Annotated in this window: 50 protein-coding genes (1 of these 50 only partly in view); 23 read left to right on the plus strand and 27 right to left on the minus strand. The window is 64.1% G+C overall.

The window, feature by feature from the left end; genetic code table 11:
• Nucleotides 1–286 precede the first annotated feature (286 nt).
• The 3 genes from JKL45_RS15445 to JKL45_RS15455 all read left to right on the plus strand — a co-directional run bounded on the left by JKL45_RS15445 (nt 287) and on the right by JKL45_RS15455 (nt 4466).
• A complete protein-coding gene (locus tag JKL45_RS15445) occupies nt 287–1264 on the plus strand; it encodes a TAXI family TRAP transporter solute-binding subunit (protein ID WP_201862370.1) in 978 nt (325 codons plus the stop codon).
• Nucleotides 1265–1404: 140 nt separating this feature from the next.
• Nucleotides 1405–3510, plus strand: coding sequence for a TRAP transporter permease (locus JKL45_RS15450; protein WP_446685709.1), 2106 nt, complete (start codon nt 1405–1407; stop codon nt 3508–3510).
• Nucleotides 3511–3620: 110 nt separating this feature from the next.
• Entirely contained in the window at nt 3621–4466 is an 846-nt protein-coding gene (locus tag JKL45_RS15455) for a tellurite resistance TerB family protein (RefSeq protein WP_201862375.1), read from the plus strand.
• Nucleotides 4467–4606: 140 nt separating this feature from the next.
• Here the strand turns inward: JKL45_RS15455 and JKL45_RS15460 are convergent, their stop codons facing one another.
• Nucleotides 4607–5203: a hypothetical protein gene (locus tag JKL45_RS15460; RefSeq protein WP_201862377.1), complete on the minus strand. Its 597-nt coding sequence runs from the start codon at nt 5201–5203 to the stop codon at nt 4607–4609.
• 230 nt (nt 5204–5433) lie between these two features.
• On the opposite strand from JKL45_RS15460, the gene JKL45_RS15465 reads away from it, so the two are divergent.
• Nucleotides 5434–7242, plus strand: a complete 1809-nt coding sequence (locus JKL45_RS15465; RefSeq protein WP_201862379.1) for an IlvD/Edd family dehydratase — start codon at nt 5434–5436, stop codon at nt 7240–7242.
• 26 nt (nt 7243–7268) lie between these two features.
• Nucleotides 7269–8012 (plus strand): SDR family oxidoreductase, encoded by a 744-nt coding sequence (locus JKL45_RS15470; protein ID WP_201862381.1) that lies wholly within the window; start codon nt 7269–7271, stop codon nt 8010–8012.
• 196 nt (nt 8013–8208) lie between these two features.
• Here the strand turns inward: JKL45_RS15470 and JKL45_RS15475 are convergent, their stop codons facing one another.
• The 8 genes from JKL45_RS15475 to JKL45_RS15510 all read right to left on the minus strand — a co-directional run bounded on the left by JKL45_RS15475 (nt 8209) and on the right by JKL45_RS15510 (nt 16052).
• Entirely contained in the window at nt 8209–9180 is a 972-nt protein-coding gene (locus JKL45_RS15475; RefSeq protein WP_201862383.1) for a 2-hydroxyacid dehydrogenase, read from the minus strand.
• Between the two features lie 23 nt (nt 9181–9203).
• Nucleotides 9204–9506 carry a TfoX/Sxy family protein gene (locus JKL45_RS15480; protein ID WP_201862385.1) on the minus strand — a complete coding sequence of 101 codons (303 nt, stop codon included), beginning with the start codon at nt 9504–9506 and terminating at the stop codon, nt 9204–9206.
• The gene (locus JKL45_RS15485; RefSeq protein ID WP_201862388.1) at nt 9499–10425 is read right to left on the minus strand and encodes a DMT family transporter; all 927 of its coding nucleotides are present in this window, start codon (nt 10423–10425) and stop codon (nt 9499–9501) included. Before JKL45_RS15485 ends, JKL45_RS15480 begins: the two co-directional genes overlap by 8 nt.
• Nucleotides 10426–10511: 86 nt before the next feature.
• Nucleotides 10512–11039, minus strand: a complete 528-nt coding sequence (locus tag JKL45_RS15490; RefSeq protein ID WP_201862390.1) for a MarR family winged helix-turn-helix transcriptional regulator — start codon at nt 11037–11039, stop codon at nt 10512–10514.
• A 101-nt stretch (nt 11040–11140) separates the two neighbouring features.
• Nucleotides 11141–11965, minus strand: coding sequence for an ABC transporter permease (locus JKL45_RS15495; RefSeq protein WP_201862393.1), 825 nt, complete (start codon nt 11963–11965; stop codon nt 11141–11143).
• Complete coding sequence (locus JKL45_RS15500; protein WP_201862395.1) at nt 11962–12741, minus strand: ABC transporter ATP-binding protein; 780 nt, start codon at nt 12739–12741, stop codon at nt 11962–11964. Before JKL45_RS15500 ends, JKL45_RS15495 begins: the two co-directional genes overlap by 4 nt.
• Before the next feature lie 39 nt (nt 12742–12780).
• Entirely contained in the window at nt 12781–13782 is a 1002-nt protein-coding gene (locus JKL45_RS15505; protein ID WP_201862397.1) for an ABC transporter substrate-binding protein, read from the minus strand.
• Between the two features lie 701 nt (nt 13783–14483).
• A complete protein-coding gene (locus JKL45_RS15510; RefSeq protein ID WP_201862399.1) occupies nt 14484–16052 on the minus strand; it encodes an OpgD/OpgG family glucan biosynthesis protein in 1569 nt (522 codons plus the stop codon).
• 641 nt (nt 16053–16693) lie between these two features.
• On the opposite strand from JKL45_RS15510, the gene JKL45_RS15515 reads away from it, so the two are divergent.
• On the plus strand, nt 16694–17848 hold the full coding sequence (locus JKL45_RS15515; protein WP_201862400.1) for a type III PLP-dependent enzyme: 1155 nt from the start codon (nt 16694–16696) through the stop codon (nt 17846–17848).
• Between the two features lie 131 nt (nt 17849–17979).
• A complete protein-coding gene (locus JKL45_RS15520) occupies nt 17980–18552 on the plus strand; it encodes a GNAT family N-acetyltransferase (RefSeq protein WP_201862402.1) in 573 nt (190 codons plus the stop codon).
• 3 nt (nt 18553–18555) lie between these two features.
• Here JKL45_RS15520 and JKL45_RS15525 read toward each other — a convergent pair whose 3' ends face one another.
• Entirely contained in the window at nt 18556–19785 is a 1230-nt protein-coding gene (locus tag JKL45_RS15525) for an MFS transporter (RefSeq protein WP_201862404.1), read from the minus strand.
• A gap of 212 nt (nt 19786–19997) precedes the next feature.
• On the opposite strand from JKL45_RS15525, the gene JKL45_RS15530 reads away from it, so the two are divergent.
• Nucleotides 19998–21425: a homospermidine synthase gene (locus tag JKL45_RS15530; protein ID WP_201862533.1), complete on the plus strand. Its 1428-nt coding sequence runs from the start codon at nt 19998–20000 to the stop codon at nt 21423–21425.
• Between the two features lie 59 nt (nt 21426–21484).
• Nucleotides 21485–21823, plus strand: coding sequence for a hypothetical protein (locus JKL45_RS15535; protein WP_201862406.1), 339 nt, complete (start codon nt 21485–21487; stop codon nt 21821–21823).
• Here the strand turns inward: JKL45_RS15535 and JKL45_RS15540 are convergent.
• Genes JKL45_RS15540 through JKL45_RS15550 form a run of 3 tightly spaced genes read right to left on the minus strand, consistent with a single transcriptional unit; the run spans nt 21784 to nt 23644 of the window.
• Nucleotides 21784–22338, minus strand: coding sequence for a DUF2937 family protein (locus JKL45_RS15540; protein WP_201862408.1), 555 nt, complete (start codon nt 22336–22338; stop codon nt 21784–21786). The two genes, JKL45_RS15535 and JKL45_RS15540, sit on opposite strands and share 40 nt — an antisense overlap.
• Before the next feature lie 11 nt (nt 22339–22349).
• Nucleotides 22350–22628 carry a hypothetical protein gene (locus JKL45_RS15545; protein WP_201862410.1) on the minus strand — a complete coding sequence of 93 codons (279 nt, stop codon included), beginning with the start codon at nt 22626–22628 and terminating at the stop codon, nt 22350–22352.
• Between the two features lie 8 nt (nt 22629–22636).
• The gene (locus JKL45_RS15550) at nt 22637–23644 is read right to left on the minus strand and encodes a WD40 repeat domain-containing protein (protein ID WP_201862412.1); all 1008 of its coding nucleotides are present in this window, start codon (nt 23642–23644) and stop codon (nt 22637–22639) included.
• Between the two features lie 170 nt (nt 23645–23814).
• Here JKL45_RS15550 and JKL45_RS15555 point away from each other — a divergent pair, with 170 nt between their 5' ends.
• Nucleotides 23815–24057 (plus strand): hypothetical protein, encoded by a 243-nt coding sequence (locus tag JKL45_RS15555; protein ID WP_201862414.1) that lies wholly within the window; start codon nt 23815–23817, stop codon nt 24055–24057.
• A gap of 21 nt (nt 24058–24078) precedes the next feature.
• Here the strand turns inward: JKL45_RS15555 and JKL45_RS15560 are convergent, their stop codons facing one another.
• From JKL45_RS15560 to JKL45_RS15585, 6 genes are all read right to left on the minus strand, one after another.
• Nucleotides 24079–25041, minus strand: coding sequence for a CobW family GTP-binding protein (locus JKL45_RS15560; protein ID WP_201862416.1), 963 nt, complete (start codon nt 25039–25041; stop codon nt 24079–24081).
• 158 nt (nt 25042–25199) lie between these two features.
• Complete coding sequence (locus tag JKL45_RS15565) at nt 25200–26123, minus strand: metal ABC transporter substrate-binding protein (RefSeq protein ID WP_201862419.1); 924 nt, start codon at nt 26121–26123, stop codon at nt 25200–25202.
• Nucleotides 26124–26143: 20 nt separating this feature from the next.
• Nucleotides 26144–27010: a metal ABC transporter permease gene (locus JKL45_RS15570; protein WP_201862421.1), complete on the minus strand. Its 867-nt coding sequence runs from the start codon at nt 27008–27010 to the stop codon at nt 26144–26146.
• A gap of 14 nt (nt 27011–27024) precedes the next feature.
• Nucleotides 27025–27774, minus strand: coding sequence for a zinc ABC transporter ATP-binding protein AztA (gene aztA, locus JKL45_RS15575; RefSeq protein ID WP_201862422.1), 750 nt, complete (start codon nt 27772–27774; stop codon nt 27025–27027).
• Nucleotides 27775–27777: 3 nt separating this feature from the next.
• Nucleotides 27778–27945 (minus strand): hypothetical protein, encoded by a 168-nt coding sequence (locus JKL45_RS15580; RefSeq protein ID WP_201862425.1) that lies wholly within the window; start codon nt 27943–27945, stop codon nt 27778–27780.
• A gap of 92 nt (nt 27946–28037) precedes the next feature.
• Nucleotides 28038–29615: an OpgD/OpgG family glucan biosynthesis protein gene (locus tag JKL45_RS15585; RefSeq protein WP_201862427.1), complete on the minus strand. Its 1578-nt coding sequence runs from the start codon at nt 29613–29615 to the stop codon at nt 28038–28040.
• Between the two features lie 167 nt (nt 29616–29782).
• On the opposite strand from JKL45_RS15585, the gene JKL45_RS15590 reads away from it, so the two are divergent.
• The 3 genes from JKL45_RS15590 to JKL45_RS15600 all read left to right on the plus strand — a co-directional run bounded on the left by JKL45_RS15590 (nt 29783) and on the right by JKL45_RS15600 (nt 33600).
• Nucleotides 29783–30739, plus strand: coding sequence for a TAXI family TRAP transporter solute-binding subunit (locus JKL45_RS15590; protein WP_376771041.1), 957 nt, complete (start codon nt 29783–29785; stop codon nt 30737–30739).
• A gap of 201 nt (nt 30740–30940) precedes the next feature.
• Nucleotides 30941–33232: a TRAP transporter permease gene (locus tag JKL45_RS15595; RefSeq protein WP_201862429.1), complete on the plus strand. Its 2292-nt coding sequence runs from the start codon at nt 30941–30943 to the stop codon at nt 33230–33232.
• Nucleotides 33232–33600 carry a DUF1850 domain-containing protein gene (locus JKL45_RS15600; RefSeq protein WP_201862431.1) on the plus strand — a complete coding sequence of 123 codons (369 nt, stop codon included), beginning with the start codon at nt 33232–33234 and terminating at the stop codon, nt 33598–33600. The genes JKL45_RS15595 and JKL45_RS15600 overlap by 1 nt, the downstream gene beginning before the upstream one ends.
• On the opposite strand, the gene JKL45_RS15605 is transcribed toward JKL45_RS15600, so the two are convergent.
• Entirely contained in the window at nt 33597–33785 is a 189-nt protein-coding gene (locus JKL45_RS15605) for a hypothetical protein (RefSeq protein ID WP_201862536.1), read from the minus strand. The two genes, JKL45_RS15600 and JKL45_RS15605, sit on opposite strands and share 4 nt — an antisense overlap.
• Nucleotides 33786–33942: 157 nt before the next feature.
• Between JKL45_RS15605 and JKL45_RS15610 the strand changes: the two genes are divergently transcribed.
• A complete protein-coding gene (locus JKL45_RS15610) occupies nt 33943–35541 on the plus strand; it encodes a gamma-glutamyltransferase family protein (protein WP_201862434.1) in 1599 nt (532 codons plus the stop codon).
• On the opposite strand, the gene JKL45_RS15615 is transcribed toward JKL45_RS15610, so the two are convergent.
• Both JKL45_RS15615 and JKL45_RS15620 read right to left on the minus strand, forming a co-directional pair.
• Nucleotides 35538–36554 carry a nickel/cobalt transporter gene (locus JKL45_RS15615; protein ID WP_201862437.1) on the minus strand — a complete coding sequence of 339 codons (1017 nt, stop codon included), beginning with the start codon at nt 36552–36554 and terminating at the stop codon, nt 35538–35540. The genes JKL45_RS15610 and JKL45_RS15615 overlap by 4 nt on opposite strands.
• The gene (locus JKL45_RS15620; protein WP_201862439.1) at nt 36545–37186 is read right to left on the minus strand and encodes a DUF1007 family protein; all 642 of its coding nucleotides are present in this window, start codon (nt 37184–37186) and stop codon (nt 36545–36547) included. Before JKL45_RS15620 ends, JKL45_RS15615 begins: the two co-directional genes overlap by 10 nt.
• Nucleotides 37187–37381: 195 nt before the next feature.
• Between JKL45_RS15620 and JKL45_RS15625 the strand changes: the two genes are divergently transcribed.
• Complete coding sequence (locus tag JKL45_RS15625) at nt 37382–40882, plus strand: indolepyruvate ferredoxin oxidoreductase family protein (protein ID WP_201862441.1); 3501 nt, start codon at nt 37382–37384, stop codon at nt 40880–40882.
• Nucleotides 40883–40943: 61 nt separating this feature from the next.
• On the opposite strand, the gene JKL45_RS15630 is transcribed toward JKL45_RS15625, so the two are convergent.
• Both JKL45_RS15630 and ung read right to left on the minus strand, forming a co-directional pair.
• Complete coding sequence (locus JKL45_RS15630) at nt 40944–42149, minus strand: amino acid aminotransferase (RefSeq protein ID WP_246498569.1); 1206 nt, start codon at nt 42147–42149, stop codon at nt 40944–40946.
• A 97-nt stretch (nt 42150–42246) separates the two neighbouring features.
• The gene (ung, locus tag JKL45_RS15635) at nt 42247–42954 is read right to left on the minus strand and encodes a uracil-DNA glycosylase (protein WP_201862443.1); all 708 of its coding nucleotides are present in this window, start codon (nt 42952–42954) and stop codon (nt 42247–42249) included.
• 201 nt (nt 42955–43155) lie between these two features.
• Here ung and JKL45_RS15640 point away from each other — a divergent pair, with 201 nt between their 5' ends.
• The 5 genes from JKL45_RS15640 to JKL45_RS15660 all read left to right on the plus strand — a co-directional run bounded on the left by JKL45_RS15640 (nt 43156) and on the right by JKL45_RS15660 (nt 49923).
• A complete protein-coding gene (locus JKL45_RS15640; RefSeq protein ID WP_246498570.1) occupies nt 43156–44667 on the plus strand; it encodes a bifunctional metallophosphatase/5'-nucleotidase in 1512 nt (503 codons plus the stop codon).
• 347 nt (nt 44668–45014) lie between these two features.
• Nucleotides 45015–47222, plus strand: a complete 2208-nt coding sequence (locus tag JKL45_RS15645) for an HWE histidine kinase domain-containing protein (RefSeq protein WP_201862445.1) — start codon at nt 45015–45017, stop codon at nt 47220–47222.
• Nucleotides 47223–47367: 145 nt separating this feature from the next.
• Nucleotides 47368–48429, plus strand: coding sequence for a ferrochelatase (gene hemH, locus JKL45_RS15650; protein WP_201862448.1), 1062 nt, complete (start codon nt 47368–47370; stop codon nt 48427–48429).
• Nucleotides 48430–48490: 61 nt separating this feature from the next.
• Entirely contained in the window at nt 48491–49477 is a 987-nt protein-coding gene (locus JKL45_RS15655) for an SPFH domain-containing protein (protein WP_201862449.1), read from the plus strand.
• The gene (locus JKL45_RS15660) at nt 49474–49923 is read left to right on the plus strand and encodes an NfeD family protein (protein ID WP_201862450.1); all 450 of its coding nucleotides are present in this window, start codon (nt 49474–49476) and stop codon (nt 49921–49923) included. The genes JKL45_RS15655 and JKL45_RS15660 overlap by 4 nt, the downstream gene beginning before the upstream one ends.
• Before the next feature lie 60 nt (nt 49924–49983).
• Here JKL45_RS15660 and JKL45_RS15665 read toward each other — a convergent pair whose 3' ends face one another.
• The gene (locus JKL45_RS15665; protein ID WP_201862451.1) at nt 49984–50979 is read right to left on the minus strand and encodes a KpsF/GutQ family sugar-phosphate isomerase; all 996 of its coding nucleotides are present in this window, start codon (nt 50977–50979) and stop codon (nt 49984–49986) included.
• Between the two features lie 61 nt (nt 50980–51040).
• Nucleotides 51041–51907, minus strand: a complete 867-nt coding sequence (galU, locus tag JKL45_RS15670) for a UTP--glucose-1-phosphate uridylyltransferase GalU (RefSeq protein ID WP_201862452.1) — start codon at nt 51905–51907, stop codon at nt 51041–51043.
• Between the two features lie 211 nt (nt 51908–52118).
• Between galU and galE the strand changes: the two genes are divergently transcribed.
• The 3 genes from galE (at nt 52119) to JKL45_RS15685 (ending at nt 55730) form a co-directional block, all read left to right on the plus strand.
• Nucleotides 52119–53105, plus strand: coding sequence for a UDP-glucose 4-epimerase GalE (galE, locus tag JKL45_RS15675; RefSeq protein WP_201862453.1), 987 nt, complete (start codon nt 52119–52121; stop codon nt 53103–53105).
• Nucleotides 53106–53198: 93 nt separating this feature from the next.
• A complete protein-coding gene (locus JKL45_RS15680; RefSeq protein WP_201862454.1) occupies nt 53199–54416 on the plus strand; it encodes a lytic murein transglycosylase in 1218 nt (405 codons plus the stop codon).
• A 66-nt stretch (nt 54417–54482) separates the two neighbouring features.
• Nucleotides 54483–55730, plus strand: coding sequence for an SGNH/GDSL hydrolase family protein (locus JKL45_RS15685; RefSeq protein WP_201862456.1), 1248 nt, complete (start codon nt 54483–54485; stop codon nt 55728–55730).
• A 77-nt stretch (nt 55731–55807) separates the two neighbouring features.
• Here the strand turns inward: JKL45_RS15685 and JKL45_RS15690 are convergent, their stop codons facing one another.
• Nucleotides 55808–56772, minus strand: the 3' portion of a protein-coding gene (locus JKL45_RS15690) for a glutamate synthase subunit beta (protein WP_201862459.1). The gene runs 457 nt beyond the window's last position; the window shows 965 of its 1422 coding nt (coding positions 458–1422); the start codon falls outside the window, past its right edge; it ends in the stop codon at nt 55808–55810.

Below are 56772 nucleotides of genomic sequence, written 5' to 3' on the forward strand. Positions count from 1 at the left end.
AAATCAGCGCTCAAGGAGAACCGCTCCAGCTGAACCGCATACGCCGCCTCAAGTCCCTTCAAACAAGCCGAAGGCGCCGGCTCAAGCCGCTCAACCGCCGCCATAAGACGAAAACAAAAACGCTCGGATGATGTTCAGCGTCCATCAGGGAAGGGCCGTTCGGCCAGGATCTTATCTTCCTCAACAGACCACCTGCCAGCGCCCATAGACGAAGACAGGATTCCCGTTAGAGTGGAGCGGAACCGTATCAGAAGCGGTCAATCCTTCATGAGGGGAGTACATGTTCATGACAATGACACGCCGCGACTTGACCAAGATCGGCCTCGGACTGGGCGCAGCAGCGGCCCTCGGCCGGGGCGCCTTCGCCCAGGCGCCTGCCTTCTTCCGGATCGGAACCGGCGGTACGGCCGGCACCTATTATCCGATCGGCGGTCTCATCGCGAACGCGGTGTCCAATCCGCCCCGGCTCGTACTGACGGCTCAGGCCTCCAATGGCTCTGTGGCAAATGTCAACGCGATTGCGTCGGGCGCACTCGAGTCCGGCTTCAGCCAGGCGGACGTGGCGTACTGGGCCCATACCGGGACAGGGCTCTTCGAGGGTAAGGGCAAGGTCGAGGACCTGCGTCTGCTTGCCAACCTGTACCCCGAGAGCATCCATCTCGTGGCGGCGAAATCCGCGAACATCAAGTCCGTGGCCGATCTCAAGGGCAAGCGCGTGTCCCTCGATGAGCCGGGCTCCGGCACCCTGGTCGACGCCAGAATCATCCTCTCCGGTTGGGGCCTCAAGGAGGCCGACGTAAAGGCGGACTTCCTGAAGCCCAATCAGGCGGCCGAGCGCATGCGTGACGGCGGCTTGGATGCCTTCTTCTTCGTCGGCGGCTATCCGACCAGCGCTATCACGGAGCTCGCGGCGACGGGTGGCGGCATCACCATCGTGCCTCTGGCCGGCGCCGAGGCAGACGCGATCACCACGCAGTACAGCTTCTTTGCAGCCGACGAGATTCCGGCCGGTACCTACAAGGATGTGGGCGCGGTCAAGACCCTTGCAGTCGGCGCCCAGTGGGTGACATCGGCCAAGGTGCCGGAGGCAGTGGTCTATGACGTCGTGAAGGGCCTCTGGAGCGACAAGACCCGCGCGGCTCTCGATGCCGGCCATGCCAAGGGCAAGCTGATCCGCAAGGATACTGCGCTGGCCGGCGCCGGCATTCCGGTTCATCCGGGTGCAGAGCGCTTCTACAAGGAAGCTGGCCTCCTCAAGAGCTGATCGCTCCCCTTTCGATATAGCCTCCCGCGTCGTCTGTCGCGGGAGGCGCTTTATTTATTCCCTGAGAGAACGCCATGACCGCCGCCAATGCCGACATGATTATCGAGAGCCGCAGCCTCGAGGAGAAATTCGATCCCGAGATGCGCTTCCGGCCCCTTCCAACGGGGACTGCATGGCTGGTGGCGGGCCTTCTGCTGGCTCTCTCGTTCTTCCACTACTATACGGCCGGATTCGGATTGCTGCGCGAGGCCACCCATCGCGGCATTCACATGGCCTTCGTGCTCGGCCTGATCTTCCTCGTCTTCTCGGCGTCGAAGAAGGATTATGAGCGGGTTGCCCCGTCGAGCTGGTGGCGCCCGGGCAGCATCTCACTGGTCGATTGGGCGCTCGCCATCGCGGCAGCCGTCGTCAGCCTCTACGTTCCGTGGATCTTCAGCGAGCTGGCGTTCCGCGTCGGCAATCCCTCCACGACCGATGTGGTCATGGGCACGATCCTGATCGTCGTCCTGCTGGAGGCAACTCGCCGATCCGTTGGCTGGCCGCTGCCTGTCATCTCGATCGGCGTGATGCTCTACGCCTATTTCGGCCCCTCGATGCCGGGCATTCTCCAGCATCCTGGTGCGTCGTGGTCCAACATCGTCAACCACCTCTACCTCACCAGCCAGGGCATCTATGGCATCGCTCTGGGAGTCGTTGCCACTTACGTCTTCCACTACGTGCTCTTCGGTGTTCTGGCGACGCGCGTAGGCCTCGGCAAACTGTTCATCGATCTCGCCACGGTTGTCGCGGGACGCTATGCGGGCGGACCCGCGAAGGTCTCGATCTTTGGCTCCGCCCTGTTCGGCATGATCTCCGGCTCGTCCATTGCCAATACGGTGACGGTCGGTTCGCTCACGATCCCGGCCATGATCCGGGTCGGCTACCAGCGTCACTTTGCGGCGGCTGTTGAGTCTGCGGCTTCGACCGGCGGTCAGATCACGCCGCCGATCATGGGCGCCGCCGCCTTCCTGATGGTCGAGTTCCTGAACCTCTCGTACCAGACGATCATCCTGGCGGCGATCGTGCCCGCATGCATGCATTTCTTCGGCGTGTTCATGCAGGTCCACCTCGAGGCCAAGCGCGCCGGCCTGAAAGGCCTGCCGGCGGAGGAGCTTCCGAAGGCAGCAAAGGTTATCCGCGAGGGATGGCAGACCATCATGCCGCTCGCGGTTCTGCTGATCGTGCTGTTCTCCGGCTTCACGCCCTATCTGGCGGCTTTCTGGGGCATCACGGCCTGTCTGGTCGTCGGCGCCTCTCGGGTGCCTGCCATCACGCTTGGCTTCCTTGCTGCCGTCATTGCTGGCATTGCCATGGGCGTGCTCACGCAGCTCGTCTTCGTGGGGCCGGTGCTCGCTTTCGTGCTGGCGCTCTTGGTCTATACCTATCTCAAGAGCGAAGCCGGCAAGGCAGTGGTGTTCGATCTCATCGATGCTTTCGTGGTTGGCGCGAAATACGCCATCGGCGTAGGCGCGGCCGCAGCCACGGTCGGCATCATCGTCGGCATCGTGACGCTCACGGGGGTGGGCTTCAAGATTTCCTTCATCGTCACGTCCTTCGCGGCTCAACTGGCGCAGGGCTTCATGGATCTCGTGCCGGCCGGCCTTGCCGACCTGAACGCCATGACGCTGTTCTTCACTCTGCTGATGACGGCCGTGGTCTGCATCCTTTTGGGCTGCGGCGTGCCGACGACGGCGAATTACATCATCATGGTGACGGTTGCGGCACCGGCGCTCGGCCTTCTGGGCGTGCAGCCCCTCGTGGCGCATTTCTTCGTGTTCTATTACGGCGTGCTCGCCGACATCACCCCGCCCGTGGCGCTGGCGGCCTATGCGGGCGCCAGCATGGCAGGCGCCGATCCGTTCAGGACCGGCAACACGGCCTTCCGCCTAGGGCTCGGCAAGGTGCTGGTGCCGTTCGTCTTCGTCTATGGGCCGGCCATGCTCATCGTCACGCCCGAGTTCACGTGGCCCGGCTTCCTGTTCGTCACGGGTGGCGCCATTGTCGGCATCATGTTCCTGTCGGCGGCCTTCGCCGGTTATGGGCTGACCACAATGCGGGCCTGGGAGCGCTGGCTCATCGGCCTGGCAGCCCTGCCCATCATCGCGCCCGATCCGGAGACGACCCTGATCGGCCTTGCCATGGCGGCTCCGGTCGTCCTGTCCCAGCTGCTCAAGGCTCGAACCGCCGTGGTGCCGAAGCCGGCTTGAGGATGTGGCTGCAGCACGGCTCGGCCAAGGGCGCCGAACCATGAGAACCTGAACCATTCGGCGGCCCTCCCGTTGTTCTTGGCTTGGTACAAGAACGACAGGAGAGCCGAATGGTCGATTACCGGAAGCTGTTGGATGCATTCATCGGAGCCGTCGGTCGTCCCGATCAGCAGAATCCGGGTCAAACGTCTCAAGGAGGCGTGCGGCAGCAGGTCGAGAAAAGCGTCACCCAGGTCACGGGTCAATCGCCCGATCAACTCCTGCAGAAGGCCAAGGATTTCGCCACCCAGCATCCAGGCCTGACCCAGACGGCTCTTGTCGGCTTGGCCGGGCTTCTGTTCAGGGGGCGCAAAAAGAGTAAGCTCACGGGCAATCTGGTCAAGCTCGGTGGCCTCGCGGTCATCGGCGGGCTGGCCTACAAGGCCTATCAGGGCCAGCAGGCGGGTAAAGAAGGCGCCAGCGTCGGCGGACCGGGCACGGCTACCCCACTTGTGAGGGAAACACCGGCTGTTGCTTCCCAGCCTGTATCGCAGCCGGATGAAACCGTTGCACACTCGGCTCTCAGCGTGCCGGAAACCTCGCGCTTTCATCCGGTCTCCCAGACCGAGGACGATGCGCTCCTCTTCCTGCGCACCATGGTGGCTGCTGCGGCGGCCGACGGGCAGATCGACGACGCGGAGCGGTCCCGGATCGTCAAGGGCCTGACCGAAGCGGGCATCGATCCGGATGCGACCCGCTGGCTCGATACCGAGATGGCCTCACCGGCCGATGTGGAGGAGCTTGCCGCCAACGTGAACGACCCGGAGAAGGCCGCTCAGGTCTATTCGGCGGCCCGTATCGCCATTGATCCCGACACGATTCAGGAGCGCGAGTTCCTGCATCAGCTGGCCGAAGCCCTCGATCTCGATCCGGCTGTGCGGGCTCAGATCGACGACACGGCGGGCGCGCTCGGCTAAAGCATCGGACCCAAAAGTGGACTTGCACTTTTGGGACTAATCCGATGCTTTCTCCTTAGAAGAGAGCATGGTTCGGGCGGAAAACCGGATCCACTTTTCGCTGCGCGGCCCGCTGGGTCAGCACGATGCTCTAAGCCACCTCAAAGAGGCGAGGTTTTGCCTAAGGGCTTAATGCTCTGGTACTTCATGGTGGTCTGCGCCCCGCCTTTTTCGTCATAGCGCTTGGCCAGAATGAAGCCGAGTTCGGGCGAGTACAGATCCGTGTGCTCGTATGTGGACTTGCCGTCCGCGTTCAGGAAGCGGTTCTTCACGATCAGGACATTGTAGGAGCAGGTGCCGATCTGCATCTGCTCCTGGCCCGTCACCGTTAGCTCGAGCGAAATCAGCTCTCCCACCTTGTCGGGCCGGGCCGGCGCATAGGTGAGGGCGCGGCGGGCTTTCGGCTGCAACGGGAAGATCGTGCGAATGTCCGAGATGGGAATGTTGATGCTGCGGGCCGTATCGTCGAAGCGACTGATCGGGAAAAAGCCCCGGTAGTAGATCACATTCTGCGTCTTCCCGCCGGGATAGAAATTCACCACGTGAACGAAGTGGTCCGAGGAGGGCCGGATTTCGGCCCTGGTGCCCTGGCGCTCCAGGACAAAGCCGAGCTTTGCCGTCTGAGCGTTGGGACAGTCATCGGCATAGGCCGGTACTGTAAGGGCTGAGATGATGAGGAGAAGGACAGGTCGAAGCATCGTCATTTCATAAAACGGAAGGCGACTTCATGAGCGAAGTCATTCTCTATTGAAATAACATAACGGAAAATCATTCGCCAGCAGGGGCTCCGGAGCGCCCTTGAGAAGCTTCGCAGGACATTTCTCCTCAAGTGACGACGACTTTCATTAAAGGGATGGTTGATCTCGGCTTCCGCTCCAGATCAAATACCCGTCCGTTCGGTCACCGATGTCTCATAAGGAAATGAAGAATGGCTGAGAGGCCTCACCGTCGTACTCCCGATCAGCTTCGCTCACGGCTCTGGTTCGACAACCCCGACAATCCGGGCATGACGGCGCTCTACCTCGAGCGCTACTTGAACTTCGGCCTCACAGGCAAGGAGCTGCAGGGCAAGAAGCCGATCATCGGCATTGCCCAGACGGGCTCCGATCTGTCCCCCTGCAATCGGCACCATCTGGATCTTGCCAAGCGCGTGCGCGATGGCATCACGGCCGCCGGCGGCGTGGCCTTCGAGTTCCCGTGCCACCCGATCCAGGAGACCGGCAAGCGCCCGACCGCCTGTCTCGACCGCAACCTCGCCTATCTCTCCCTCGTCGAAGTGCTGTACGGCTATCCGCTCGACGGTGTCGTGCTGCTCACCGGCTGCGACAAGACCATGCCGGCCTGCCTCATGGCAGCCGCCACCGTGAACATCCCGGCGATCTCGCTCAATGTCGGCCCCATGCTGAACGGCTGGCATCACGGCGAGCGCACGGGCTCCGGCACCATCGTGTGGAAGGCGCGTGAGCGCCATGCGGCCGGCGATATCGACTACCAGCAGTTCATCGACATCGTCGGCTCGTCCGCCCCCTCCGTCGGTCATTGCAACACTATGGGCACTGCCTCGACGATGAACGCGCTCGCCGAGGCGCTCGGCATGTCGCTGCCGGGTTCGGCGGCTGTGCCTGCGCCTTACCGTGAACGCGGGCAGATGGCCTATGAGACGGGCCGCCGCATCGTCGACATGGTATGGGAGGACCTGAAGCCCTCCGACATCATGACCCGCGAGGCGTTCGAGAACGCCATCGTGGCGAATGCAGCCATCGGCGGCTCCACCAATGCGCCTGTCCACATCAACGCGATCGCCAAGCATATCGGCGTGCCGCTCGATTGCGACGACTGGGAGCGCCTCGGATTCGAGATCCCGCTGCTCGTCAACGTGCAGCCTGCGGGCGAATATCTCGGCGAGGAGTATTACCGCGCCGGTGGCCTGCCGGCTGTACTGGCGGAGCTGATCGGCGCCGGCAAGATCCACGAGGATGCGATCACCTGCACCGGCACGACCATCGGCGAGAACTGCCGCGGCAAGCACACCTGGGATCACGACGTCATCCGCTCCTATGACAATCCGCTGAAGGAGAAGGCTGGCTTCCTCAATCTCAAGGGCACGCTGTTCGATTCCGCGATCATGAAGACGAGCGTGATCAGCCCGGAATTCCAGGAGCGCTATCTCAATAATCCGGAAGATCCCAACGCGTTCGAAGGCCGCGTCGTGGTGTTCGACGGGCCGGAGGACTACCATCACCGCATCGACGATCCCGCGCTCAACATCGACGAGCACACGATCCTGATCATGCGCGGCGCTGGTCCTGTGGGATATCCGGGAGCGGCGGAAGTGGTGAACATGCAGCCGCCGGGTTCGCTGATCAAACGCGGCGTTCTCTCGCTGCCATGCATCGGCGATGGCCGTCAGTCCGGCACGTCCGGCACGCCGTCGATCCTCAACGCATCGCCGGAGGCCGCGGTCGGTGGCGGGCTGGCCCTGCTGCAGTCGGGCGACCGCATCCGCATCGATCTCAACAAGCGCAGCGCCGACATTCTTCTCTCAGCAGAAGAGCTGGAGAAGCGCCGGGCCGATCTCGAAGCACGGGGCGGCTATGCCTATCCGGCGAGCCAGACGCCCTGGCAGGAGATCCAGCGCTCCATGGTCGATCAGCTCTCCGAAGGCATGACCCTGAAGCCCGCCGTGAAGTACCAGAAGGTCGCCCAGACCTTCGGCGTGCCGCGAGACAATCACTAAAAGCCAGAACGGGAGCGAAATTTCTCATGAACAGGCTTCAAGGAAAAACCGCTCTCGTCACGGCGGCCGGGCAGGGGATCGGACGCGCCATTGCGGAGGCTTTCCTCCGCGAAGGCGCGACGGTCTGGGCGACGGATCTGGACGTCGCGAAGCTGGAGGGTCTTGAGGGCGCGCAGAAGCGCAGGCTCGACGTTCTCTCGAACGACGGTGTCGCGCAACTCGTCACCGAGGCAGGGTCCTTCGACATCCTCGTCAATGCGGCGGGCTTCGTGCATCACGGCACGATCCTCGAATGCTCCGACAAAGACTGGGACTTCTCCTTCGACCTGAACGTGCGGTCCATGCACCGCACGATCAAGGCGGTGCTGCCGGGCATGCTGGAGAAGGGCCGTGGGTCGATCGTCAACATCGCGTCCGGCGCGTCCTCCGTGCGCGGCATTCCCAACCGCTATGTCTACGGCACGACCAAGGCGGCGGTGATCGGCCTCACCAAGGCGGTGGCGGCCGATTTCATCAAGCGCGGCGTCCGGGCCAACGCGATCTGCCCCGGCACGATCCAGTCACCGTCGCTCGATGAGCGGATCGCCGCTCAGGCCGAAAGCTCCGGACAGAGCCTCGATGTCGTGCGCCAAGCGTTCGTCGACCGGCAGCCCATGGGCCGGCTCGGCACGGCCGAAGAGGTGGCGGCGCTCGCCGTGTATCTCGCGTCCGATGAGGCAAGTTATACGACCGGGCACATTCACCTGGTCGATGGCGGGTTCGCGCTGTAACCGACTGCCCCTGCTTCAACACACTCCCGCCTCATCCTGAGGAGCAGCCGTCAGGCTGAGACTCGAAGGAGGATCCAGTGCTCTCTGGATCCTCCTTCGAGACGGATTGCTCGCGCAATCCTCCTCAGGATGAGGTCAGAGGGAAAACAGAGTTCGTCATCACCGGCACAAGGCCTGTGATGATGAGTCGTGTAGCTTAAACCACTCGCCGTTTGTAAGGCGTCTCAGGCACCGGCGTCAGCGGTCCCTTGCCTTCGACCCACGAGACGATGTTGTCCGCCACGAGCTTGCCCATGGCGTTGCGGGTATGGACCGAGGCGGACGCGATATGGGGCAGGAGCACCACGTGCTCCATGTCGATCAGCTCCTGCGGCACGCGGGGCTCATCCTCGTAGACGTCGAGGCCGGCGCTGAGAATGGTCTTGGACTTGAGAGCCTCGATCAGCGCCTGCTCATCCACGACAGTGCCGCGCGCCACGTTGATCAGAACGCCATTGGAGCCGAGAGCCTTCAGCACATCCGCATCGATCAGATGGCGCGTCGCGGCGCCGCCCGGCGTGATGACGATCAGCACATCGCAGGCCTCCGCGAGGCCGATGACCGTTGGATAATAGGCATAGGCCACGTCGTCCTGCTGATTGCGCCCGTGATAGGCGATGCTCACATCGAAGCCCGCGAGGCGTCGTGTGATGGCCTTGCCGATGCGCCCGAGGCCGACGATGCCGACCTTGCGCGCGCGCAGGGTGGTCGAGAGCGGGAAGGAGGCTTTCAGCCATTGCCCCTCGCGTAAGTAACGGTCGGCCTGCGGGATCTTGCGCAGGGTCGCGAGCAGCAGGCCGAGGGTGAGATCGGCCACCTCGTCGTCGAGCACGCCGGGCGTGTTGGTGACGACGATGCCGCGCTTTCCGGCTTCCACCGCGTCGACGTTATCGTAGCCGACGCCGAAGCTGGAAATGATCTCGACATTCGGCAGCCGGTCGAGGAGCGAGGCTTCGAGGCGGCCGTAGAGGGTGCTGGTGGCAACGCCGCGGATGCGCGGCCCGACTTCCTTGAGAAACGCCTCCTGATCCTGCTGCTCCCAGAGGCGGTGCAGGGTACAGGCTTTCTCCAGCGTCTCGATGACGATGGGCATCATCGGGGCGGTCATTAGGATGTCGGTACGGCTCATGGCGTTTCCTGTGGTTATGTTTGTCAGATGGCGCAGCGAGCGACGCCACCACGGCGCAGGGCTTCGTCGATGGCCCTGGCCTGCTGCTGGAGCGCGGTATTCACATCCTGGGGCAGGTCGAGCCAATGGCAACCGCGCAAGGAGGCCTCAAGCGCGTAGAGGGCATTGAGGTTGACTTGGCGGGGCAGCATGAACTTGAGGCGGCGATAGGCCTCGACGGCCCCGATGGAGCGAAGCTCGCCTTCCGTCCGGATGCCGGCCTCCTTCAGCCAGCCCCGCGTGACGGGGCCGATCCCAGGCAGCGTGTCGACGGGGGCATCACTCATGAACCGTCTCCGGCTGGTTTCGTTTCGCGCGTTCGCGGGAGAGCAAGTAGAGCCCCGATGCGATCACGATGCCAGCCCCGACGAAGGTCCAAGAATCGGGCCAGTCGCCGAACACGATGTAGCCCAGGGCCAGCATCCAGATGATCTGGCTGTAAATGAAGGGCGCCAGGATCGCCGCTGGAGCCCGGGCATGGGCGAGAACGAGCAGCCAATGTCCGAAGCCGCCATAAAAGCCCGTCGTGGCCAGAAGAAACCAGACAAGCGGTGAGGACGGCGTGGACCAGATCCAGGGCAGGACGGGTGTGAGAAGGACGATGCCGGCGACGCTCGAATAGAGGGTCGTGGTCGCAATCGAATCGCTCGACGCCAGCATCCTGGTCACGATGTTGTAGAAGGCATAGGCCACCGAGCCCGCCAGCGACAGCAGGGCGGCGGGATGCATGGTGCCGAGACCCGGCCGCGTGATCACGAGAATGCCGATGAACCCGACGCCGATGGCGGTCAGGCGCTGCCAGCCGATTCGCTCTCCCAAAAGAGGAGCTGCCAGCAGGGCCACCAGCAGGGGCGTTGCGAAGATGATCGACTGGGTCTCGACCAGCTGCAGGTATTTCAGGGCGAGGAAATTACAGAAGGTCGAGGCGAGGAGCAGGAAGGAGCGGAGGAGCTGGAGGGGAAGGCGGCGCGTCCTGAGCGCTCCCGGCTGGGTTCGCGGATTGATGACCATGAACGTCAGCAGGGCCGCCGACATGTAGCGGGCCCAGACCGTCACCATGGGATCGACGGATTGGTTCACCCATTTGGCCGTGGCATCAAGGCAGGAGAAGCAGAACAAAGCCGCGCACATGAGGCCGATGCCGATCATGCGGTTCTGGTGCTGCGAGACTGGCTTGGATCGGGACGTGGAGATGGTATCGGCCATCAGGGAAAGCTAGCCGCAGAACGGTCCCGACGCGAATACCCGCAACGCACGCCCCTCGTGCGCCGCAGACAGGGGTGCGTCTCCTGTCAGGCCGTTGCGGCGAGTTCCGGCTCGCTGGCTTCCAGGCCCTCGGCCTCGTCGTCTGCCTCGAATCCTGTCTGGTCGGCGCCGGTGAAGCCGGCGAGGTTCTTGGCGGCTTTGCGAAGGAGCTTGCGCAGGCGCTTGCGGTCCTTGTTGTCGAAGCCCTGGAGCAATTCTCCCTCGACCTCGTCCCAGAGGGCATCGATGGCTGCGGCCTTGCGCTTGCCTTCCTTGGTGAGCTTCACGCGCACGACCCGAGCATCACCGGGCTCGGTGTGGCGCTCCACAAGCTTGAGGGCGGACAGCCGCGAGACCGTCTTGGAGGCGGTCGGCGGGCGCACCCGCAGGATGGTGGCCAGTTCGCCCATGGTCATGGGGCCGGAATTGCCCAGGGCTTGGAGCACCTGTTCCTGGCCGGCGAAGAGGCCGAGCTCGGAGAGCTTGTCGCCCGTGCGGCTTCGGTGCAGGCGCGAGACTTGAACCAGAGCCCATCCGACGCTCTTGATGCCCGGATGCTTGTTGTCGGTATCCATGGTTCCTCGCTGCTCAAAGCGTTGCCATGAGTACCATGGACCTGTCTCATGACGGTACGATGACAAGCCGGCACATTATTAACAGGCTAAGGACCGACTCCTCATTTTTCCTGCGTAAGGGCGCTTTCATGCCAGCGGCGGAGCAGAAGATGGCTGATGGCTGCCAGCAGGAGATAGAGCCCGATGCCGGTCAGGGCCAGGAGTACGAGGGCCGCGAAGAGGCGGGGGATGTTGAGGCGATACTGGCTCTCGATGATGCGGTAGGCCAGCCCCGAGCCTGCGCCGGCGGAGCCCGCCGCCATTTCGGCCACCACGGCGCCGATAAGCGAAAGCCCGCCGGCGATTCGCAAACCCGCCAGGAAGGCCGGAAGGGCGGCGGGACGGCGCAGGTACCACAGGGCCTTGAGCCGTGACCGGAAGCGCGCAAGAGGCCTGCGCGATGCAGGGGCGCCATAGAGCGCGAACAGCTCCATGAGGTTGCGGTCGACCGATTGGAGTCCGAGCATGGTGTTCGAGAGAACCGGAAAGAAGGCGACCAGCCAGGCGCAGGTCAGCACCGCTACGTCCTGCGGCATGTAGATCAGGAGCAGAGGCGCAATGGCGATGACCGGCGTGACCTGCAGCACGACCGCAAAGGGATAGAGCGAATATTCCGCGATCCGTGACAGGCTCAGGACGACGGCGATGAGGACGCCGCCGAGCACGGCCAGAACGAGGCCAAGGAGCGTCGTCTTCAGGGTCGTCAGCAGCGAAGCCTGCAGGAGCGGCCAGTCGGCCACTATGGTCGTGCCGATCAGGCTCGGGGCCGGCAGGATGTAGGGCGGAATGCCCTGCAGGCGTACGGCGATCTCCCAAAGCCCGATAGCTGCCGCAAAGACTGCGAGCGGCAGAACAAACTTCAAAGGGTTGGAGGATGCTGTCGTCACGCGCGCTCCTCCGCATCCTGCTCCAGCAGGATCTGCGAAATCTCTCCGCACAGGGCTGCATAACGGGCGCTGGTGCGAAAATCCTTCGTGCGTGGCCCCGGCATCTCGCCCGCAATTTCGGCGACGATGCGGCCGGGGCGCGGGGACATGATCGCGATGCGGCTCGACAGATAGGCGCTCTCATAGACCGAATGCGTGACAAACACGACGGTGCAGCCCAGCTCTCTCTGCAAGTTGAGGAGATCGTCGTTGAGCCTGAAGCGCGTGATCTCGTCGAGCGCCGCGAAGGGCTCGTCCATGAGAAGCAGGCGCGGCTTCAGGGACAGTGCGCGCGCGATCGATACGCGCATCTTCATGCCGCCCGACAATTCACGCGGGTATGCTTTCGCGAAATCCTGCAGGCCAACGAGGGAGAGGCTCTCCGAGATGCGCTCCTGCGCGTCCCGCCGCGACAGGCCGCGCAAGCGCAGCGGCAGCCAGACATTATCCGCTACATCCGCCCAGGGCATCAGGGTCGCCTCCTGAAACACGAAGCCGATTTCGCTGCGATGATCCTCATGGGCCGAGCCGGGCCACGTCACATGCCCTGCGGTCGGCTCAGCGAGACCCGCGATGAGGCGCAGCACCGTCGATTTCCCGCAACCGGAGGGGCCGAGGAGCGACACGAACTCACCCGTGCGAACGGCGAGATCGAAGCCGGACAGCGCCGTCACGCCATTGGCAAAAACCTTGCTGACGCCATGCAGGGAAACGAGCGTGGATGCGGGCGCGTTCATGGGATGCGGCAGCGCCGTTCGAGCCGGCGCCGCACTCCTCTACTTTCTCAAGCTCAAGCCCACGCCCTTGTTCACGAACTGGAGCGTATAGGCTTTTCGGTAATCGAGATCCGGCTTGAAGAGACCGGCCTTCACCATCTTGTCGAAGAAGTCCTTCATGCGCGCATCCGTCATGGCGCCGATGCCGAGCGTTTGCGCGTCGCCGGAATCGACGATACCGTATTCCTTCATCTTGGCGTGGGAATAGGCCAGCAGTTCGTCGGTCATCTCCGGGTTGTCGCGCTTGATGAATTCCTTGGCCTTAGCGTTGTCACCATAGAGATAATTGTACCAGCCGATGGTCGAGGCATCGACGAAGCGCTGCACGAGGTCGGAGTTCTTCTCCACCACCTCGCGGCGCGTCTCGACCGTGGTGGAATAGGTGCTGAAGCCATGATCGGCGAGCAGGAACACGTTGGGCCTGAAGCCCGCGGCTTTCTCGATGGTGAGAGGCTCCGACGTTACATAGCCCTGCTGCACTGCCCGCCTGTTGGCGATGAAGGGCGCCGGGTTGAAGCCGAAGGGTTTCATCTGTTCGTCCTGGAAGCCATGCTCGGCCTTCATCCACTGGAAGAAGGTTGCGGCCGCATCCTTGGACAGCAGGATGTCGGTGGATGTCTTCAGGCTCTCGAAGGTATCGAGCCCCTGGCCGGGATGGCTCATGAGCACCTGAGGGTCCTTCTGGAAGTGGGCCGCCACTACAACGGTGGGGATGCTCTTCTCCACGGCCGAGAAGGCCTGGATCATGCTGCCGCCCATGTAGAAGTCGAGCTTGCCGACGGTCATGAGCATGCGGTTGCTGGCACGCGGGCCGCCCGGCACGATAGTGACCTTCAGGCCGTACTTTTCATAAGTCCCATCGGCGAGCGCCTGGTAGTAGCCGCCGTGCTCGCCTTGAGCGAGCCAGTTGGTGCCAAAGGTTACTTCTGTCAGCGCCTGCGCCAAGGCGTTCCCGCCTAAGCAGGCTGCAAGCGCTCCCATGATCCAGGCGTTCAGCTTCATCGGCACTCACCTTCTGCTGGGCAAGGTACAACGGCCAGCAGTTCGAGGCACAGCTTCTGCGTGGTTCGGTCGCGCTTGGCAAGGTGCCCTGCCCGGTGAGTTGGAATCGGATCGATCCATATCAAAGAGCCAGCACCTGTGGGCCCGCAGCCGTTGAGCTGCGAGCCTGAAGGTTGATCGAGGGTGGCGCGTTGTGCAGCCCGGCTCGATGATTGTGGAAAGGTAAGAGCCAGACTGCTCTTCGCGCACGGTTTGTTTCAGCGGACCTGGAGGCATGCCAGGATCGGCCACCCGCGATCACAGGGGTGCGAGCCCTGCGGCGGGACCGTGCCTGCTCCCACACTGCGACGCCTCGCGAGCGCGCCCCTCTCAGGAACAGATCTAAGGAAACTCTATAGCTCAGCTTAGGACCAAAGTCAAGAACAAAAGAAGAACATAAACTCGCCACCCGCTGTCATTCCGGGGCGAGCGAGAGCGAGAGCCCGGAATCCATCACCACGACATTTCAAGCAATGCGAGCCGCGCTACGCCTCGTTCTGCACCGTCAGCGGCTATGGATTCCGGGCTCGCCTTTGGCGCCCCGGAATGACAGTGAGCGTGTCAGTCCCGCTCATCCCGTGTTCAACCGGTGCAACGACGTGGATCCCCGGACCAAGTCCGGGGATGACCGGGTGGGTGAGGGGACGCGAAGGGGCTTTGGCTCACTCCACGAACCACGGATAAGTCCAGGTCTCCGTCAGGGCTCGGTTCCCGGCGCGCAGGAAGGCGCGCAGGTCCGTGGACTGGCCCGGCTCTAGGCGCACGTCGATGGCGGCGCGGAAGCCGTCGATGTGCGGGTTGGGCATGAGGAAGGTGTTGGTGATCTGGCCCGTGGACGTGGAGGGAACCAGCTGCACCTGCTCCGGAGCATTGAAGTAATAGGACAAGTCACCCCCGGCAAAATCGACGATGAAGCGGCGATGGCGGGGATCGCTCGGTGCGTTCGAGCCGCTGGCGCGCGGCGGCGTCTGGAAGGTGTTCACCGCCTTCCCGCCCGGATGCATGCCGCCGATGGCGGCTGCGGCCCGCAGGCGATAGGAGATGACGACCTCCTGGCCCGGCTCGTAAGGCCGGTTCGGCTGCCAATAGGCGACGATGTTGTCGTGGGTCTCGTCCCCCGTCGGGATCTCGACCAGCTCGACCCAGCCTTCGCCCCACTGGCCCACGGGCTCAACCCAGTAGCCGGGCCGCTGATGATAATGGGCCTCCAGATCCTGGTAGTGCTCGAACACCCGGTCGCGCTGCATCAGGCCGAAACCGCGCGGATTGTTGTCGCTGAAGGACGAGATCGCCTTCTTAGTGGGATTGCGGATGGGGCGCCAGATCCATTCACCGGCGCCCGAGTGCATGAGCAGACCGTCGGAATCGTGCAGCTCCTGCCGGAAATCGTCCGTGGGCTTCCGGTCGTTCTCACCCCCGAAATACATGGAGGTGAGGGGCGCGAGGCCCACATTGTTGAGAGGCTGGCGCGGGAAAAGCGTGGCCGTGACGTCGATGGTCGTCTCTTTCGACGGGTAGATGTCGAATCGGTAGGCGCCGGCCACGGACGGGCTGTCGAGAAGGGCGAAGATCACCGCGCGGTCGTCATTGGGCTTCGGCATCTCGACCCAGAACTCGCGGAAATGCGGAAACTCCTCCGCCTCGCCCCCTTCCACGTTGATGGCGAGCCCGCGGGCCGAGAGCCCGTATTTCTGGCCCGCTCCGAGGAAGCGGAAATAGCTCGCGCCCAGGAAGGCGATGAGTTCGTCCATCACCTTCGGGTCGTTCAGCGGGTAATGCAGCCGGAAGCCGGCAAAGCCGAGATTGACGGGAAGCGGCCGCTCGATCTTGTTGCGGCCGTAGTCGAACAGCTCCCGCTGGTAGGGCACCGGGGCCGGCACGCCGTCGCGGATGATGTTCACCGTCACCGGGCGCGGATAAAGGAAGCCGAGATGGAAGAGCTGCATCCGGAACGGCCCGTTGCCCGAGGCGAGCAGGGCTCTGTCCGGCCGGAAGCGGATGTCCCGGTAATCGTCGAAGCTGAGCCGGTTCAGCGGCTCCGGCAGCTGGGAGGGCTGAGCCTCGAAAGGAGCCGTCGACAGCTCGCGGGCCCGGCGCACCACATCCTCGTAGCGGAACGGATTGGGCTGCGGCACGCCGTTCTGCTGTGCGAAAGCCTGATAGCTTGAAGCGGACAGCGCGGTGGCTGCGAGCAGGCTTTGCAGGAGGGTGCGGCGGGACAGGTTCATCATGGCGGTGGAGCGGTTCTCGTCGTGGGAAAGGTCAGGCTCTGGAGCCCGGAATATGGGGCTGGAGCCTCCATCCGTGTAGCTCAGCCGCTTAATGGAAGCTGAATGGTGATGCGAGCAGGACACAGGTCTCGGCAGGGTTAAAAAAATTCCCCGGGAGGGCTCAAAAACTCTTGTGGTCCGGGTCGAATATGCTTATCTCCCGCTTGCCCAATTTCGCACGTGCCTGTGGTCGTGTGTCGGTTGGTGGGCATCCGGACAAGAGGCCGGACAGCCGCCCGAGAGCGCTCTAGCTCTCGATACCCCTAACCGGCAGCCGGAGGCGAAAACCGGCGTACCTCGCTCTCAACGGGGGACGCGACTTAAAGCAACGACGAACGGGCTTTTTTGGTCTCGTTGGCCCTCCAAAGGTCAACACCGAAGAGGCTTGTTTATCATTGCCAGGCGTGCGGATGGAGTATCCCCATCCAATCCAAGGCAGCATCGTCGGGTGAAGAGCCCATCGCGCTCGTCGTGTCTCCATCGCACGAAGCGGGATGCCATCTTCCCTCGCTGACGCCGGACGGCAGGATTTCCCTGATCGTCTGAATTTCAATCCGGAGGCTCCACAAGACCTCCATTGAACCTTTGGTGGGGAGAGCGCCATGACTCAGCGCATCCGTGAATTTCTGCGCAACCGACGTGAGGACGGCCCGTGCGTGGTCGTCGACCTCGAGGTCGTGCGCGACAACTACTCGAAGTTTGCCCGTGCGCTCCCCGACACGCGTGTGTTCTACGCCGTGAAGGCGAACCCGGATCCGCAGGTGCTCAAGCTCCTGGCCGAACTCGGCTCGTGCTTCGACACGGCGTCCGTGGTCGAGATCCAGCTCGCGCTCGACGCCGGCGCCACGCCCGACCGCATCTCGTTCGGCAACACGATCAAGAAGGAGCGCGACATCGTTCGTGCGCTCGAGCTTGGCGTGCGCCTCTATGCGGTCGACTGCGAGGTCGAGGTCGAGAAGATCGCCCGCGCGGCCGTGGCGGCTGGCGTCGAGGCTTCCGAGGTGAAGGTGTTCTGCCGCATCCTGTGCGACGGCGCCGGCGCCGAGTGGCCGCTCTCCCGCAAGTTCGGCTGCGTGCCCGAGATGGCCGTGGACGTGCTGGAGCATGCCTATCGTCAGGGCCTGGAAGCTTACGGCGTGTCGTTCCACGTGGGCTCGCAGCAGCGCAACACGGGGGCCTGGGATCAGGCTCTCGGTTCGGCTTCCGCGATCTTCCGTGAATGCGCGCATCGCGGCATCCACCTGTCGATGGTCAACCTCGGCGGCGGCTTCCCGACGAAGTACCTCAAGACGGTCCCGATGGTCGAAGCCTATGGCGAGTCGATCTTCCAGGCGCTGTCGAAGCACTTCGGCAACCGCATCCCGGAGACGATCATCGAGCCGGGCCGCGGCATGGTCGGCAATGCGGGCGTCATCGAGGCCGAAGTCGTCCTGATCTCGAAGAAGAGCCAGGACGAGGACGAGGTGCGTTGGGTCTATCTCGACATCGGCAAGTTCGGCGGTCTCGCCGAGACGATGGACGAGTCGATCCGCTACCCGATCGTCAGCGAGCGCGACCACGACCGCAAGGTGCCGTGCGTGCTCGCCGGTCCGACCTGCGACTCGGCCGATGTTCTCTACGAGAAGGAGCCTTACCCGCTCCCCGTCTCGCTGGAGATCGGCGACAAGGTGCTGATCGAAGGCACGGGCGCCTACACGACCACCTACTCGGCGGTCGCATTCAACGGCTTCCCGCCGCTGAAGTCCTACGTGATCTAACTCACGTCCCGCCTGCCTCAGTGATTTGAGGCAGGCATCAACCTCACCCAAGTTGTCCCGGACGGCCTGTTCTTGTTCTGAACAGGTGCGAGGGCTGTCGCTCACCCCACGTGTTTTGGGAGGCCACGGCCATGATCACGATTCGCGAAGAAACCTTCCACGATGTCGATGCGCGCGAGGCGCTGCTCGATACCTGCTTCGGACCCGCCCGGTTCCAGAAGACCTGCGAGCGCCTGCGCGAGGGCAGGATGCCGGCCGACGGCCTGTCGCTGGTGATCGACCGCGACGGTGAAATCATCGGCACGGTGCGCCTGTGGCATGTCTCGGCCGGCCCGAACCGTGCGGCGCTGATGCTCGGCCCCATCGCCATCGATCCGTCCGTCCAGAGCCTCGGTCTCGGCGGAAAGCTGATGCGCGAGGCGCTCACGCGTGCCGGTCAGCTCGGCCACAAGGCCGTGCTGCTGGTGGGCGATGCGCCCTATTACGAGCGCTTCGGCTTCTCCACGGAGAAGACCGGCTCGCTCTGGCTGCCGGGTCCGTACGAGCGCGGCCGCTTCCTCGCGCTGGAGCTAGAGGCGGGTGCGCTCGATGGCGCACGCGGTCTCGTCTCTGCGACCGGCGCTTTCGAGCAGAAGCCGGATCTCGGCGCGCTCGTGGCTGCTGCTGCGCAGGGCGCGTTGGCCGGTCTGCGCCCGACCCACTAAACGCTACCCTTCCGAGGGCCGCAACCGTGCGGCTCTCGGATTGGGCAGCACGAAGGTGACGGCTGCTGCCGCCAGCATGTAGACGACAAAGCCGAGGCAGATTGCCTCCAGGCTAATTCCGGCATCGAACAGAATGCCGATGGCGCCGGGAGTCGCGGCGGATGCTACCACCATGATGGCGCCCGCCAGAGCACGGATCTTGCCGAGATGCGTGGTGCCGAACAACTCAGCGAGAACCGCTGCGATCACCACATTGGTGCAACCGGATGTGAGGCCGATCAGCGCGAAGAAGACGAGCGGCAGAAACGGTGCGTCGAACAGGGCCAGCGTGAGGGAAGCCGCCGTCATGCCTGCCAAGTAGAAATGGCTGAGCCGCACGGCCCCGAATCGATCGACGAAGCTGCCGGCCGACATGGCAACGACCACGGAGACCAAGGCGAAGAGCGTGATGCTGCTCGCGAGAAGCTCCAGCGACCAGCCCTTCACCTCGGCAATGAAGCGCTGGTGGAAGAAATAGGCCGTCATGATGGCCGGGTAACCGATCATGGTGGGAATGAGCGCGAGAAAGCGCCAGTCGCGTAAGATGTCGCTCCAGCGCGGTCCTGTTTCGTCTGAGGCCTTCTTGCGCGCGGATCCTTGAAGATCCGGGTCTTTGCGCCTGATGAGCAATCCGAGACCCCAGCCAAGCCCGAGAGCCACGATGATGGCAAAGGCAACACTGCGCCATGCGCCGGTCCAGCCGATGGCCGCGATCAGCGCGATGGCAGCAGCTGGAAAAATGGCTTCACCGGCTGGAAAGCCCAGGGCGGCTACGCCGAGCGCCCTCCCGCGCACGCCCTCGTCGAGGCGTGCGGTGCTCATCACACCCGCATGGCTCAGCATCCCCTGGCCGAAGAGGCGCAGGGCGAACAGGCTCAGGCCCAGCATGATCACGTTGGGCGCGAGCGACAGACTGAGAGCCGCCACCGCCAAGCCCAACATGGCTGTGGTGGCGTAGAGGCGTATGTCGACGCGGTCGATGACGCTGCCGACCCAGATCATCAGCAGGCCCGAGGAGAGAGTCGCCAGAGAGTAGATGGAGCCGAAGGCGCCGTGGGTCAGGCCAAAAGCATTGCGGATATCGGGTCCCGACAAGGAGATGAAGAAGGTTTGTCCGAAAGAGGACAGGAATGTCAGAGCGAAGCCCAGGCCGATCACGCGCCCATGGCGCGTGAGGAGGTCGTGAAATTTCATCGGTCGCGGTCAGCCTGAAGATGCCAAGGCTGGCCATCATGAAGCTTTGTTGCACGATGTCGAGGGGCAAATCCGCATGGCAGGGATGCCATCCGCAGAGAAACGGCTCCGGGCATTGACCCCGAGGGCCCTGCAATCCTAGATGCGCCCGGAACCGTTCAAACCGGAGACATCTCAGCCTATTCCAGGCTTCCACGTTAGGAGAATTAATGATGACCACTTGGCCCGTTCACGGTCGCATCAGCGGCCCTATTGTCATGATTGGCTTCGGCTCGATCGGCCAGGGCACCCTGCCGCTCATCGAACGCCACTTCGATTATGACAAGAGCCGCTTCGTGGTCATCGATCCGCAGGAGAAGCACAAGGAGCTCCTCGACGAGCGCGGCATCCGCTTCATCCAGCAGGCCGTGACGAAGGACAATTACCGTGAGCTGCTCACGCCGCTGCTGACCGCAGGCGGCGGGCAGGGCTTCTGCGTCAACCTCTCGGTGGATACCGGCTCCGTCGACATCATGGAGCTGTGCCGTTCGCTCAATTGCTTCTACATCGACACCGTCAACGAGCCCTGGCCTGGCTTCTACTTCGACAAGAGCAAAGGCCCGGAATCGCGCACGAATTATGCCCTGCGCGAGATCACGATGGCGGCGCGCAAGCGCAATCCGGGTGGCACCACGGCGGTGTCCTGCTGCGGCGCCAATCCGGGCATGGTGTCCTGGTTCGTCAAGCAGGCCCTGGTGAACGTCGCGGGCGATCTTGGGGTCACCTATGACGAGCCGAAAAGCCGCGAGGACTGGGCGCATCTGGCGCAGAAGGTGGGCGTGAAGGGCGTCCACATAGCCGAGCGCGATACGCAGCGCGCCAAATCCGAGAAGCCCATGGGCGTTTTCGTGAACACCTGGTCGGTGGACGGCTTCGTGTCGGAAGGCCTGCAGCCGGCCGAGCTCGGCTGGGGCACGCATGAGCAATGGATGCCGGAGAATGCCGGCACGCTCGGGCCGGACGCGCAGGCGATCTATCTGCTCCAGCCCGGCGCCAACACCCGCGTGCGCACCTGGTGCCCGACGCCCGGTTCGCAATATGGGTTCCTGGTCACGCACAACGAGTCGATCTCGATCTCGGATTATTACACCGTGCGCGAGAACGGGAAGGCCGTTTACCGCCCGACCGTCCACTATGCCTACCATCCCTGCAACGAGGCGGTGCTCTCGCTGCACGAGATGTTCGGCAGTGCCGGCAAGTTCCAGGAGACGCAGCACATCCTCGACGAGAACGAGATTGTCGACGGTATCGACGAACTCGGCGTGCTGCTCTACGGCCACGGCAAGAACGCCTATTGGTACGGCTCGCAGCTTTCCATCGAGGAGACGCGTCGCGTCGCGCCCTACCAGAACGCCACCGGCCTCCAGGTGACCTCCGCGGTGCTCGCCGGCATGGTCTGGGCGCTGGAGAATCCCGAAGCCGGCATCGTCGAAGCCGACGAGATGGATTACCGCCGCTGCCTCGAAGTGCAGCTGCCCTATCTCGGACCGGTGAAGGGTTATTATACCGACTGGACCCCGCTCACGGACCGCCCTGGCTTCTTCCCGGAGGACATCGATTCGTCCGATCCGTGGCAGTTCCGGAACGTTCTGGTGCGTTAAGGATAGAGATCCTGGCCGACTCCATCGGTCGGCCAGGATCGACACAGAACAGGTCGCGCATGCCCCATTTCGACGAATTCTACGCCAGCAAACTCCGCGGCGGACTTGGCGTCACGGATGCCGACAGCGTGCTCGATCTGCGCGGTGCCTCACGGGAGAAGGCGGCGGCTTCGATCCAGGACATGCTGGAGCGCAGCCGCTTCGCGCAGGTCAAAGCGGTCGCCATCAGGCTCGATCCGCCGCCGGAGGGCGGTGGCGAGACGCTGTTCCAGCCGGTCGGCAAGGCGCTGCTCGAGGCCAAGAAGCGCGGCTGGATCGACCGGCTGCAGACCCTGCCGGCGCAGGATGGTCTCGGATTTTATGTAGTGCTCGCCGGAAAGCCGGAGCGCGAGGCCTGAACCGATTTCTGCTGCTGGCGACGACGCCGGAAGAGGCTGCGCAGGAAACCCGAGAGCAGAAGCAGGCCGCCCCAGACGGCGATGAAGCCGGCGGCTGCGGAAAAGACGCCTTCCTCCGTGACCGGCACGGCCGGCTCGAAATCGCGGGAGACGGCTTCCAGGATATCCGTGTCGCCATCGCGCACCATCAAGGCAATGCGGGAAAAGGGACCTAATTCCAGCATCGCCGTGCGGTGGGATTCGAGGCGGCCCAGGCGCTCCACATTGCCCTGCATGGCGGCGCCCTGGCGGCTGACGAAATCGTCCGCGTTGGAACGCAGGCGCGCGATGGCGCTCTCCCGCGTCTCCCCGCTCACCTGAGCATCCGTGTCGAAGCGCGTGATTACCTGCCGCAGCTCGTCCACTGCGCCGCCGAGGCGCTGACGGTATTGCTGCGCGAATTCGGGCCCTTGCGAGGCTGTGACGCCCCCGAACAGCCCGAGACCGAAGGCGACGATGCGGACGATCCGGGACAAGCTTAGCCTCCTCAGCCCTCGATCGCGGTGAGGATATCTTGTTCCACGACTTCGTCGAGGGGCTTGGGGATCTTGAGAGCCCTTGTCTTCCGGCCCGGCTCCATAACGAGGATCACTGTCTCCAGGCCGGGGCACCCGGGGTCGTTGCAGGCGATCTCGTTGACCGCAAAGGCTGTATCGGGTGAGAGCTGAAGGGTCGAGCGGGCGAGCTCCTTGACGCGCTCAACCTCCTGCCTGTCGGGTTTGGGCAGACCGAAGGTCCCCCGCATGAAGGCGCCGAAGAGAGCCACCGGCGACCTCATGTGGGCAGGGTCAGGATGCCGGCCTGGCCGTCCTCGCATCCGAAGGCGAGGCGCTTGCCGGCTTTGTCCCAGGTCATGGCCGTGATGCCGCTCTCCTTAACGGCGGGGCGCACGAGAAGCTCCGAGGCATCGTTGAGGCGAATGAGCAGGATGCAGCCGTCCTCATAGCCGACCGCCAGCACATAGGTATTGGGATGGAAGGCCACCCGGCTGACCTTGGCGTGCCTGACGCCGCATTCCCGCGGCGCCTTGCCCATGGGGCCTTCCTTCGACTCGAAGGGCCAGATGATGGCGGCTTCCGCCCCGGAGGTCGCGAACCACTTTCCGTCTCCCGACCAGGCGAAGGAGCGTGTCTTCGACGGGTAGCCGCTCATGCGCATGTGCCCCTTGTCGGGGATGAGCCGCCAGCCGTGGAGCGCGTTCTCCTGCATGGAGGTCACCACGAAGCGGGCATCCGGTGACCAGGTGACGTCGATATGCGAGCCCTTCCATTCGAGCCCCTCGGGCTTGGCCTCCACGTTGGGAAACCACAGGGTGGCGCCGTTGTAGTGGGAGATCGCCAGCCGGTAGCCCTTGGGCGCGAAGGCAAGCCCGCGGGCCGTGGAGGGAACCTCGAGGATCTTCTCACGTCCCTTGTCGTCGCGGGCGATGACCTTCTTGCCGGCCGCATAGGCGAAGGCGCCGCCCGCATTGACGGCCAGCGCGTCGATCCAGGCGCCCTTGCTCTCCGCCAGGGTCTTGGTGGAGCCGTCGGCTCCCGTGACCGCGACGCGGCCATCGTCACCACCGGTGACGAAGCGCTCGCCGTCGCAGGCTCCGACCAGGATCCCCGCATCGGGATGGGCCTCCACCCGATGGCTCTCGCCATCTTTTGCCAACATGACACCGCCGTCGCCAAGGCCGAAGGCCACCGTGCCCTTCAGCCAGCCGATGGCCGTCACATGCGCGCCCGTATCGAGCGGCGTCACGCTTTGGGTCAAAGATGGGGCGGTACCAGCAGTCATCGCGCAATTCCTTCAGATGGGCTGCCCATAGCACAATTCCGTAAAACCGGGGCAAGTCGTCATAAAGCGGTTATGCCGGCCCTGTGTCCGTAAGAGCTAAGACCTTTGCGCCTTCGACCCGCCGGGACGCGAGACCCATGATGCGCGTTCTTAGAATCATGAGCGACATAATGCGGATCCTGCCTCTGATCACCCTCACTATCGCGATCACCATGCCCGTGGGTCTTGCCGCCCAGGAGCAGGGCGACGTCAAATCGGCGAGGGAGGTTCTGAAGGCCGCCTGCGAGAGGGATGCCCGCCTGACCTACAGGACCGGCGTCAGGACGCTCCCCGAGGTCCGCGAGCAGATGATGGCAGCCCGGAAAACCTACGTCAGGGACTGCATGGCGAAGGGGACTGCGGCTGCCGGTTGAGCCGCAAGCCCTCCCAATCGCTCACGCCGCGCAGGCGAGGAAGCCTTCCCGGATCGCCTTCTCATTCAGGTCGCGGCCGATGAACACCACCTTGGAGGTGTGCTTCTCGCCCGGCTTCCACTCACCCTGCACATCACCGTCCAGGATCATGTGAACGCCCTGGAACACGAAGCGCTTCGGCTCGTTCGGGAAGGCCACGATGCCCTTGCAGCGCAGGATGTTCGGGCCTTCGACCTGGGTCAGGTTCGAAATCCACGGCATGAACTTCTCCGGGTCGACCTCGCCATCGTGGTGCACGGCGACGGATTGCATCTCCTCGTCGTGATGATGGTGATGGCCTCCCTCCAGGAAGCTGGGCTCGATCTCCATGATGCGGTCGAGATCGAAGGCCTTGCGGTCGAGCACCTCGGAGATGGGAATCGCCGCATTCTGCGTGCGATGCAGCTTGGCATAGGGGTTGATGGCGCGGATGCGGGCCTCGACCTCCGCAAGTTCCTGCTCGGACACGAGATCGATCTTGTTGAGGATGATCACGTCCGCGAAGGCGATCTGGTTCTTGGCTTCGGGCGCATCCTTGAGCCGGTCAGACAGCCACTTGGCATCGGCCACCGTCACCACGGCGTCGAGGCGGGCGGTGTCGGACACATCCTGGTCCATGAAGAAGGTCTGGGCCACAGGGGCCGGATCGGCGAGGCCCGTGGTCTCGACGATGATGGCGTCGAACTTGCCCTTGCGCTTCATCAGCCCGTCGAGGATGCGGATCAGGTCGCCGCGCACGGTGCAGCAGATGCACCCGTTGTTCATCTCGAACACTTCCTCGTCGGCGCCGACGACAAGCTCGTTGTCGATGCCGATCTCGCCGAACTCGTTGACGATCACGGCGTATTTCTTGCCGTGCTGCTCGGTGAGGATGCGGTTGAGGAGGGTGGTCTTGCCGGCGCCGAGATAGCCTGTGAGGACGGTAACGGGAATCTTGTCGGTCATCGGATGTGGTCCGCAACGTTCATCCTCCCCTTGAGGGGGAGGATCGGCCGCACAGGCCGAGGTGGGGTGGTGGCACGAACACCGGGAGGTCGAGTTTCCACCCCACCCCGCTCACGATGCTCGCGACCCTCCCCCTCAAAGGGGAGGGTAGGAAACAGTCAGCTCGACAAAGCCGCGCTGAAAGCTCTTATATTGTGTCGCATCATATCAATGTAAGTGCCGGCGGGGCCGTTCGGCTCAGACAGGGCGTCGGAATAGACCCGCTCGCCGATTTTGGCGCCGGTTTCCTTGGCGATCCGCTCCATCAGGCGGGCGTCGGAGACGTTCTCCACGAAGACGGCGCCGATCTTCTCGCGCTTGATCTGCTGGATGATGCGGGCCACGTCCTTGGCAGAGGCTTCCGACTCGGTGGAGACACCCTGGGGCGACACGAAGTCGATGCTGTAGGCCGCCTCGAAATAGCGGAAAGCGTCGTGGGAGGTGATGATCCGACGGCGCTCGGCGGGGATGCTTGCCACCAGGCTCTTCACCTCTGCTTCCAGTTCGTCCAGCTGCTTGAGATAGGCACCCGCATTGGCCTCATAAGCTTCCTTGCCCGCCGCATCGGCGGCGATCAGCGCATCGCGGACATTCGCCACGTAGATCTTCGCATTGCCGATGCTTTGCCAGGCATGCGGATCGGAGCCGCCGTGATCGTGGTGTCCATGCCCGTGGCCATCCTCGCCCTTCAGCGGCGTCACGCCCTTGGCGGCCTCGACCCGGGCGGCCTTGGTGCCGGAGGACTTGATGAGGCGGTCGATCCAGCCCTCGAATTTCAGGCCGTTCGTGAATACGACCTTCGCTTCCGTCAGGCGGCGCCCATCCGCCGGTGTCGGCGAATAGACATGCGCGTCGCCGTTGGGGCCGACGAGGGTCACTAGCTCGATGCGCTCGCCGCCCACGTTGCGGACCATGTCGCCGAGAATCGAGAAGCTGGCCACGACCTTCAGCTTCTCGGTAGTCTGTGCCGCTGCGGGAAGCGAGGACGCGGCAAGGGTCAGGCATCCTGCCAGCAGGGACACGGCAGATCGTCTCGTCAGCATTGTTCGATCCTTTTGAGAGGTCAGGCTTCCAGATGCCGGCCGGGCCAGGCGAGCCACAGCAGGCCGCCCTCGCGGCCGAGCACAAGGGACATCACATAGATGGCGCCGGCCGAGAGAATGATCGCCGGGCCTGCGGGCAGTTCCGCATGGAAGGAGAGCAGCAGGCCGCTCAGGCCGGACACGATGCCGACCGCTATGGAGACGATCATCATCATGGTGATGTCGCTGGTCCAGAAGCGGGAAGCGGCCGCCGGGAGCATCATCATGCCCACGGCCAGGAGGGTGCCAAGCGCGTGGAAGCCGCCGACGAGGTTCATGACGACCAAACCTAAGAAGATCAGGTGCGTCGGCGTTCCGGCTCGGCTCACTGACCGCAGGAAGATCGGGTCCACGCATTCGAGCACGAGCGGGCGATAGAGCACCGCCAGGGCCAGCACGGTGGCAGTCGAGATGGAGGCGAGCAGCAGGAGCGTGCTGTCGTCGAGCGCCAGGACCGTGCCGAAGAGCACGTGCAGCAGGTCCACGTTCGAGCCGCGCAGCGACACGATGGTGACGCCGAGCGCCAGGGACAGGAGATAGAAGGCTGCGAGCGACGCGTCTTCCTTCAGGTCCGTGAAGCGCGAGACGAGGCCCGCCGCGACCGCCACGATCACGCCGGCGAACAATCCACCGACCGTCATGGCCGGCAGGGAGAGACCGGCCAGGAGATAGCCGACGGCAGCGCCGGGCAGGATGGCATGGGCCATGGCATCGCCCGTGAGGCTCATGCGCCGCAGCATCAGGAAGACGCCGACCGGGCCGCCGCCCAAGGCGATGGCGATCACGCCCACGAGGGCGCGCTGCATGAACTCGAATTCGGCGAAGGGTGCGTAGATCAGGTCGAGCATGGGAATGGACGGCCTTATGCGGCGCTGCGGTGGCACACGTCCGCGTGCGGATCGTAGGCTTCGACCATGCGCCGGGCCTTCAGGAGGTTCTCCGGGCTCAGGACCTCGCCGGTTTCGCCCCAGGCCACCGGCTCGCGGGCGATGAGCAGGGTCTGCGGGAAGGTGCGTTTGACCATGTCGAGATCGTGCAGCACGGCCACGACCGTACGGGCCTCGTCATGCCAGCGACGCACGAGATCGAGCAGGTCGGCGGTGGTCTTGGCGTCGATGGCCGTGAAGGGCTCGTCGAGCAGAATGACCGGGGCATCCTGGAGCAGAAGGCGAGCGAAAAGCGCCCGCTGCATCTGCCCGCCCGACAGGGTGGAGATGGGACGGCGCTCGAAGCCGATCAGGCCCACGGCCGCCAGCGCCTCTTCGATCCTGGTGCGGTCGCGGCGCGCGATGCCGCCGAACAGCCCGGAGCGGGACCAGAGACCCATGGCGACCAAGTCGTAGACCGAAAGCGGGAAAGAGCGGTCGATCTCGGCGGCCTGCGGCAGGTAGGCAATGCCCGAGGCGGGGCCCTTGAGGCGGATATGACCGTCAAGCGGCTTGAGCGTCCCGACGATGCCTTTGAGCAGGGTGGATTTGCCGGCCCCGTTGGGACCGACCACGGCCATCAGGCTGCCGGCCGGGATCTCGCCATCGAGGTGATGCACGGCGGGCCTGCGGCCATAACCGAGGGTCACTTCGTCGAACCGGATGGCAGTGGATGTTGAGGACATGCGTTATCCCATCACGCCGATAACCATCAGCCATAACCCCGCCAGCACGACGGCCGTTCCGGCCAGGCGCTGTCCAACCGAGAGGCGCAGGAGCGAGAAGGTCGGAGCGGCGGCAACCGCCCGATGCTCGTGGGCATGCGTGTGGCTGTGATGGTGATGGCCATGTGACATGGCCTCCTACATAAACCCATCCGCGGGCGATTTCCAGGGGCGTATAGTATTTTATACGCCCCTTTCAACGATATGGTTTTGCAGGGTTAATGTCAGAACGCGGGATGATACTGGTAGAGCCAGGTTTCGCTCAGGACCTCGTTCTCGTTGCGCAGATAGCAGCGCATCTCCACCGGCTCGTTTCCGGTCACGGTCAGGTCGAACTGGGTGCGCCAGTGGCCGGGCACGTTGTTGGGCACGGCTTCGGTGAGGATGTTCGAGAATTCGCCCCGGGAGGCGCTAAGCACGGGTTTGGGGATCACGCCGCTCGGCAGCCGGGTCAGGGGCTGGCCGATGAATTCCACCATGAACTTGCGGATACCCTTCGGCCGGTTGGTGCCGGCCTGCCCGCCATTGCCGAAGCGGGTGGCGACGACCCGGGCCAGCGGCGTCGGATAGGGCTCCTCGGCCGACCAGTGCATGCGGTAGCGCAGCTCAAGGGCCTGACCGGCACGGACTGGATCGGCTGGCACCCACATGGCCACGATGTTGTCGTGGATCTCGTCATCGGTCGGGATCTCGACGAGCTGAATGGAGCCACGGCCCCAGGTGCCTTGCGGCTCGATCCAGAGAGATGGACGGCGGTCATAATAGACGCCGTCCAGGTAATGGTCGAAGTTCCTGTCGCGCTGGAGCAGGCCGAACCCCTTCGGGTTCTCATCAGTAAAAGCCGAGGTGATGATGCGGGGCGGGTTGTTGAGGGGCCGCCAGATGCGCTCGCCGGTCCCGGTCCACATGGCCAGGCCATCGGAATCGTGGATCTCCGGACGCCAGTCGACCCCGGTGGCCTTGGCCTTCTCCGAATACCAGTACATGGAGGTGAGGGGGGCCAGCCCTAAGCGGCTCACGTCCTGGCGTATGTAGAGGGCGCTGTCGATGTCCATGATGATGGCGGAGGCGCGCTGCATCACGAAGCGATAGGCGCCGGCCACGCTCGGACCGTCGAGCAGGGCATAGATCGTGACCGTGTTCGAGCCTGCTTGAGGCGTCTCGAAATACACATGGGTGAAATCGGGGAATTCCTCGTTCTTCCCGAACACGGCCACGTCGACCGCCAGGCCGCGGGCCGAGAGGCCGTACTGGTAGAGCTCACCGATGGCGCGGAAATAGGAGGCACCGAGGAAGGCCACCCAGTCGTTCTTCTTCCAGTCGAGCTTGCCCGTGCGGGCCTCCTGGAAGCGGAAGCCGGCAAAGCCGGAATTGTCCGGGAGCTTCCGGGCAGGCGAATCCGCCGGCATGTCGAAGTAGTCGCTGTCGTAGACGATCTCGCGCGCCTGACCGCCTTCGATCACATGCATGCGCACCGGCTTCTGGAAGAAGCGGCCCATATGGAAGAAGGTAACCGGGAACTCGCTGGGGCCATTGGCCCAGAGCGCCAGATCGGTCTTGAACCGGATCTTGCCGTGGGCGTCATAGTCGATCTGGTAGAGCACCTCGGGAGAGGGGCTCGGCGGCGCCACGTAGGGCGAGCGTGCCATGTCCTGCGCCCGCTTCTTCAATTCCTCGAACGAGAAGGGGGAGGGGGCTCCCATCTTCAAGCCCTGTTGCGCCAGGGCCGGGGCGGAAAAGCCCTGAGCGGCCAGGACGGCCGTGGCGGTTGCGGTCTGGAGGAACTGGCGACGATTGATCATGGATTAAGCGCATGTATCTGTGGAGGGACGCACCCCTACCGACCAAGGTGGCAGGATTAAGTCCCTCTTAGCCTCTTGAGAAATCTTCGTCAGCGGTCAAAGTAGCCCCACACACAGGCACAGCGATGACTGGGCCGTAAATTAGGGAGTACGCTATGCATCGAACAATCATGCGCCGCCTCATCGGCGCTGCGGCCGCCGTCGTGCTGGCCGGGGCCAGCATCCCGGCCCAGGCCCAGGATTTCATCAATGTCCTGACCGGCGGCACCTCCGGCGTATATTACCCGCTGGGCGTCGCTCTCTCCAAGGTGTTCAGCGACAAGGTGCAGGGCTCCCGTCCGTCGGTCCAGGCCACGAAGGCGTCCGTCGAGAACCTCACCCTTCTGCAGCAGGGCAAGGGCGAGATCGGCTTCACCCTCGGCGACAGCCTCGCCATGGGCTGGGCCGGCGACGAGGAGGCCGGCTTCAAAGCTAAGCAGGACAAGCTGCGCGGCATCACGGCGATCTATCCCAACTATATCCAGATCGTGGCCACGCAGGAATCCGGCATCAAGTCGCTGGCCGACCTCAAGGGCAAGCGCCTCTCCGTCGGCGCGCCGAAGTCCGGAACCGAGCTCAACGCCCGGGCTATCCTTCAGGGCGCGGGCCTGACCTACAAGGATCTCGGCAAGGTCGAGTATCTGCCCTTCGGCGAATCCGTCGAGCTCATGAAGAACCGCCAGCTCGATGCCACCCTGCAATCCGCCGGCCTCGGCGTGTCCTCGATCCGCGACCTCGCCACTTCGGTGCCAATCGTCGTGGTGGAAATCCCGGCGGCCGTCGTGGACAAGGTCGGCACGCCCTACATCAAGGCGACGATCCCGGCCAACACCTATGGCGGCCAGACCGCTGCCGTGCAGACGGCGGCCGTCGTGAACTATCTCGTCACCCATTCCGGCGTGAAGGACGAGACCGTCTATCAGATGACCAAGGCGATCTATGAGAGCCTGCCTGATCTTGCCGCGGCGCATGCCGCCGCCAAGGACATCAAGCTGGAAAGTGCACTCTCGGGCATGCCGGTCCCTATGCATCCGGGCGCGCAGCGCTACTTCGACGAGAAGGGCGTGAAGAAGCAGGGCTCGTAAGCCTCGCCTTCATTGACAATCAAGCCGGGGCAGGTGAACTGCTCCGGCTTTTTCGTGACAAGAGCATCGTGCGGAAAAGTGAACCCGGTTTTCCGCTTCAACGATGCTCTCATGTATGGAAGAAGCATCGGATTGATCCCAAAAGTGCAAGTCCACTTTTGGGTCCGATGCTTTAGAAGAACGATCCGTGAGGAGCCGCAGATGAGCCAGGGCGTCAACACTTCCGAACTCGCCCAGATGGAGGCGCCCTCTGAGGCCGTGAACCCGGAGCACGGCCTGCCGGAGAGCTTCGGCGAGGGTTTCCTCGGCAGGCTCCTGTTCTGGATTGCCGTCTCCTTCTCTACGTTCCAGATCATCACCTCCTTCGGCATTCCCCTCGATCAACCGTTCATCGCAGGCTTGAGCCTCACGCATCTTTTCGCCGTCACGATGGTGGCCTGGGCGGCATGGCTGATCGGGCTCGCGGTACGCCGCCGCAGCATCGTCGACGGCGCCATGGCCTGGGTTGCAATTGCCGTGGCGTTCGGGCTGGTGCTCTGGTTCGGAGGCAGCATGCCGAGCCAGGTGGTGCGCACCCTTCATGTGGGTTTCCTGTGCCTCGTGGCCGGAGCGATGATCGCGAACCATCGTTCGGGCTCGTCTTCCTTGCGCGCCGTCGGCTGGATCGTCGGCGTCGCCAGCTTCCTGGTCGGCCTGTACCATTGGCTGCATTACGAGGAGCTGGTGGTTCGCGCCGGCGATCTCACCACGCTCGACCTCGTCGTCGGCATCGCGGCGCTCGCCATCCTTATCTATCTCGTCTGGCGCGTGATGGGCCCGGCCCTTCCAATCGTCGCGGGCCTGTTCCTGTCCTATTGCCTGTTCGGCGATTACCTGCCGGCTCCTCTCGATCACCGCGGCTATTCGCTCGAGCAGGTGATCGAGCACATGTCCTTCGGAACCGAAGGCATCTACGGCACGCCGACGCTGGTGTCGGCTACCTACATCTTCCTGTTCATCCTGTTCGGCGCCTTCATGGAGAAGGCCGGCGTCATCGACTTCTTCAACGACATCTCGATGGCGGTGTTCGGCGACAAGCAGGGCGGCCCCGGCAAGGTCTGCGTGGCATCGTCCGCGCTTATGGGCACCGTTTCCGGATCCGGCGTCGCCAATGTCGTGGCCTCGGGCCAGTTCACGATTCCGCTGATGAAACGCTTCGGCTTCAAGTCCGCCTTCGCCGGCGGCGTCGAGGCGACCTCGTCCATGGGCGGCCAGATCATGCCGCCGGTCATGGGCGCTGTCGCCTTCATCATGGCCGAGACGATCGATGTGCCCTATTCGAAGATCGTGGAGGCCGCGATCATTCCGGCCATCCTCTATTTCGCGGCCTGCTACCTCGCGGTGCACTTGGAGGCTGGCAAGAGCAACCTGAGGGGCTTGCCGAAATCCGAGCTGCCAAACGCCTGGACCGAGATGAAGAAGAAGTGGTTCCTTCTCGCTCCGCTCGGTGTTCTCGTCTATCTGCTCTTTGCCGGTTACACGCCGCTCTTCGCCGGTGCGGTGGGCCTGTCGCTCACTGTGGCGCTGATCCTCGGCACCGCCATCGTGGCGGGGTTCGGCACACAGGCCCTGCGCATCGCGTTCTGGATCGGACTGGCGCTGGTGGCGGCCTATTCGCTTGCTTCCACCGTAACCCTCGTCGTCCTCGTCGTAGCCGCGCTCTCCTTGTGGAATGCCTTCACCGGTCGCGGTCGCACGACCCTGCAGGCCTGCGTCGACGCGATGGCGGATGGCGCGCGCCAAGCGCTCCCCGTGGGCCTCGCCTGCGCGGTCGTCGGCATCGTGATCGGCACCATGACGCTCACAGGTCTTGGCACCATCGTGGGCACCTGGATGATCTCTATCGGCAAGGAGAACATCTTCGCCGCCCTCGTGCTCACGATGATCTTCAGCCTGATCCTCGGCATGGGCATCCCGACGATCCCGAACTACATCATCACCTCGTCGCTTGCCGCTCCCATCCTGCTGCAGCTTGATGTGCCGCTCATCGTCTCGCACATGTTCGTGTTCTATTTCGGCATCATGGCGGACCTGACCCCACCGGTGGCGCTCGCGGCCTTCGCGGCAGCGCCGATGGCGAAGGAGTCCGGGCTCAAGATCGGCATCCAGGCGATGAAGATCGCGCTGCCGGGCTTCGTCATCCCCTACATGGCCGTCTACGATCCCACCCTGATGCTGCAGCCCGTGCCTGGCTTGGAGGGGGCAGGCTACTGGCTCGCGGTGGTCTACATCGTGGTCAAAGCCTCGCTCGCCATGGTGCTCTGGGGCGTGGCGTCGGTTGGTTACTTCCTCAAGCCCCTGGCCTGGTGGGAGCGCATCTGGGCGGCGGTCGCCGCCGGCCTCCTGGTGGCGGCCATCCCGCTGACGGATGAGATCGGCTTCGTGCTCTCCGCACTCTTTGTCGGCTATCACGTCTGGCAGACGCGCCGGATCGCCAAGCCAGCCGTCGGTTGATGATCTGCCTCCTGGCCGGCTCCATGATCGCGCCCCTCATGGCGGGCGCGATTACGCTCGCCTGGACGCACTCGGTCGAGAAGATCGTCTGGGAGGAGGATTGGCGCAGCACCCCGGCCGGGCTTGAGCTTGTCGAGGCGCGGGTGCGCGGTTCCGGCGCCGGCATGGAGCCGCCGCCGGAGGTCAGGCTCGTCAATGGGGTCTGGTCTTGGAAGCCGAACCTGCCGCCTCAGGCCCAGGTGATCATGCGTCGGTCAGGAGCCACGGCCGACTGGCGGATCTGCATGGCAGGCCAATGCCGGCCGATGGAGGCCTATGTGCCGCCCGAGGCCGACCCCATCGTGATGAAGGTGTGCGATAAGCCTTAGGCGCGCCCGGTGAGCGGCTCGACGGCGATGCAGCGGCGCCAGAGATTCACGAGGATGTAAAGAGCGAACAGGCTGAACAGAACCATGAGGGCGTAGCCCACATAGTCGCCGAGCTCGAACAGGCCAGCAATCGCCCAGCCGGCGGCGATCGCGACGCCGAAGACCTCCGCGCCCACCAGGATCATGATGCTGATCACGGTGATCACGTTGCGCCAGTTGGTGCTTTTCGCCTGAGCCAAGGTTGCCTCACTTCATTTGTTGCCGATGGGACTACCCTAAACGCCCCCTCCGGTGCAAGCTCTGCCCGAATCTCATTCTGTCGCGCCCCACATTCAAGAGCCCATGCCCGAAACACCCGTCTTCTCAACAGCCGCCGTAGCGGCTCCCCACAGCCTTGCCTCCGAGGCCGGCCAGAACATCCTGGCTGCGGGCGGCAACGCCATCGAGGCCATGGTGGCCATGGCGGCCAGCATCGCGGTGGTCTATCCGCACATGAACGGCATCGGCGGTGACGGGTTCTGGCTCGTGCGCGAGCCGAAGGGGCGCATCCATGCCCTCGACGCCTCGGGGCCGGCCGGTTCGCTCGCAACCATCAAGAGCTACCGGGACAAGGGCTATGATGCCATTCCGCCGCGCGGACCGGATTCGGCCCTCACCGTGGCCGGCGCGGTCAGCGGATGGGGGCTGGCCCTGGAACTCTCCAAGGCGCTCGGCGGGCGGATGCCGCTCGATCTTCTGTTGGGCGATGCCATCCGCCATGCCCGTAACGGCTATCCGGTCTCCCGGTCCGAGGAGCGGTTCGTGACCGGCGAGGAGGCCGCCCTCTACGAGGTTCCCGGTTTTGCCGAGGCCTTCCTGGTTGAGGGTAAGAGGGCGCCGGAGGGCACGCAGAGGCTGACGCCTCGCCTCGCCGACACCCTGGAGCGGCTCGCCCATGCGGGCCTTGCCGATTTCTACCGGGGCGATGTGGGGCGGGAGATCGCCCTCGATCTGGAGCGGATCGACAGCCCCATCACCCGCAAGGATCTGGAGACCTATCGCGCCCGCGTGGTGGAGCCTCTGTCGGTCCGGCTGAAGAGTTCCACAGTCTTTAACCTGCCGCCGCCGAGCCAGGGGCTGGCCACCCTGCTGATCCTCGGCATGGTCGAGCGCCTCAAGGGGCTCCGGGCCGAGACGCCGGAGCATCATCACGCGCTCATCGAGGCCGCAAAGCGCGCCTTCGCCGTCCGAGACCGGGTGGTCGCGGACCCGCGCAACGTCACCCACGACCCGGCCTCCTTCCTGACGCTCCAGGCGCTGGAAAGGGAGGCTGCCATCATCGACATGAGGCGGGCGGCATCCTTTCCCCTGCCGCGCCCCATCGACGGGGACACGATCTGGATGGGGGCCATCGACCGTGACGGGCTCGCCGTGTCCTACATCCAGTCCGTGTTTTGGGCCTATGGCTCCGGCTGCCTGCTCCCTGCGACGGGCGTCCTCTGGCACAATCGCGGCACGGCGTTCTCGCTCGATCCTGCCAGCCGCAACCGGCTGGAGCCCGGCCATCGGCCGCTCCATTCCCTCAATCCGGCCATGGCCGTGTTCGACGATGGACGGGTCCTGTCCTTCGGGGCGATGGGCGGCGAGACCCAGCCCCAGTTCCTCAGCCAGATTTTTTCACGCTACGCAGAGGCCGGCATGGGTCTGGCGGGCGCGGTGGAAGCGCCTCGCTGGCTGCTCGATGCGAAACCGCGTGAGCGCGAGGCCGTGCTGAAGGTGGAGAGCCATTTCGATCCCGGCCTGATCCGTGGCCTGTCCCGACTCGGCCATCGGATCGAGGAGATGGACGAGGCCTATTCCGGCCGCTTCGGCCATGCTGGCATGCTGGTGAAGCACCCGCGCAACGGCAGAGTCGAAGCCGTGCACGATCCGCGCTCAGATGGTGGTGCGCTGGGCCTCTAGCCCGCTGCCCAAAGGCCGTAGAGAAGGCTCACGCCCAGGACCAGCACGAAGGCGGCGGCGAGAAGCTCCAGTGCGGCGATGGCGATGGCCCCCGAAGCGCCGCGCCCGCCGGCGAGCCGCAAGGCCATGGCCTTGAAGAACACCGCGAGCGCCGCGATGGCGCTGGTGGTGAGCGCGGTGCCGAGCGCCATGGCGAAGGTGGCCGCGATGCCGGCGGCAAACAGGCCCTGCGACAGGGCAAAGACCAGGACGATGAGGGCGCCCGCGCAGGGGCGGATACCGGCGGCAATCGCCACACCTGCCATGTCGCGCCAGCGGGTGAGGCGGCTGAGTTCCTCCGGCGGCGGCAGGTGGGCGTGATCGCAACTCTCCTGCACCGGGGCGAAGGGATTACGGGCCAGCGCCATGACGCCCAGAGCCTTGCCGGCCTTGCGCCAGGTGATGACGGCGCCGAGAAGGGCCACAGCGATGAAGCTCGCCACTTCGACGTTCAGGGCGAGCTTGTTCATGGTGGAGGCGGTGGCGCGCAGCACGAGGCTGACCAGTGTCACGATGCCGATGGCGACCAGCGCCTGCACGAGGGCGGCCGCCAGGCTCAAGAGGAAGCCCTTGCGGAGAGCCTTTTCGTCGGCGACCAGATAGGCCGAGATCACGCCCTTGCCGTGGCCAGGGCCGGCTGCGTGGAAGACACCATAGGCAAAGCCGACGAGCAGAAGCGGGAGAAAGGCGGAGCCGTTTTCCTTCAGCTCCCGCACGCTGTCCCTCAGGCTCGCGTAGAAGTCGGATTGAACGGACAGGATCCAGACGCCAATGCTCCCGGAGGGCGTTGCTTCCCGCAGGCCCATGCCGAACGGATTGCGCGGCGGGGGCTTGCCGATGGGCCCGAGCCACAGGCCGATCAGTCCCATCGCGGCCGCCACGACGAAGATGGCGATGAGCATGACGCCGATCCGCCGCGACAGCGGCGTGCGATCAGCGCCAGGAAGGGCAGGGGCGTCGGCGGTCAGGGACATGCGATGATGGCCCTGTTGGAGTACTCGATGCCGATATCCTGCGGCTGGATGGCGCCCTCATCCTGCAGGATCTGCTGCATGGTGGAATCCAGGGGCTTCGCCTTGGCGATGCTGGTCATGCAGCCCTGAGGCGCATTGGCCAGCGAGATGGCCGCTTGGCCTTCCGTCAGGCTGAAATAGACGAAGAAGGTCGGATCCTCGATCTCCACCGAGACCGCTCCCGTGGGGGCCACCGGCGCCTTGAGCGGCAGGAGGAACGACATGGACACTTGCGTTTTCTCCATGGTCATCCGGGCCTCCCGCGGCGGGTCGAAGGTCTGCGGCTTGCCCCGCGCCTTCAGCACGGTGAAATAGTCGAACTCGTTGAGGGAAGCCGCGTTCTCATCAGCAAGTTCCTGCAGCTCTTCCGGGGCCAGCTTGCCGTCGTTGTTCTTGTCCAGCCCTTGCGTGACATAGGCCGTGTAGGCCTCGTCGAAGGTCCAGTGATGGCGAACACCCGTCACCTTGCCGTCAGGGGCGAAAACGATTTCCGCCTTGGCCGTGACCCACACATGCGGATGCGCGAGCACCGGTGAGGACAGGCCGACACCCAAGGCCGTCAGGGCGGATTTCAGACCGAGATGGCGTGTCATGTGGTGACCCTGGAACAGCGACGCTCCCGGCGAAGGCCGGTCATGAGATGCGATATGATCGTTGTATGGTTAACAGAGGCGAAACGAAGGCGTTGATTGACGGGCTCGGGCATATATGTCAGCATTACTGACATATTCCAAACAACAAGACCGGATTACCGGCAGCGGGGCCAAGCCCCAGGAGGAAAACGGATCATGGCCGAAGGTTCTGTTGCGCTTCGTCAGGTAACGCTCGACGACAAGTACGATCTGTCGAAGGATCACGTTTTCATTACCGGAACGCAGGCCGTCATCCGTATGCTGCTGATGCAGCGCGAGCGCGACCGGCTCGCGGGCCTCAACACGGCCGGTCTCGTGTCCGGCTATCGCGGTTCCCCCATCGGCGGCCTCGACCAGAACCTGTGGCGTGCCCGCAAATGGCTGGACCAGTCCAACATCGTCTTTCAGCCCGGCCTCAACGAGGAACTTGCCGCCACCGCCATCTGGGGCGCCCAGCAGGCGGAGGTTCGCGGCGAGGGCAAGTATGACGGCGTCTTCGGCCTCTGGTACGGCAAGGGCCCCGGCGTCGACCGTTCCGGCGACGTGTTCCGTCATGCCAACATGGCCGGCTCCTCGCAACATGGGGGCGTGCTCGCTCTCATGGGCGACGATCACACGGCCGAATCCTCCACCGTCGCGCACCAGTCCGAGTTCCACTTCGTCGACGTGATGATGCCGATCCTGAATCCGGCAGGCGTTCAGGAGATCCTCGATTACGGCCTCTACGGCTATGCCATGAGCCGCTTTTCCGGCACGTGGGTCGCCTTCAAATGCGTCAAGGACAACATCGAATCGACCTCTTCCGTCGATGCGTCCCTCGACCGCGTGAAGATCATCATTCCTGACGATTTCACGATGCCGCCGGGCGGCCTCAACATCCGCAACCGCGACGGCGTGCTCGACCAGGAGGCGCGGCTTCAGGACTTCAAGCGCGACGCCATGCTGGCCTTCGTGCGCGCCAACAACCTCAACCGCATCGTTCTCTCCGGCGGCCGCAACCCGAAGATCGGCATCATCACGGTCGGCAAGTCCTATCTCGATGTGCGCCAGGCGCTGGATGAGCTCGGCCTCGACGAGGTGAAGGCCAACGACATGGGCCTGCGCCTCTACAAGGTTGCCTGCCCGTGGCCGCTGTCGCAGCGCGAGCTGGTGGATTTCGCGCGCGGGCTCGACAAGGTGATCGTCGTCGAGGAGAAGCGCTCCCTCATCGAGGTGCAGCTGCGCGAGGAGCTTTACGGCACGGCCAACCAGCCGGTCTGCATCGGCAAGAAGGACGAGGAGGGAAGCTGGCTCTTCCCGGTTAAGGGCGCGCTCGATCCCAATGATATCGCCATCGCTATCGGCGAGCGTCTGCTGGCCTACCACAACAACGATGATCTGCGCGGCCGCGTGGCACGGCTTCGCCATGCGCAGGAGGTGCTCATCGCCACCAGCGACGTCGCGACCCGTACGCCGCATTTCTGCGCCGGCTGTCCGCACAACTCCTCCACGAAGGTGCCTGAGGGTATGCGCGCCTATGCGGGCATCGGCTGCCACTACATGGTGCAGTGGATGGACCGCTCGACGGAAGGCTTCACCCAGATGGGTGGCGAGGGCGCCAACTGGATCGGCGAGTCGCCGTTCTCCAAGCGCGGCCACGTGTTCCAGAACCTAGGCGACGGCACCTATAACCATTCGGGCGTGCTGGCCCTGCGCTGGTCGATCCACACCAAGACCAACGTCACCTACAAGATCCTCTTCAACGACGCGGTCGCCATGACCGGCGGGCAGAAACACGAAGGCGGGCTCACCGTCGATATGATCGCCCGTCAGGTGCGCGAGGAAGGCGTCGAGCGCGTCGCCCTCGTGACCGACGAGCCGCACAAGTACCCGAAGGAGATCCGCTGGCCGGCCGGCATGACGATCCATCATCGCAGCGAGCTGGAATCCGTGCAGCGCCAGCTCGCGGACGTGCCCGGCGTGTCGGTGATGATCTACGACCAGACCTGCGCGTCGGAGAAGCGCCGACGCCGCAAGCGCGGCGAGTTCCCGGATCCGGACAAGCGCGTCATCATCAACGATCTCGTGTGCGAGGCCTGCGGCGATTGCTCGGTGCAGTCCAACTGCGTGGCGGTGCAGCCGGTTGAAACGGAGTTCGGCCGCAAGCGCCAGATCGACCAGTCGAACTGCAACAAGGACTTCTCCTGCGTGAACGGCTTCTGCCCGTCCTTCGTGACGGTGCATGGCGCCAAGGTGAAGAAGGCCGTGCCGGAGACCGTCTCGACGGAGGGCGTGTCGTTCAAGCTGCTGCCCGATCCGGCGATCCCCGCCATCAACCGCACCTTCAACGTCATCGTGACGGGCGTAGGCGGCACCGGCGTCGTCACCATCGGGGCGATCCTCGGCATGGCGGCGCATCTTGAGGGCAAGGGCCTCGGCATGATCGACATGGCCGGCCTCGCCCAGAAGGGCGGCGCGGTCTACAGCCATGTGCGCCTTGCCAACAACCAGGACGACATTCATGCCATCCGCGTGAGCGCGGATTCGGCCCATCTCGTGCTCGGCTGCGATCTCGTGGTGACCGGCACCAAGAAGGTGCTGGCCGCCGTGAAGCAGGGCCAGACGGCGCTCGTGGTGAACACCGCCGAGGTGATGCCGGGCGATTTCACCCGCAACGCTGATTTCTCCCTGCCGACGGAGCGTCTGAAGCGGGCGATCAAGTCGGCGGCAGGTGCCGAGGGCGTGTCCTTCGTCGACGCCACGGCGGTTGCCACCGCGCTTCTCGGCAATGCAATCGCGGCCAACATGTTCATGCTGGGCTATGCCTACCAGACCGGCCGCGTTCCGCTCTCGGGCGCTGCCATCGAGAAGGCCATCGAGCTCAATGGTGAGGCGGTGAAGATGAATCTCGCCGCCTTCACCTGGGGCCGCCGCGCGGCGGCCGAGCCGGAACTGATCGCATCGGTCATCGGCGAGATGAAGGCCCCGACGGAATCACGCAAGCTGTCCGAGACTCTTGACGAGGTGATCGAGCGGCGTGTCGGCTTCCTGTCCAGCTATCAGAGCCGGCGTTATGCGCGGCGCTACAGCACCCTGGTCGAGCGCGTCCGCGCGGCGGAGGACAAGGCCGTTTCGGGCTCGACCGCGCTCACCGACGCAGTGGCGCGCTCGCTGTTCAAGCTCATGGCCTACAAGGACGAGTACGAGGTGGCGCGTCTCTATACGAACGGCCATTTCGAAAAACAAGTCGCGTCAGCCTTCGAGGGCGAGAACCTGCGTTACGAGTTCCACATGGCGCCGCCTGTGCTTGCCAAGAAGGATCCGGTCACCGGCCTTCCGCGCAAGATGAGCTTCGGGCCGTGGATGCTGAAAGCCATGGGCGTTCTTGCGAAGTTCAAGGCGCTACGTGGCACGCCGCTCGACGTCTTCGGCTACACCCACGAGCGACGCACCGAGCGCGGTCTCATCCGCGAGTTCGAGGGGCGGATCGACGAGATCGTGACGAAGCTTAATGCCGGCAACCATGCGATAGCGATTGCGCTCGCCAGCATCCCGCAGAAGATCCGCGGCTTCGGCCACATCAAGGAGCGGAACTTGAAAGCCGCCAAGGCGGAGGAAGCCGATCTGCTGGCCAAGTTCCGCGCGGACACCCAGCCGATGGCGGTTGCGGCGGAGTAACCCAACAAGCGTCATCCCGGATCGGCTGCGCCGTCCGGGATGACTGCTCCACAATTAGGCTTCAGCCCCGCGCCTGGCTGACTTCCACGAAGCTTTTCGCCACCTTCGGCACGTTCGCCTCGTTCAGCCCCGCCACGCACATGCGTCCCGATCCCACGAGATAAACTCCATCCCGCTCGCGCAGGGTCGTGACCTGCTGCTCGTTCAACCCCGTGTAGCTGAACATGCCGCGCTGGTTCGTGAGGAAGCTCACATCGATCTCGTTCGACAGGGAGCGGATCTGCTTGGCGAGGAGCTTGCGCATGGAATCCATGCGGGTGCGCATGGTCTCGACCTCGCGGGTCCATTGGGCACGCAGGTCGTCATTGCCGAGCACCGTTGCGACAAGCAGGCCGGCGGTCATCGGCGGGCTCGAGTAGCTGCGGCGTACGGCGAGCTTAAGCTGCCCGAGCACGCGTTCAGCCTCGTCATGATCGCGGCACACGACGCTCAAGCCCCCGCAGCGCTCGCCATAGAGCGAAAAGTTCTTCGAGAAGGAATTGGCTACAAGGCAGCTGGCTCGTTCCGCATAGCGGCGCACGAAGGCTGCATCCTCGTCGAGGCTGGCGCCGAAGCCCTGATAGGCCATGTCGAACACCACGATGTGGCCCTTGGCCACCAGCACGTCGGTGACGGCCGCCTGCTGCCGCTCGTCGAGGTCGACGCCGGTGGGGTTGTGGCAGACGGGCTGGATCACCACGATGGACCCGGCTTCCGCGGCCTCAAGAGCCTGCACCATGCCGTCGAAATCAACCGAGCGGCTGGCCCGGTTCCAATAAGGGTAGGTTGCCGTCTTGAAGCCGGCCCGCTGGAACAGACCGTGATGGTTATCCCAGGTCGGATCGCTGACGAGAATGGTCCGGCCAAGCGTATGCTTGGCGAGGAAGTCGGCCGCAATGCCCACCGCGCCCGTGCCGCCGAGGGTCTGGATCGTCGCGATGCGCTTGTCGGCAAGAGCCGGATGCTTATCGCCGAAGATCAGCTTCTGCACGCCCTCGCGGTAGCCCGCATGGCCTTCCATCGGCAGGTAGGGACGCTCCGCGAAGCCGTTGCGCTCATAGGCGGCCCGAACCGAGCCCAGCACGGGAAGGCGTCCCTGCTCGTCGGTATAGACGCCGATGCTGAGATTGACCTTCTCGGGGCGCGGATCGGTCTTGAAGCTGTCGTTGAGGGAGAGGATCGGGTCGCCCGCGAAGGCTTCGACCTGTCCGAACAGGGATTCCGTCATGCTGATCTCCAAGCCTGTCGCGGCAGCGCGGCCGCAGATTGCCTGCCGCGAGACCTAGCCCTTGAGGACGCCTCTCGGCAAGGTGCTTCGTGGGCTCTCAAGCATCCAGCCGCCAATCGATGGGTTCGAGGCCTTTCTCTACGAGCCAGGCATTGGCACGGCTGAAGGGCTTGGTGCCGCGGAAGTCGTTGAGGCGGTTGAGCGGAGAGGGGTGTCCGGCCTCGATCACGAGATGCTTCGCCCTGTCCACGAGCGTCGCACGCTTGCGGGCAGGACCGCCCCAGAGCAGGAACACGACGGCGGGCTGCTGCTGCGAGATGGCGGCAATCGCCTGATCGACCAGGGCCGACCAGCCGAATTTCATATGGGCTCCCGATTGGCCGGCCTCCACCGTCAGCGCCGTGTTGATGAGGAGCACGCCCTGCCGGGCCCATTTCGAGAGGTCGCCCGATGTGGGCATCGGGGCGTCCAGATCCTCGGCCATCTCGCGCAGGATCGTCCTTAAGGAAGCGGGCAGCCGCCGGGAGCCGCGATAGGAGAACGCGAGACCATGGGAATCACCCGGTGTGGGATAGGGGTCTTGACCGAGAACGACCACCTTGACCTTCTCCAGAGGCGTGAGGCTGACGCTGGTGAACACGGCCTCCGGTGGCGGCAGCACCTGAGCGCCGGAAGCGATCACCGCATCGACCTTGGCGGCTACGGCTTCGGCGCTGCCATCCTGGAAGAAGGGCAGCCTGCGCCACCCTTGGGTGTCAGGCTTGCCGCGGAACTCGGCGAGAGCTTGGCTGATGGGGCCGGGCATGGAGAGATTAGGCCTTTCTTCTGAAGTCAAAGGGCCGACGCTGCGCCGGCTAAGGGTATCTGGCGGAACAGGTCAAAAGGACATCGGGAATGCCGCTGATTGAGGCGCCGAGAATGTCGACAGGATGTTACTTCTGTGACACGTTTCCGGTCTAGGCTCCACGCCTCTCACTGTGGATCCAACCTGCTACGAGGACCTTGTATGATGCTTCAGAGCCGCCCCTCCGCCGCCCTGCGCGCCGGCTTTTTTGGACTATCCCTGCTGCTGTCGGGCACAGCCCTGGCGCAGGAGGCCGTGACGATCCGCTTCGTCCATACCAACGACATCGATCGCATGAGCGCCGAGAAGGGCCGCGGCGGCTTCGCCCGCCTGGCGACGGTGGTCAGGGAGGAGAAGGCGAAGGGCAATGCCTTCTTCATCCATGCGGGCGATACGATCTCCCCCTCGCTTCTCTCAGGCTTCGACAAGGGAGCCCACATCATCGACATCCTGAACCGCATGGGCGTCGACGCCATGGCGCCGGGCAACCATGAATTCGATCTCGGCGACGCGGCCTTCCGCGACCGTATGGCCGAGGCCAAGTTCGACGTGCTGGCCACCAATATCGTCGACGGCAACGGCCTGCCGGCCAACACCAAAGCCGACAAGATGGTCGAGGTTCAGGGGGTGAAGATCGGATTCTTCGGCCTCACCACCGAGACGACGCCGATCGAGTCGAGCCCCGGCACCATCAAGTTCTCCTCCACCATCGACACGGCCCGCGCGAAGGCCAAGGAACTGCGCGAGAAGGGCGCCGACATAGTCGTTGCCGTTGCTCACACGCCCCTGACAGTCGACATGATCATTGCCCGCTCCGCCGGCGTGGACGTGATCATCGGCGGCCATGACGAGCACCTGCTCGCCTTCTATGACGGCAAGGTGGTCCTGTCGGAGGCCGAGTCCCAGGCCAACTTCGTCAACGTCGTCGAACTCGCCGTGACCAAGGCGACGAAGGACGGCAAGACCACCGTGTCCTGGTCGCCGAACTTCCGCATCGTCGACACGGTCAGCGTGAAGCCCGATCCCGACATCGAGGCCGTGGTGAAGGGCTACGAGGACAAGCTCTCCAAGGAACTCGACGTCGAGATCGGCGTCACGGAGACCGCCCTCGACAGCCGCCGCGCCACCGTGCGCGGAGGTGAGGCCGCCATGGGCAACCTGATTGCCGATGCCATGAAGGCCGCAGTCGGCGCCGACGTCGCCATCACCAATGGCGGCGGCATCCGGGCGGACAAGCAGTACCAGGCCGGCCAGAAGCTGACCCGGCGCGACATCCTGTCCGAAATGCCGTTCGGCAACACCACCGTGCTGCTCGAAGTTACCGGCGCGCAGATCAAGGATGCGCTCGAGAATGGCGTGAGTCAGGTGCGCGAACTCGGCGGCCGCTTCCCGCAGGTCTCCGGCATTGTAGCTGAGGTCGATGTGAAGGAACCCGTCGGCAGCCGCGTGAAGTCGGTCAAGATCAACGGCCAGCCGCTTGACCCGGCCAAGATCTACAAGCTCGCCACCAATGATTTCGTGGGTCGCGGTGGCGATGGCTATCGTTCGTTCATCGGCGTCAAGTCACTCGTCGATACATCTGCCAGCCAGCTCATGGCAAGCCAGGTGATCGACTACGTGGCCAAGGCCGGCAAGGTCTCTCCGAAGGTCGAAGGCCGCGTCGTCCTGCGCTGATCCAAAATAATTGATCTATCCTGGCGCCGGGACCTGCATGGGTCCCGGCGTTTTTCATGGCCTAAAGCATCGGACCCAAAAGTGGATTTGCACTTTTGGGATCCATCCGATGCTTTCTTCTTGAGTGAGAGCATCGTTGAGCGCGGAAAACAAGATCCACTTTTCCGCACGATGCTCTAATAGAACCGGCGCGACATCCGGGCGGATCCTTTTCACGCGGGAGGCAAGATAGGTCGCAGCCCCCTGGTCAACGGGACAGCGAGACGTAAATTCCCACTCCATCAATGGCCGTTGCTGTGCCACCCTGCCCATGCAACGCCCAACCTCACACAACAAAGCGGCCCTCTTTGCAGTTTCAGACGCCCTCCGAATCAATCAGCCTGTCGCAGAAGCGGCGCAGGCGCTCCCGTGCGCGTGGGCGGCTGACCCTCGTCATGGGGCTGTTCGGCGTTGCCTTCATCCTCCTGACCTTCGGCTACATCGCCTGGGAGCAGCGCAATCGTCTCATCCAGCGCAACGAGGATGACCTTCGCAACGCCGCCTTCTTTCTGGCCGATCACACCGCGAGGCTCATGGAGGTCACGGACCTAACCTTGAAGCAGACCACGGCGCTCATGCAGAGGCAGAGCTGGGATCAGGTGGAAGCATCGCAGCCTCTCTGGCAGCAGATCCGCGCCGTCCAGGAAGCGCTGCCTTACATCGATGGGGTCTGGCTCAACGATCCGAGCGGACGCCTTCGGCTGACTTCCGCTCAGTTTCCAGCCCCGGAATCGAACGTCTCCGGACGGGACGCTTTCACCGCGCAGGTGAACGCAGATCAGGGCCTGTTCGTCGGCGAACCGATCCTCGGGAGCGTCACGAAGATCCCAACCTTCATGATCAGCCGCCGCCTGCAGGACGGCGATGGCGCGTTCGAGGGCATTGCCTCGGTCACGGTGCGCCTGACCTATTTCTACGATTACTGGTCCAAGCTGCGGTTGCCCCGCGGCAGCCGGGTGGTGCTCATGCGCGGCTCGGACGCGGAGGTCATCGCCCAACATCCGCCACCGCCGGACGGGCTGTCATTCGCCCCCATCGATAAATCCGCTTTCGATGCGGCTGTGCGCACCACCACCCAGGCTGGCCTCTATTCCTTCATCAGCATGGGCCGCGAGCGCGCGGGAGCCTACCGGCAGGTCGGCGCGATGCCGCTCTACATCAACGTCAGCATGCCCCAGGATGCCTATTGGACGCCGTGGTTCGTTCAGACGCGGCTCTATGGCGCCTTTGCCCTGGTGGCTCTTCTGGCTCTGCTGGCTCTCACGACCCTGGCCTCACAGCAGTTCCATGAGCAGGCGGCGAATGAGGCTCTGCTCGAGAAGCAGGTTGCCCTGCGCACCAAGGAGCTGCGGACCGAGACGTCGGCCCTGGAGGTTCTCAACCGGACAGGCAGCGTCCTTGCGGCGGAACTCGACCTGGACCGCATCATCGAAAGCGTCGTCGATGCCGGTGTCGAGCTGACCGAAGCGCAGGCAGGAGCTTTCTTCTGTGGGGCCGCTCAGGATGGGAAAGAACACTACGGCAAGTTCGCTTCCCCAGGCTTCGATGAAGCCTTCGCGGCCCTCGACATCCGGGCCATCTGTGCGCCGGCTTTTACGGAAGGCAGAATTGTCCGACTGGACAACATTGCCGTTGAGCAGGGCTATGACGGCACGCCTTTCACGGCGGACGCGACCCTGGACCGCCCCGTGCTTCGCAGCCTCATGGCGGTTCCCGTGCTGCTGCGGAATGGCGAGACCCACGGCGTTCTCGTCTTCGGTCATCAGAGGCCTGGGGAGTTCACCCAGCGGTCCGAGCGCCTGCTGGCGGGCCTGACGTCACAGGCCGCCATCGCCCTCGAGAACAGCCGCCTGTATCGCGATGCCCAGAGCGAGATCGAGGAGCGCAAGCAGGCCCAGACCCAGCAATCCCTGCTGATCCGCGAACTCCACCACCGGGTCAAGAATACCCTGGCCACGGTCCAGGCGGTGGTGGGCGCCACCGCGCGTTCCGCGTTGAACATCGACGATTTCTATCAGGCCTTCGTGGGGCGCATCATCTCGCTCGCCAACACCCACTCGCTGCTGACCGAGGCCGTCTGGCAGACGGCATCCTTGCGCGAGATCATGGAGAAGGAACTGCGCCCCTACAACGACGTGAGGGGCCTGCGGATTTCCCTGAATGGACCCTCGGTCGAGCTGCCGTCCGACGCGGCCGTGCCCATCGGCATGGCGATCCACGAGCTCACCACCAACGCGGCCAAGTACGGTGCCTTGTCGGTGCCCCGGGGCAGGGTGTCCGTCTCCTGGGAGGCGGAAGCAACTGACGAGGGCACGCGGCTCAAGCTGGTCTGGGAGGAAACCGGGGGCCCCGAGGTTTCTGCCCCGACACGCCAGGGCTTCGGTTCGCGCCTGCTGCACCGGGTGCTGGCGACGCAGCTGAATGCCAAGGTGGATATGGATTTCCGTCCCGAGGGTCTGCGGGTCGCGCTCGAGACCATTCTCAAGCACGAACCCAACAAGGGCCCGGCGCTCTGAGAGGCGTTTGGTTTCTGCAAACGCGGCTTGCGGCTACGCGCACTAATGTGAAGGCAGTTTCGATTGGCGGATCGGCCTGAACCTCTTATTTAGGCGGCATCGGGAGTGGAATTCGGGACGAACTCCGCGGCCAAGGGGCTTTTTTATGAACGAGACCGTCAATCTGAATGATCTGCGCCAGGGTGTCCGCCCGGTGGACCATCCGCCCGCGAGGACCGGCCGGATCGGCGTGCTTCTGATGAACTTAGGGACCCCCGAGGGCACGAGCTACTGGCCCATGCGCCGCTACCTGAAGGAGTTTCTCTCCGACCGGCGGGTGATCGAGACCCCGCGCCTCCTGTGGTGGCCGATCCTCAACCTGATCATCCTGACCAAGCGCCCGGGCCCCAAGGGCCGCGATTACGCGTCGATCTGGAACAACGAGCGCGACGAGGGCCCGCTCAAGACCATCACCCGCAATCAGGCGGAGAAAGTAACCGAGCACTTGAAGAGCATCGCGGGCGACAGGATCACGGTCGACTGGGCCATGCGCTACGGCAAGCCGGAGGTCCGCGAACGCATCCAAGCCCTTCTCGACCAGGGCTGCGACCGCATTCTCCTTGTGCCGCTCTATCCGCAATATGCCGCCGCCACCTCGGCGACCGCCTGCGATCACGCATTCCGTGCGCTGATGGACATGCGCTGGCAGCCGACCGTGCGCGTCTCGCCGCCCTATCATGACGATCCGGTCTATATCGACTCCCTGGTCTCCTCGATGAAGAAGGAACTGGCGAAGCTTCCCTTCGAGCCAGAGGTGATCCTCGTCTCCTTCCACGGCGTGCCGAAGGAATACCTGCTCAAAGGCGATCCCTATCACTGCCAATGCGTGAAGACCTGGCGTCTCATGCGTGAGACCTTCGGCTGGTCGCCGGACAAGTTCCGCATGAGCTTCCAGTCCCGGTTCGGTCCAGACGAATGGCTGCAGCCCTACACCGACAAAACCGTGGAGGCGCTTGCAAAAAGCGGCGTGAAGCGCATGGCCATCGTGGCTCCGGGCTTCTCGGCGGATTGCCTGGAAACCCTGGAGGAGCTCGACGGCGAGAACCGCGAGATCTTCATGCACAACGGCGGCGAGCAATTCGCCTATCTGCCCTGCCTCAACGACAGCGACGACGGCATGCGCGTCATCAACCACATTGTAGAGCGTGAGCTTCAGGGCTGGCTCTAGGACTCGAAGCCTCTTTGCGCTAGCGTGAGACCTCTGCAACGACGTTGCCTAGAGAGGCCTCATGCTGGTGAGTGGTTTCGACATCTTCGTTATCGTTCTGGTGCTGCTCGTCGTTGTGACGATCGCCATGGGCATCCGGACGGTCCCGCAGGGCTATGCCTATACGGTGGAGCGGTTCGGGCGCTACTCGCGTACGCTCACCCCCGGTCTTGGTTTGATCGTGCCTTACATCGACCAGATCGGCAAAAAGGTGAATGTCATGGAGCAGGTGCTCGACATTCCGAGCCAGGAGGCCTTCACCCGGGACAATGCGGGCGTCACCATCGACGCGGCCGCCTTCTACCAGATCCTCGACCCCGCCCGCGCTTCCTACGAGGTCTCGGACATGAATCAGGCCTTGCTGGTTCTGACCATGACCAACATCCGCACGGTCGTAGGCTCCATGGATCTCGACCAATTGCTGTCACATCGCGACGAGATCAACGAGCGGCTTCTGCGGGTCATGGACGCCGCCGCCTCGCCCTGGGGCGCCAAGGTCACCCGCGTCGAGATCAAGGACATCCTCCCGCCGCAGGACCTCGCCGGCGCCATGGCGCGCCAGATGAAGGCCGAGCGCGAGAAGCGCGCAGCCGTTCTTGAAGCGGAAGGCCTGCGCCAGGCGGAGATCCTGCGCGCTGAGGGCCAGAAGCAGTCGCAGATCCTGGCAGCCGAGGGCCGCAAGGAAGCCGCGTTCCGCGATGCGGAAGCCCGCGAGCGTCAGGCCGAGGCCGAGGCGAAGGCCACCGGCATGGTGAGCGAAGCCATCACCAAGGGTGACCTCGCGGCTGCCAATTTCATTGTGGCGGAGAAATACATCGATGCGATCCGAGCCCTTGCGTCGGCTCCCAACCAGAAGGTGGTGATCGTGCCCATCGAGGTGGCGGGCCTCGCCGGAACGCTGGGCGGCATCGCGGAACTCACCAAGTCGGTGTTCGGAGAGGGCGGAGCGGGCCTCAACAAGCCTGCCCGCAGCGTTCCCACGGTCACGGGAGGCAATGACCGTTCATGATCCGGGATGCCTTCATCAGCTTCGGCGCCTGGGCCTGGATCATCCTCGGGGTCGTGCTGATCGGAATCGAGCTCGTGGCCCCGGGAGCATTCTTCCTCTGGCTCGGGCTGGCCGCCATCGCCACGGGCTTGCTCGATGCGGTGCTGGACCTCTCCTGGCAGGCCTCAGGGCTGCTCTTCGCGCTGCTCTGCGTGGCGGCAGTGATCCTCGGCCGAACCATCACCCGCTCCAAGACGCAGGACGAGCCTCAGGCCGAAATGCTCAACCGGCGCGGCCAAGCCCTCGTGGGCCGGGTCTTCACCCTTGAGACGCCCATCAAGGACGGGGAGGGACGCATCCGGGTCGATGACAGCTCCTGGCGCGTGACGGGAGCCGACCGCTTCGCCGGCGCCAAGGTGCGCGTCGTCCGGATCGAGGGCTCGACCCTGGTGGTCGACGATCCATAAGCATTTTCAGGCGAAGTGGATGCCGGTTCGCCGTCAAGAAAATGCGTTAAGCAAAGAACCTCAGGCTGCGCCTGCCCGCAGCAGATCGAGATAATGCACGAGGCCGACAGGGCGGCTGTTCTCGACCACGATCAGGGCCGTGATCCGGGAAGCCTCTTCCATCTCGAGGGCGCTGGCCACGAGGGCGTCCGGTGCGATGGTGCGCGGCGTCTTGGTCATGATGGCTGTGACCGGCAGTGTCGCCAGATCGGGCCTCAGGTTGCGGCGCAGGTCGCCGTCGGTGACGATGCCGGCGAGCGTACCGTCGCCGTTCACCACGATCACGGCGCCAAAGCCCTTGCGGCCGATCTCCTCAATCGCTTCACCCATATGGGCCTCGATGCCGACGACCGGCAGGCGCTCGTCCTTGTGCATGATCTCGCGCACGAGCTTGAGCCGCGCGCCGAGCTTTCCGCCCGGGTGGAAGACCCGGAAGTGATCGGCCGTAAACCCGCGCCGCTCCAGCAGGGCAACGGCCAGGGCATCGCCCAGCGCCAATTGGATCGTGGTCGAGGTGGTGGGCGCAAGCCCGTTGGGGCAGGCCTCCTTGGCCTTCGGCAGGGTCAGGCAGACATCGGCGGCACGCCCCAGGGTAGATTCCGCACTGGACGTCAGGGCGATCAGCGGTACTCGGAAGCGGCGGGAATAGCCGATGATGTCGGCAAGCTCCGCCGTCTCACCCGACCAGGACAGGGCGATGATCACGTCGTCCGTCTGGATCATGCCCAGATCGCCGTGGCTCGCCTCCGCCGGGTGGACGTAATGGGCTGGGGTGCCGGTCGACGCGAAGGTGGCGGTCATCTTGCGGCCCACATGGCCGGACTTGCCCATGCCGGTGACGATGACCCGGCCCTTGGCCGCCGCGATCGTTTCAATGGCTGCGGTGAATGGGGCGCCGAGGCCGTTGCCAATGGCTTCCATGAGGATGGTCAGCCCGTCCCGCTCGGTCTCTAACGTGCGCAGGGCCGACTGGATGGCCGGATCGGGCGAGTGGGGTGCGGGTTTTGCAAGTGCCATGGCCGCCCTTTAGCATAGGCGGGCGGCCATGCGGAACCCTTTGGCGGAACCTTGAAGCCGCCTACTTCTGCCGCAGCAGTGCTTCCAGTTCTTTACGGAACTCTGCCGAGAGCTCCTCGCGCTCCAGGGCATAGGCCACGTTGGCCATCAGGAAGCCGATCTTCGAGCCCGTGTCGTAGGTCTTGCCTTGATACTTCATGCCGAAGAAGGGCTGCTCCTTCATGAGGCGGATCATGGAATCCGTGAGCTGAATCTCGTTGCCGGCGCCGCGCTCCTGGTTCGAGAGCAGGTCGAAGACCTCGGGCTGGAGGATGTAGCGGCCGGAGATGATGTAGTTCGACGGCGCGGTGCCCTTCGGGGGCTTTTCCACCATGCCGGTGATCTCGAAGGTCTGGCCGAATTCCTGGCCCACCGACACGATGCCGTACTGGTGGGTCTGGTCCTCGGGCACTTCCTCAACGGCGATGATGTTGCCGCCGTGCTTGTCGTAGGCTGCGATCATCTGCTCCATGGAGCCGCGGCTGAGCATGTCAGGCAGGATCACCGCGAAGGGCTCATTGCCCACCAGCTCGCGGGCGCACCAGACCGCATGGCCCAGCCCCAAGGGCTCCTGCTGGCGGGTGAAGCTCGTCTGGCCCGCCTGGGGCTGGTCCTTGGCCAGGGTCTCCAGCTCCTTGGTCTTGCCGCGGCCTTCGAGTGTGCGGTTGAGCTCGTAGGCGATGTCGAAGTGGTCCTCGATCACGGCCTTGTTGCGGCCGGTGACGAAGATGAAGTGCTCGATCCCCGCGGCGCGGGCCTCGTCGACCACGTGCTGCACCACCGGACGGTCGACGACGCACAGCATCTCCTTGGGCACGGCCTTGGTGGCCGGCAGAAACCGGGTGCCGAGACCGGCGACGGGCAGGACTGCTTTGCGGATACGCTTCATTGAATGAGCCATGATTGAGCCGAAAGGTGGAGGGGTAATCTAAGACAGGACCCGGAAAAGGAAACCGACAAAGGTCAAGCTTCGGTGACCCATAACGCAATAGTCACCGGCTTGTTTCATCGGGGCGCTTCTTCATTGAAGCTCTGGACCTGAATTGAAGCTGAAGCGTTGTGGTTAAGCTGCCAGGCGGGGCAGTTTTTCGGAGATGGACATGGCGGTACTGGTGACGGGCGGCGCGGGCTATATCGGCAGCCACATGGTGCTCGAGCTTCTGGACGCGGGCGAGACCGTGGTGGTGCTCGACAACCTCTCGACGGGCTTCCGCTGGGCCGTTCCGCAGGAAGCCACCTTCGTGACCGGCGACGTGAGCGATCAGGCTCTCGTGTCCAGCATCATCGACGAACACGGCATCGACAGCATCCTGCATTTCGCCGCCAAGATCGTTGTTCCGGAATCCGTTACCGATCCGCTGGGCTATTATTTCGGCAATACCGTGAAGACCCGAGCGCTCATTGAGGTTGCGGTCCAGAAGGGCATCAGGAACTTCGTCTTTTCCTCAACGGCAGCCGTCTACGGCAATGCCGAGGCCCCCCTGCTGACCGAGGATATGCCGCTCGTGCCGATCAATCCCTACGGTCGCAGCAAGCTCATGTCCGAATGGATGTTGCAGGATGCCCACACGGCCCATGGGCTGCGCTACGCCATCCTGCGTTACTTCAACGTCGCGGGCGCCGATCCCAAGGGCCGCTCCGGCCAGTCGACCCCTCAGGCCACCCATCTCATCAAGGTGGCGGCTCAAGCCGCGCTCGGCCAGCGGCCTCATCTCGACGTGTTCGGAACGGATTATGCGACCCCGGACGGCACCTGCGTGCGCGATTACATCCAAGTCAACGACTTGGCCCGTGCTCACCTCGTGGCCCTGCAGCATCTTCGCCATGGGGGCGATTGCACGATCATGAATTGCGGCTACGGCCATGGTGCTTCGGTGCTGGAGGTCGTGGACGTGGTCAAAAGGGTCTCGGGCGTCGATTTCGAGGCTCGCCTGAGCCCGCGCCGGCCCGGCGACCCGGCCCAGCTCGTGGCAAAGGTCGACAAAATCCGTGAGCTCGGATGGGAGCCGCAGCACGACAATCTGGAGGAGATCGTCGAGCAGGCCCTGCGCTGGGAACAGGCCCTAGCGGGTCGAAAAGCCGCATAGGGCCCTACCTATAAGGCTAGCTGTCAACCGGGTGTTAACTCTCGTAGTGTCGCAATGGCAGGACAACTTGTCCTGTTTCCGTGAGCGACATCCATGCGCCAGCTTCTGGTGCGCCGCCTCTCCGGCGCCCTCCTTCTCGGTTTGAGCCTCACCGCCGGTGCGGACCTCATGGCATTGCCTGCTCAGGCGCAGGAGGTGTCGCAAGCCGGCTTCCAGCGTTTCGTGCAGGGGCTCTGGCCGGAGGCCAAGGCGCGGGGCATCTCGCAAGCCACTTTCAACGAGGCGTTCCGGGACGTCGAGCCCGACGCCAAGATCATCGCGCTCACCAAGAAGCAATCCGAATTCGTCCGCCCGATCTGGGACTACATCAACGGTTCCATCTCGTCCGAGCGCCTGAAGCGCGGCCGGGACATGGCCGCCAAGTGGTCGAAGACGCTCGCGGTCGTGGAGAAGACCTACGGTGTCCCACGCTCCGTGGTGCTCGGGGTCTGGGGCATGGAAACCAATTACGGCAGCTTCACCGGGTCGATCTATGCCATCCGGGCGCTGTCGACCCTGGCCTATACCGGCTACCGGGCCGAGTTCTTCCGGGAGGAACTGCTTACCGCGCTCCAGATCCTGGAGCAGGAGCATGTGGACCGCTCCAAGATGCTGGGCTCCTGGGCGGGCGCCATGGGCCAGACCCAGTTCATGCCCTCGAGCTTCATGAAATACGCCGTCGATGGCAACCGCGACGGCATGCGGGACATCTGGTCCTCGGTGCCGGACGCCATGGCGTCCACGGCCAATTACCTGCGCCAGCATGGCTGGGAGCCGGGGCTTCCCTGGGGCTTCGAGGTCCAGCTGCCGAAGGATTTTGACTTCCGTTACCTCAAGCTGAACTTTGCCCAATGGCAAACCGTTGGCCTGCGCCGGGCCGATGGCAAAGCCATGCCGCGGGCGGGCGAGGCCTCCCTGTTCCTGCCGGGCGGAGCCGGTGGACCGGCCTTCCTGGTCACCAAGAACTACGATGTGATCAAGTCTTATAATTCCTCCGATGCCTATGCCATGGGCGTGGCGCATCTCGGCGACCGCCTCATGGGTGGTCAGCCGATCCAGGGGGCTTGGCCCAAGGAGCCCATGCTCGCCAAGGACCAGCGCCAGGAACTGCAGGAGCGCCTGGCCCGCCTCGGCTTCTATGAGGGCGATACGGACGGAAAATTCGGCTCCAAGACCCGGGATGCCGTGCGGAACTTCCAGCTTCGGCGTGGTTTGATCCCGGATGGCTATGCGGATTATGCTGTCTTACGCGAACTGCGTGCGACCCGCTGACGGAGCTGCTCCTGCAACTCCACCTCCAGGCTGGTCCGGATTAGAGTGGAACCGCCTATGAGGATAGTGCCGATTCTTCAGCGTATGACCCTGACCCTGCTCCTTGCGGCGGGCGGGGTCGATGCGGCCCTGGCGCAGTCCGGCTATTACCAGCAGCAGCCGGGCTACCGGGATCAGCGGGCTTATCCGCCCGGCTACTACCCCGGAAAGCTCGTGCAGCCGGCTCAACCCCAGCCTCAGCAGGGCTTCAGCATCCGACGCTTCTTCGGCGCTCGGGACGAGCCTCCGCCGCCCGCGCGCGCTCCCGTCTCGAGACCCCGCAGGTCCGCACCTCCACCGGCGGCCGTAGCCAAGCAGGAAAAGCCGAAGGTCAATCCGAGCACCTATGTGGTGGTGTTCGGCGATGCCCTAGCGAGCTATGCCCGGCAGGGGCTGGATGCCCAATTCAGCGACGACCAGGACATTGCGGTCGTCTCTAAAGTCCGCAGCGACACCAACCTCGTTCGCACCGACCCGGCGGACTGGCCCAACACCATCAAGGCCACTCTGGATGGGGGGCAGAAAACCTCCATAGCCGTCGTCATGCTGGGCACGAATGATCGGCAGTCGATCCGGGACGGCGACGAGAGCGCGGAGCCCTTGTCCGACCGATGGAAGGAGCTCTACCGCCAGCGAATCGATGCGATCACGGGCGTTCTGAAGGAGCGCAAGGTTCCCTTCGTGTGGATCGGCTTACCGCCCATGAAGAACAGCAAGATTTCCGACGATCTCGTTGCCATGAACGATATCTACAAGGAGAGCGTCCAGAGCAACGGCGGCGTCTATGTGGATATCTGGCCAGGCTTCGTGGACGAGGACAACCGCTACACCGATATCGGCCCGGATGTGGACGGGGATCCAACCAAGCTTCGGACCAATGAAGGCGTGTTCTTCACCCGGGCTGGCGCGCGGAAAGTGGCCTTCTTCGCCGATACGGAGATCAAGCGCGTTCTGGGCTTGAGCGGAACGGCAACAGCCGCTGCGCCTGATCCAGCACAGATCGCGCCTGCCGATGGATCGGCCGCGCCTACCATTGAGGCAGCGCTGCCACCACCGCCTGATGCCGCCATTCCTGCTGCCCTGCCACAGAAGCCGCTGGTCGGGCCGGTCCTGCCGCTGACCCGCCAGGACGTTGCGCCGGGAGGCACCCTTGTGTCGGCGCCGCCGAAGCTGACCGGCGACAATGCCCATACGGTCCAGCGCGCTCTGCGGGTCGGAATCGCTCCCAGCGCACGCCCCGGTCGGGCGGATGATTTCCGGTGGCCCAATCCGTAAAGACGGTTCTACAACAGAAAGCGGCGGCTCACCCACGGGATGAGCCGCCGCTTTTGTTTTCATAACAGATCGTGAGGTTAGACCGGCAGAGTGCTGGAGCCCATCAGGAAGGTGTCGATGGACCGGGCAGCCTGACGGCCCTCGCGGATTGCCCAAACCACCAGCGACTGGCCGCGGCGCATGTCGCCGGCGACGAAGACCTTGTCGCTCGAGGTCCTGTAGCTCCTGTCGTCGGCTACCACATTGCCGCGCCGATCCATGGCGACAGCGGACTGCTCCAGCAGGCCTTCCTTCACCGAGCCGGCAAAGCCTATGGCGATGAAGACGAGATCCGCCTTCAAGATGAACTCGCTGCCCGGGATGGGCTGGCGCTTCTCATCGACACGGGCGCATTGCACGCCGGAGACGCGGCCCTTCTTGCCGACGACGCCGAGCGTCGCCGCCTGGAACTCGCGCTCCGCGCCTTCGGCCTGAGACGAGGAGGTGCGCATCTTGGTGGGCCAGTAGGGCCACACGGTGAGCTTGTCCTCGCGCTCCGGCGGCTTGGGGCGGATGTCAAGCTGCGTCACGGAGAGCGCGCCTTGGCGGAACGCGGTGCCGACGCAGTCGGAGGCTGTGTCGCCGCCGCCGATCACCACCACGTGCTTGCCGCCCGCGAGGATTGGCTCCTCGGTGACCTCCTCATGACCCACGCGCTGGTTGGCCTGGGTGAGGTAGGGCATCGCATAATACACGCCCGCGAGTTCCTGCCCCGGCAGGTTCGGATTGCGCGGATCCTCCGCGCCGCCGGCGAACAGCACCGCGTCGAACTCGTTGTGGAGCGAGGCGAAGCTGCGATCGATGCCGATATTGACGCCGCAATGGAAGATAACGCCTTCGGCCTCCATCTGCTTCACGCGGCGGTCGATGTGGTACTTCTCCATCTTGAAGTCGGGAATGCCGTAGCGCAGGAGGCCGCCGGGCTTTGCCTGACGCTCGAACACATGCACCTCGTGGCCCGCGCGGGCGAGCTGCTGGGCGGCCGCCATGCCGGCGGGGCCTG

The organism is Microvirga soli (assembly GCF_016734765.1).
Lineage (GTDB): Bacteria > Pseudomonadota > Alphaproteobacteria > Rhizobiales > Beijerinckiaceae > Microvirga > Microvirga soli.

Excerpts from the sequence above, each read along its gene's own strand:
- JKL45_RS15445 (WP_201862370.1), top strand. The coding sequence starts at position 287 with ATGACAATGACACGCCGCGACTTGACCAAGATCGGCCTCGGACTGGGC.
- JKL45_RS15450 (WP_446685709.1), top strand. The coding sequence starts at position 1,405 with ATGCGCTTCCGGCCCCTTCCAACGGGGACTGCATGGCTGGTGGCGGGC.
- JKL45_RS15455 (WP_201862375.1), top strand. The coding sequence starts at position 3,621 with ATGGTCGATTACCGGAAGCTGTTGGATGCATTCATCGGAGCCGTCGGT.
- JKL45_RS15460 (WP_201862377.1), bottom strand. The coding sequence starts at position 5,203 with ATGCTTCGACCTGTCCTTCTCCTCATCATCTCAGCCCTTACAGTACCG.
- JKL45_RS15465 (WP_201862379.1), top strand. The coding sequence starts at position 5,434 with ATGGCTGAGAGGCCTCACCGTCGTACTCCCGATCAGCTTCGCTCACGG.
- JKL45_RS15470 (WP_201862381.1), top strand. The coding sequence starts at position 7,269 with ATGAACAGGCTTCAAGGAAAAACCGCTCTCGTCACGGCGGCCGGGCAG.
- JKL45_RS15475 (WP_201862383.1), bottom strand. The coding sequence starts at position 9,180 with ATGAGCCGTACCGACATCCTAATGACCGCCCCGATGATGCCCATCGTC.
- JKL45_RS15480 (WP_201862385.1), bottom strand. The coding sequence starts at position 9,506 with ATGAGTGATGCCCCCGTCGACACGCTGCCTGGGATCGGCCCCGTCACG.
- JKL45_RS15485 (WP_201862388.1), bottom strand. The coding sequence starts at position 10,425 with ATGGCCGATACCATCTCCACGTCCCGATCCAAGCCAGTCTCGCAGCAC.
- JKL45_RS15490 (WP_201862390.1), bottom strand. The coding sequence starts at position 11,039 with ATGGATACCGACAACAAGCATCCGGGCATCAAGAGCGTCGGATGGGCT.
- JKL45_RS15500 (WP_201862395.1), bottom strand. The coding sequence starts at position 12,741 with ATGAACGCGCCCGCATCCACGCTCGTTTCCCTGCATGGCGTCAGCAAG.
- JKL45_RS15505 (WP_201862397.1), bottom strand. The coding sequence starts at position 13,782 with ATGAAGCTGAACGCCTGGATCATGGGAGCGCTTGCAGCCTGCTTAGGC.
- JKL45_RS15510 (WP_201862399.1), bottom strand. The coding sequence starts at position 16,052 with ATGATGAACCTGTCCCGCCGCACCCTCCTGCAAAGCCTGCTCGCAGCC.
- JKL45_RS15515 (WP_201862400.1), top strand. The coding sequence starts at position 16,694 with ATGACTCAGCGCATCCGTGAATTTCTGCGCAACCGACGTGAGGACGGC.
- JKL45_RS15520 (WP_201862402.1), top strand. The coding sequence starts at position 17,980 with ATGATCACGATTCGCGAAGAAACCTTCCACGATGTCGATGCGCGCGAG.
- JKL45_RS15525 (WP_201862404.1), bottom strand. The coding sequence starts at position 19,785 with ATGAAATTTCACGACCTCCTCACGCGCCATGGGCGCGTGATCGGCCTG.
- JKL45_RS15530 (WP_201862533.1), top strand. The coding sequence starts at position 19,998 with ATGACCACTTGGCCCGTTCACGGTCGCATCAGCGGCCCTATTGTCATG.
- JKL45_RS15535 (WP_201862406.1), top strand. The coding sequence starts at position 21,485 with ATGCCCCATTTCGACGAATTCTACGCCAGCAAACTCCGCGGCGGACTT.
- JKL45_RS15550 (WP_201862412.1), bottom strand. The coding sequence starts at position 23,644 with ATGACTGCTGGTACCGCCCCATCTTTGACCCAAAGCGTGACGCCGCTC.
- JKL45_RS15555 (WP_201862414.1), top strand. The coding sequence starts at position 23,815 with ATGCGGATCCTGCCTCTGATCACCCTCACTATCGCGATCACCATGCCC.
- JKL45_RS15560 (WP_201862416.1), bottom strand. The coding sequence starts at position 25,041 with ATGACCGACAAGATTCCCGTTACCGTCCTCACAGGCTATCTCGGCGCC.
- JKL45_RS15565 (WP_201862419.1), bottom strand. The coding sequence starts at position 26,123 with ATGCTGACGAGACGATCTGCCGTGTCCCTGCTGGCAGGATGCCTGACC.
- JKL45_RS15570 (WP_201862421.1), bottom strand. The coding sequence starts at position 27,010 with ATGCTCGACCTGATCTACGCACCCTTCGCCGAATTCGAGTTCATGCAG.
- aztA (WP_201862422.1), bottom strand. The coding sequence starts at position 27,774 with ATGTCCTCAACATCCACTGCCATCCGGTTCGACGAAGTGACCCTCGGT.
- JKL45_RS15580 (WP_201862425.1), bottom strand. The coding sequence starts at position 27,945 with ATGTCACATGGCCATCACCATCACAGCCACACGCATGCCCACGAGCAT.
- JKL45_RS15585 (WP_201862427.1), bottom strand. The coding sequence starts at position 29,615 with ATGATCAATCGTCGCCAGTTCCTCCAGACCGCAACCGCCACGGCCGTC.
- JKL45_RS15595 (WP_201862429.1), top strand. The coding sequence starts at position 30,941 with ATGAGCCAGGGCGTCAACACTTCCGAACTCGCCCAGATGGAGGCGCCC.
- JKL45_RS15600 (WP_201862431.1), top strand. The coding sequence starts at position 33,232 with ATGATCTGCCTCCTGGCCGGCTCCATGATCGCGCCCCTCATGGCGGGC.
- JKL45_RS15605 (WP_201862536.1), bottom strand. The coding sequence starts at position 33,785 with ATGATCCTGGTGGGCGCGGAGGTCTTCGGCGTCGCGATCGCCGCCGGC.
- JKL45_RS15610 (WP_201862434.1), top strand. The coding sequence starts at position 33,943 with ATGCCCGAAACACCCGTCTTCTCAACAGCCGCCGTAGCGGCTCCCCAC.
- JKL45_RS15615 (WP_201862437.1), bottom strand. The coding sequence starts at position 36,554 with ATGTCCCTGACCGCCGACGCCCCTGCCCTTCCTGGCGCTGATCGCACG.
- JKL45_RS15620 (WP_201862439.1), bottom strand. The coding sequence starts at position 37,186 with ATGACACGCCATCTCGGTCTGAAATCCGCCCTGACGGCCTTGGGTGTC.
- JKL45_RS15625 (WP_201862441.1), top strand. The coding sequence starts at position 37,382 with ATGGCCGAAGGTTCTGTTGCGCTTCGTCAGGTAACGCTCGACGACAAG.
- JKL45_RS15630 (WP_246498569.1), bottom strand. The coding sequence starts at position 42,149 with ATGACGGAATCCCTGTTCGGACAGGTCGAAGCCTTCGCGGGCGACCCG.
- ung (WP_201862443.1), bottom strand. The coding sequence starts at position 42,954 with ATGCCCGGCCCCATCAGCCAAGCTCTCGCCGAGTTCCGCGGCAAGCCT.
- JKL45_RS15640 (WP_246498570.1), top strand. The coding sequence starts at position 43,156 with ATGATGCTTCAGAGCCGCCCCTCCGCCGCCCTGCGCGCCGGCTTTTTT.
- hemH (WP_201862448.1), top strand. The coding sequence starts at position 47,368 with ATGAACGAGACCGTCAATCTGAATGATCTGCGCCAGGGTGTCCGCCCG.
- JKL45_RS15655 (WP_201862449.1), top strand. The coding sequence starts at position 48,491 with ATGCTGGTGAGTGGTTTCGACATCTTCGTTATCGTTCTGGTGCTGCTC.
- JKL45_RS15660 (WP_201862450.1), top strand. The coding sequence starts at position 49,474 with ATGATCCGGGATGCCTTCATCAGCTTCGGCGCCTGGGCCTGGATCATC.
- JKL45_RS15665 (WP_201862451.1), bottom strand. The coding sequence starts at position 50,979 with ATGGCACTTGCAAAACCCGCACCCCACTCGCCCGATCCGGCCATCCAG.
- galU (WP_201862452.1), bottom strand. The coding sequence starts at position 51,907 with ATGAAGCGTATCCGCAAAGCAGTCCTGCCCGTCGCCGGTCTCGGCACC.
- galE (WP_201862453.1), top strand. The coding sequence starts at position 52,119 with ATGGCGGTACTGGTGACGGGCGGCGCGGGCTATATCGGCAGCCACATG.
- JKL45_RS15680 (WP_201862454.1), top strand. The coding sequence starts at position 53,199 with ATGCGCCAGCTTCTGGTGCGCCGCCTCTCCGGCGCCCTCCTTCTCGGT.